The organism is Pseudomonas sp. 382 (assembly GCF_002759075.1).
Lineage (GTDB): Bacteria > Pseudomonadota > Gammaproteobacteria > Pseudomonadales > Pseudomonadaceae > Aquipseudomonas > Aquipseudomonas vlassakiae.
This window is the reverse complement of record NZ_PEMX01000002.1, coordinates 279,279-335,374: the sequence shown is the minus strand read 5'-3', so window position 1 is coordinate 335,374 and position 56,096 is coordinate 279,279. Positions and strand designations below refer to the sequence as shown.

Annotated in this window: 52 protein-coding genes and 1 tRNA gene (2 of these 53 cut by a window edge); 28 read left to right on the top strand and 25 right to left on the bottom strand. The window is 61.9% G+C overall.

What is annotated here, in order from left to right; genetic code table 11:
* Window positions 1-819 carry the 5' portion of an argininosuccinate lyase gene (argH, locus tag CQW31_RS04600; RefSeq protein ID WP_099813887.1) on the bottom strand. The gene continues 576 nt to the left of window position 1, outside the view, so only the first 819 of its 1,395 coding nucleotides appear in the window; its start codon is at window positions 817-819; its stop codon lies off the left edge, out of view.
* A 309-nt stretch (window positions 820-1,128) separates the two neighbouring features.
* Between argH and CQW31_RS04595 the strand changes: the two genes are divergently transcribed.
* The 7 genes from CQW31_RS04595 (at window position 1,129) to CQW31_RS04565 (ending at window position 7,568) form a co-directional block, all read left to right on the top strand.
* Window positions 1,129-1,878 (top strand): LytTR family DNA-binding domain-containing protein, encoded by a 750-nt coding sequence (locus tag CQW31_RS04595; protein ID WP_054886451.1) that lies wholly within the window; start codon window positions 1,129-1,131, stop codon window positions 1,876-1,878.
* Window positions 1,879-2,050: 172 nt separating this feature from the next.
* Window positions 2,051-2,992, top strand: coding sequence for a hydroxymethylbilane synthase (hemC, locus tag CQW31_RS04590; protein WP_099813886.1), 942 nt, complete (start codon window positions 2,051-2,053; stop codon window positions 2,990-2,992).
* A complete protein-coding gene (locus CQW31_RS04585) occupies window positions 2,989-3,771 on the top strand; it encodes a uroporphyrinogen-III synthase (protein WP_099813885.1) in 783 nt (260 codons plus the stop codon). The genes hemC and CQW31_RS04585 overlap by 4 nt, the downstream gene beginning before the upstream one ends.
* A gap of 31 nt (window positions 3,772-3,802) precedes the next feature.
* Window positions 3,803-4,903, top strand: coding sequence for a uroporphyrinogen-III C-methyltransferase (locus tag CQW31_RS04580; RefSeq protein WP_099813884.1), 1,101 nt, complete (start codon window positions 3,803-3,805; stop codon window positions 4,901-4,903).
* On the top strand, window positions 4,900-6,138 hold the full coding sequence (locus tag CQW31_RS04575; protein ID WP_054886447.1) for a heme biosynthesis HemY N-terminal domain-containing protein: 1,239 nt from the start codon (window positions 4,900-4,902) through the stop codon (window positions 6,136-6,138). The genes CQW31_RS04580 and CQW31_RS04575 overlap by 4 nt, the downstream gene beginning before the upstream one ends.
* 221 nt (window positions 6,139-6,359) lie before the next feature.
* Window positions 6,360-6,866, top strand: coding sequence for a disulfide bond formation protein B (locus CQW31_RS04570; RefSeq protein ID WP_099813883.1), 507 nt, complete (start codon window positions 6,360-6,362; stop codon window positions 6,864-6,866).
* Window positions 6,867-7,097: 231 nt separating this feature from the next.
* Window positions 7,098-7,568, top strand: a complete 471-nt coding sequence (locus CQW31_RS04565) for an Rsd/AlgQ family anti-sigma factor (protein ID WP_054886445.1) — start codon at window positions 7,098-7,100, stop codon at window positions 7,566-7,568.
* Between the two features lie 9 nt (window positions 7,569-7,577).
* Here CQW31_RS04565 and CQW31_RS04560 read toward each other — a convergent pair whose 3' ends face one another.
* Complete coding sequence (locus CQW31_RS04560; protein WP_099813882.1) at window positions 7,578-8,243, bottom strand: FKBP-type peptidyl-prolyl cis-trans isomerase; 666 nt, start codon at window positions 8,241-8,243, stop codon at window positions 7,578-7,580.
* A gap of 224 nt (window positions 8,244-8,467) precedes the next feature.
* Between CQW31_RS04560 and CQW31_RS04555 the strand changes: the two genes are divergently transcribed.
* Window positions 8,468-9,538, top strand: a complete 1,071-nt coding sequence (locus tag CQW31_RS04555) for an AlgP family protein (protein ID WP_099813881.1) — start codon at window positions 8,468-8,470, stop codon at window positions 9,536-9,538.
* Here the strand turns inward: CQW31_RS04555 and CQW31_RS04550 are convergent.
* Window positions 9,514-9,996 (bottom strand): TIGR02444 family protein, encoded by a 483-nt coding sequence (locus CQW31_RS04550; RefSeq protein WP_054886442.1) that lies wholly within the window; start codon window positions 9,994-9,996, stop codon window positions 9,514-9,516. The two genes, CQW31_RS04555 and CQW31_RS04550, sit on opposite strands and share 25 nt — an antisense overlap.
* Window positions 9,997-10,046: 50 nt before the next feature.
* On the opposite strand from CQW31_RS04550, the gene CQW31_RS04545 reads away from it, so the two are divergent.
* Together CQW31_RS04545 and CQW31_RS04540 are read left to right on the top strand one after the other, a co-directional pair.
* Window positions 10,047-11,957 (top strand): ATP-binding cassette domain-containing protein, encoded by a 1,911-nt coding sequence (locus CQW31_RS04545; protein ID WP_054886441.1) that lies wholly within the window; start codon window positions 10,047-10,049, stop codon window positions 11,955-11,957.
* A gap of 152 nt (window positions 11,958-12,109) precedes the next feature.
* Window positions 12,110-12,742 (top strand): LysE family transporter, encoded by a 633-nt coding sequence (locus tag CQW31_RS04540; protein WP_054886440.1) that lies wholly within the window; start codon window positions 12,110-12,112, stop codon window positions 12,740-12,742.
* 115 nt (window positions 12,743-12,857) lie between these two features.
* Here CQW31_RS04540 and CQW31_RS04535 read toward each other — a convergent pair whose 3' ends face one another.
* Together CQW31_RS04535 and CQW31_RS04530 are read right to left on the bottom strand one after the other, a co-directional pair.
* Window positions 12,858-13,610 carry a slipin family protein gene (locus tag CQW31_RS04535; RefSeq protein WP_054886439.1) on the bottom strand — a complete coding sequence of 251 codons (753 nt, stop codon included), beginning with the start codon at window positions 13,608-13,610 and terminating at the stop codon, window positions 12,858-12,860.
* A 2-nt stretch (window positions 13,611-13,612) separates the two neighbouring features.
* On the bottom strand, window positions 13,613-14,959 hold the full coding sequence (locus CQW31_RS04530) for a nodulation protein NfeD (protein WP_099813880.1): 1,347 nt from the start codon (window positions 14,957-14,959) through the stop codon (window positions 13,613-13,615).
* Between the two features lie 97 nt (window positions 14,960-15,056).
* Here CQW31_RS04530 and CQW31_RS04525 point away from each other — a divergent pair, with 97 nt between their 5' ends.
* The 3 genes from CQW31_RS04525 to CQW31_RS04515 all read left to right on the top strand — a co-directional run bounded on the left by CQW31_RS04525 (window position 15,057) and on the right by CQW31_RS04515 (window position 16,526).
* Window positions 15,057-15,515 (top strand): aminoacyl-tRNA deacylase, encoded by a 459-nt coding sequence (locus CQW31_RS04525; protein WP_027916942.1) that lies wholly within the window; start codon window positions 15,057-15,059, stop codon window positions 15,513-15,515.
* 61 nt (window positions 15,516-15,576) lie between these two features.
* On the top strand, window positions 15,577-15,819 hold the full coding sequence (locus tag CQW31_RS04520) for a DUF2789 domain-containing protein (RefSeq protein ID WP_054886437.1): 243 nt from the start codon (window positions 15,577-15,579) through the stop codon (window positions 15,817-15,819).
* A 68-nt stretch (window positions 15,820-15,887) separates the two neighbouring features.
* Entirely contained in the window at window positions 15,888-16,526 is a 639-nt protein-coding gene (locus tag CQW31_RS04515) for a hypothetical protein (protein WP_054886436.1), read from the top strand.
* Window positions 16,527-16,532: 6 nt separating this feature from the next.
* Here CQW31_RS04515 and CQW31_RS04510 read toward each other — a convergent pair whose 3' ends face one another.
* The 8 genes from CQW31_RS04510 to CQW31_RS04480 all read right to left on the bottom strand — a co-directional run bounded on the left by CQW31_RS04510 (window position 16,533) and on the right by CQW31_RS04480 (window position 23,461).
* Window positions 16,533-16,970, bottom strand: coding sequence for a CBS domain-containing protein (locus CQW31_RS04510; RefSeq protein ID WP_054886435.1), 438 nt, complete (start codon window positions 16,968-16,970; stop codon window positions 16,533-16,535).
* 231 nt (window positions 16,971-17,201) lie between these two features.
* A complete protein-coding gene (locus CQW31_RS04505) occupies window positions 17,202-18,929 on the bottom strand; it encodes a dipeptidase (protein ID WP_099813879.1) in 1,728 nt (575 codons plus the stop codon).
* Window positions 18,930-19,269: 340 nt separating this feature from the next.
* Window positions 19,270-20,286, bottom strand: coding sequence for a hypothetical protein (locus CQW31_RS04500; protein WP_070085919.1), 1,017 nt, complete (start codon window positions 20,284-20,286; stop codon window positions 19,270-19,272).
* Window positions 20,287-20,354: 68 nt separating this feature from the next.
* Window positions 20,355-20,564 (bottom strand): helix-turn-helix domain-containing protein, encoded by a 210-nt coding sequence (locus CQW31_RS04495; RefSeq protein WP_370738705.1) that lies wholly within the window; start codon window positions 20,562-20,564, stop codon window positions 20,355-20,357.
* A 138-nt stretch (window positions 20,565-20,702) separates the two neighbouring features.
* Window positions 20,703-20,876, bottom strand: coding sequence for a hypothetical protein (locus CQW31_RS31130; protein ID WP_158238175.1), 174 nt, complete (start codon window positions 20,874-20,876; stop codon window positions 20,703-20,705).
* 288 nt (window positions 20,877-21,164) lie between these two features.
* Window positions 21,165-22,094 (bottom strand): hypothetical protein, encoded by a 930-nt coding sequence (locus CQW31_RS30860; RefSeq protein ID WP_143524206.1) that lies wholly within the window; start codon window positions 22,092-22,094, stop codon window positions 21,165-21,167.
* 136 nt (window positions 22,095-22,230) lie between these two features.
* On the bottom strand, window positions 22,231-22,887 hold the full coding sequence (locus CQW31_RS04485; RefSeq protein ID WP_371858358.1) for a helix-turn-helix domain-containing protein: 657 nt from the start codon (window positions 22,885-22,887) through the stop codon (window positions 22,231-22,233).
* 4 nt (window positions 22,888-22,891) lie between these two features.
* Window positions 22,892-23,461, bottom strand: a complete 570-nt coding sequence (locus CQW31_RS04480; RefSeq protein ID WP_099813877.1) for a recombinase family protein — start codon at window positions 23,459-23,461, stop codon at window positions 22,892-22,894.
* A gap of 398 nt (window positions 23,462-23,859) precedes the next feature.
* On the opposite strand from CQW31_RS04480, the gene CQW31_RS04475 reads away from it, so the two are divergent.
* The gene (locus CQW31_RS04475; protein WP_070085838.1) at window positions 23,860-24,294 is read left to right on the top strand and encodes a trypco2 family protein; all 435 of its coding nucleotides are present in this window, start codon (window positions 23,860-23,862) and stop codon (window positions 24,292-24,294) included.
* A 244-nt stretch (window positions 24,295-24,538) separates the two neighbouring features.
* Window positions 24,539-25,447: a DUF4352 domain-containing protein gene (locus CQW31_RS04470; protein WP_070085837.1), complete on the top strand. Its 909-nt coding sequence runs from the start codon at window positions 24,539-24,541 to the stop codon at window positions 25,445-25,447.
* Between the two features lie 123 nt (window positions 25,448-25,570).
* Here CQW31_RS04470 and CQW31_RS04465 read toward each other — a convergent pair whose 3' ends face one another.
* Window positions 25,571-27,394 carry a site-specific integrase gene (locus CQW31_RS04465; RefSeq protein WP_099813876.1) on the bottom strand — a complete coding sequence of 608 codons (1,824 nt, stop codon included), beginning with the start codon at window positions 27,392-27,394 and terminating at the stop codon, window positions 25,571-25,573.
* 107 nt (window positions 27,395-27,501) lie between these two features.
* Window positions 27,502-27,578, bottom strand: a tRNA-Arg gene (locus CQW31_RS04460).
* 265 nt (window positions 27,579-27,843) lie between these two features.
* Between CQW31_RS04460 and CQW31_RS04455 the strand changes: the two genes are divergently transcribed.
* Genes CQW31_RS04455 through CQW31_RS04435 form a run of 5 tightly spaced genes read left to right on the top strand, consistent with a single transcriptional unit; the run spans window position 27,844 to window position 31,873 of the window.
* Window positions 27,844-28,593, top strand: a complete 750-nt coding sequence (locus CQW31_RS04455; RefSeq protein ID WP_054887078.1) for a GntR family transcriptional regulator — start codon at window positions 27,844-27,846, stop codon at window positions 28,591-28,593.
* Window positions 28,590-30,314: a fumarate reductase/succinate dehydrogenase flavoprotein subunit gene (locus CQW31_RS04450; protein WP_099813875.1), complete on the top strand. Its 1,725-nt coding sequence runs from the start codon at window positions 28,590-28,592 to the stop codon at window positions 30,312-30,314. Before CQW31_RS04455 ends, CQW31_RS04450 begins: the two co-directional genes overlap by 4 nt.
* Window positions 30,315-30,352: 38 nt before the next feature.
* A complete protein-coding gene (locus CQW31_RS04445; protein WP_008096634.1) occupies window positions 30,353-30,598 on the top strand; it encodes a ferredoxin family protein in 246 nt (81 codons plus the stop codon).
* 34 nt (window positions 30,599-30,632) lie between these two features.
* Window positions 30,633-31,598 (top strand): HEAT repeat domain-containing protein, encoded by a 966-nt coding sequence (locus tag CQW31_RS04440; RefSeq protein WP_099813874.1) that lies wholly within the window; start codon window positions 30,633-30,635, stop codon window positions 31,596-31,598.
* Complete coding sequence (locus CQW31_RS04435; protein ID WP_099813873.1) at window positions 31,598-31,873, top strand: gamma-butyrobetaine hydroxylase-like domain-containing protein; 276 nt, start codon at window positions 31,598-31,600, stop codon at window positions 31,871-31,873. The genes CQW31_RS04440 and CQW31_RS04435 overlap by 1 nt, the downstream gene beginning before the upstream one ends.
* Before the next feature lie 140 nt (window positions 31,874-32,013).
* Here CQW31_RS04435 and CQW31_RS04425 read toward each other — a convergent pair whose 3' ends face one another.
* Window positions 32,014-32,877, bottom strand: a complete 864-nt coding sequence (locus CQW31_RS04425; protein ID WP_099813871.1) for an ABC transporter ATP-binding protein — start codon at window positions 32,875-32,877, stop codon at window positions 32,014-32,016.
* Window positions 32,874-34,469 (bottom strand): ABC transporter permease, encoded by a 1,596-nt coding sequence (locus CQW31_RS04420; RefSeq protein WP_249342213.1) that lies wholly within the window; start codon window positions 34,467-34,469, stop codon window positions 32,874-32,876. The genes CQW31_RS04425 and CQW31_RS04420 overlap by 4 nt, the downstream gene beginning before the upstream one ends.
* Window positions 34,470-34,766: 297 nt before the next feature.
* On the opposite strand from CQW31_RS04420, the gene CQW31_RS04415 reads away from it, so the two are divergent.
* Together CQW31_RS04415 and CQW31_RS04410 are read left to right on the top strand one after the other, a co-directional pair.
* Window positions 34,767-35,804, top strand: coding sequence for an ABC transporter substrate-binding protein (locus CQW31_RS04415; RefSeq protein WP_099813870.1), 1,038 nt, complete (start codon window positions 34,767-34,769; stop codon window positions 35,802-35,804).
* Window positions 35,805-35,839: 35 nt separating this feature from the next.
* A complete protein-coding gene (locus CQW31_RS04410; protein WP_099813869.1) occupies window positions 35,840-36,745 on the top strand; it encodes a TauD/TfdA family dioxygenase in 906 nt (301 codons plus the stop codon).
* Between the two features lie 123 nt (window positions 36,746-36,868).
* Here the strand turns inward: CQW31_RS04410 and CQW31_RS04400 are convergent, their stop codons facing one another.
* A complete protein-coding gene (locus CQW31_RS04400) occupies window positions 36,869-37,783 on the bottom strand; it encodes a LysR family transcriptional regulator (protein ID WP_099813867.1) in 915 nt (304 codons plus the stop codon).
* A 193-nt stretch (window positions 37,784-37,976) separates the two neighbouring features.
* Between CQW31_RS04400 and CQW31_RS04395 the strand changes: the two genes are divergently transcribed.
* The 5 genes from CQW31_RS04395 (at window position 37,977) to CQW31_RS04365 (ending at window position 46,847) form a co-directional block, all read left to right on the top strand.
* The gene (locus CQW31_RS04395) at window positions 37,977-40,313 is read left to right on the top strand and encodes a TonB-dependent receptor (RefSeq protein WP_099813866.1); all 2,337 of its coding nucleotides are present in this window, start codon (window positions 37,977-37,979) and stop codon (window positions 40,311-40,313) included.
* Window positions 40,314-40,331: 18 nt separating this feature from the next.
* The gene (locus CQW31_RS04390; protein WP_099813865.1) at window positions 40,332-42,008 is read left to right on the top strand and encodes an aryl-sulfate sulfotransferase; all 1,677 of its coding nucleotides are present in this window, start codon (window positions 40,332-40,334) and stop codon (window positions 42,006-42,008) included.
* A 520-nt stretch (window positions 42,009-42,528) separates the two neighbouring features.
* Entirely contained in the window at window positions 42,529-43,971 is a 1,443-nt protein-coding gene (gabD, locus tag CQW31_RS04375) for an NADP-dependent succinate-semialdehyde dehydrogenase (RefSeq protein ID WP_054887247.1), read from the top strand.
* A 180-nt stretch (window positions 43,972-44,151) separates the two neighbouring features.
* Entirely contained in the window at window positions 44,152-45,429 is a 1,278-nt protein-coding gene (gene gabT, locus CQW31_RS04370; protein WP_054887246.1) for a 4-aminobutyrate--2-oxoglutarate transaminase, read from the top strand.
* Between the two features lie 137 nt (window positions 45,430-45,566).
* Window positions 45,567-46,847, top strand: coding sequence for a response regulator (locus tag CQW31_RS04365; protein ID WP_054887245.1), 1,281 nt, complete (start codon window positions 45,567-45,569; stop codon window positions 46,845-46,847).
* 27 nt (window positions 46,848-46,874) lie between these two features.
* Here CQW31_RS04365 and CQW31_RS04360 read toward each other — a convergent pair whose 3' ends face one another.
* Window positions 46,875-47,861 (bottom strand): sensor domain-containing diguanylate cyclase, encoded by a 987-nt coding sequence (locus tag CQW31_RS04360; RefSeq protein ID WP_054885941.1) that lies wholly within the window; start codon window positions 47,859-47,861, stop codon window positions 46,875-46,877.
* A 141-nt stretch (window positions 47,862-48,002) separates the two neighbouring features.
* Window positions 48,003-49,187, bottom strand: a complete 1,185-nt coding sequence (desA, locus tag CQW31_RS04355; protein ID WP_099813864.1) for a delta-9 fatty acid desaturase DesA — start codon at window positions 49,185-49,187, stop codon at window positions 48,003-48,005.
* 147 nt (window positions 49,188-49,334) lie between these two features.
* Here desA and dibA point away from each other — a divergent pair, with 147 nt between their 5' ends.
* On the top strand, window positions 49,335-51,230 hold the full coding sequence (gene dibA / locus CQW31_RS04350) for a phosphodiesterase DibA (protein ID WP_099813917.1): 1,896 nt from the start codon (window positions 49,335-49,337) through the stop codon (window positions 51,228-51,230).
* Window positions 51,231-51,323: 93 nt separating this feature from the next.
* On the opposite strand, the gene CQW31_RS04345 is transcribed toward dibA, so the two are convergent.
* The 5 genes in view from CQW31_RS04345 to CQW31_RS04325 are tightly spaced (at most 1 nt apart) and all read right to left on the bottom strand, a layout consistent with a single transcriptional unit that may run on beyond the window.
* Entirely contained in the window at window positions 51,324-51,968 is a 645-nt protein-coding gene (locus CQW31_RS04345) for a methionine ABC transporter permease (RefSeq protein WP_099813863.1), read from the bottom strand.
* Window positions 51,958-53,067, bottom strand: a complete 1,110-nt coding sequence (locus tag CQW31_RS04340) for a methionine ABC transporter ATP-binding protein (RefSeq protein WP_099813862.1) — start codon at window positions 53,065-53,067, stop codon at window positions 51,958-51,960. The genes CQW31_RS04345 and CQW31_RS04340 overlap by 11 nt, the downstream gene beginning before the upstream one ends.
* Window position 53,068: 1 nt before the next feature.
* Window positions 53,069-53,869, bottom strand: a complete 801-nt coding sequence (locus CQW31_RS04335) for a MetQ/NlpA family ABC transporter substrate-binding protein (protein ID WP_099813861.1) — start codon at window positions 53,867-53,869, stop codon at window positions 53,069-53,071.
* Window positions 53,862-55,253: an LLM class flavin-dependent oxidoreductase gene (locus CQW31_RS04330; RefSeq protein ID WP_099813860.1), complete on the bottom strand. Its 1,392-nt coding sequence runs from the start codon at window positions 55,251-55,253 to the stop codon at window positions 53,862-53,864. The genes CQW31_RS04335 and CQW31_RS04330 overlap by 8 nt, the downstream gene beginning before the upstream one ends.
* Window positions 55,253-56,096 carry the 3' portion of an SfnB family sulfur acquisition oxidoreductase gene (locus tag CQW31_RS04325; protein ID WP_099813859.1) on the bottom strand. 338 nt of this gene lie beyond the right edge of the window, so the window shows 844 of its 1,182 coding nt (coding positions 339-1,182); its start codon lies beyond the right edge, outside the window — the gene reads right to left on this strand; it ends in the stop codon at window positions 55,253-55,255. The genes CQW31_RS04330 and CQW31_RS04325 overlap by 1 nt, the downstream gene beginning before the upstream one ends.

Below are 56,096 nucleotides of genomic sequence, written 5' to 3'. Positions count from 1 at the left end.
GTCGATGAACTGGAACTGGGCGCTGGTCCACAGCACCAGTTCTTCGGAGAAGCGCGACAGGTGCATCATCGCCACGCTGGCGGCCGCGCAGAATTCGATGGCGAAGTCACGGTCCGAGACGCCGTCCAGCGAGTTGCCGGCCACAGCTTCGAAGCCCAGCAGCTTGCAAGTCAGCTCACGGTCGATAGGGTAGGTGGTGCCGGCCAGCGCGGCACTGCCCAACGGCATGCGATTGGTGCGCTTGCGGCAGTCGACCAGGCGCTCGTAGTCGCGGCTGAGCATTTCGAACCAGGCCAGCAGGTGGTGGCCGAAGGTGACCGGCTGGGCAGTCTGCAGGTGGGTGAAGCCAGGCATGATGGTTTCGGCTTCACGTTCGGCCTGCTCCAGCAGACCCTGCTGCAGACGGGTGATCTCGGCCAGGATCAGGTCGATCTCGTCACGCAGCCACAGACGGATGTCGGTGGCCACCTGGTCGTTGCGGCTACGGCCGGTGTGCAGCTTCTTGCCAGTGATGCCGATACGGTCGGTCAGGCGTGCTTCGATGTTCATGTGCACGTCTTCGAGGTCGACACGCCAGTCGAAGCTGCCAGCCTCGATTTCGCCCTGGATGGTTTTCAGGCCATCGATGATGGTGTCGCGCTCGGCATCGCTGAGGACGCCGACCTGCGCCAGCATGGTGGCGTGGGCGATCGAACCCATGATGTCGTGGCGGTACAGGCGCTTGTCGAAGTCGACCGAGGCGGTGAAACGGGCGACGAAGGCGTCGACGGGCTCACTGAAGCGGCCGCCCCAGGACTGATTGGTCTTGTCGGTGCTCATGGATTCACTCTATGCAGGCGTGAACGAAAAAGTGGCGCCGATAATAGCAGGGTTGGGCCTGACACCGCAGGACATCGGTCGACAGAAACCGGTGGCAAACATCGGTAAAGGTGGGCGAAGACGATAATCACCGATTGAACGGCAGTGTTCCACGGACCGTCTACAGTTGGACAGAGGACTGGCAGCTATTCTGCTGGCTCAGTGAATCTTTGGCCTTCGTATCGGTCTAGAGCGTGACCGCAGCGTCGCTCGACCTGCTCTTGTCTACGCTATACCTGTGCGAGACTCACTCAGGAATCCAGAGCAATTATGAATGTCCTGATCGTTGATGACGAACCCCAAGCCCGTGAACGCCTCACACGGCTATTCGCTGAACTGGAGGGTTACACCGTGCTGGAGCCCAGCGCCACCAACGGCGAGGAGGCTCTGACACTGATCGAAAGCCTCAAGCCGGATGTGGTTCTGCTGGACATCGGCATGCCAGGCCTGGATGGCTTGCAGGTCGCTGCTCGCCTGTGCGAACGCGAGGCGCCACCGTCCGTGGTGTTCTGTACCGGCGACGACGAATACGGTGCCGAGGCGTTCAAGGACAGCACCCTCAGCCACGTGACCAAGCCAATCCAGCCTCAGGCCCTGCGCGATGCCTTGCGCAAGGCCGATAAGCCCAACCGTGCCCAGCTGGCGGCGTTGACGCGGCCTGGCAGCGAAGGCGGTGGGCCGCGCAGCCATATCAGTGCGCGTACGCGCAAGGGTATCGAGCTGATTCCATTGCCCCAGGTGATCTATTTCATTGCCGACCACAAGTACGTGACCTTGCGCCACGAAGCGGGCGAAGTGCTGCTCGACGAGCCGCTCAAGGCGTTGGAGGACGAATTCGGCGAGCGATTCGTGCGTATCCACCGCAATGCGCTGGTCGCGCGCGAACGCATCGAACGCCTGCAGCGCACGCCATTGGGGCATTTCCAGCTATTCCTCAAGGGCCTCGATGGCGACGCCCTGACTGTCAGCCGCCGGCATGTGGCGGGCGTGCGCAAGATGATGCAAACACTCCAAGGCTGAGCCTGCATGGCAACGGCTGCGCCCTTGTGCGCGGCTGAAGCCGCTCCCACAGGTACGGCGCCGCCTGTAGGGGCGGCTTTAGCCGCGAAGGGCCGTTACGCTGATCCACATCTGCTGGCGATGCCGGTGATGCTGTTATCATCAGCGGCATTTCTCTGGATCGGGGCGTTTCATGTCCACTCGCGAAATCCGCATTGCCACCCGTAAAAGTGCCTTGGCCTTGTGGCAGGCCGAATATGTCAAAGCCCGCCTCGAGCAGGCGCACCCCGGTCTGCGGGTGACCCTGGTACCCATGGTCAGTCGCGGCGACAAGTTGCTCGACGCACCGCTGGCGAAAATCGGCGGCAAGGGGCTGTTCGTCAAAGAGCTGGAAACAGCGCTGCTGGACAACGAGGCCGACATCGCCGTGCATTCGATGAAGGATGTGCCCATGGACTTCCCCGATGGCCTGGGCCTGTTCTGCATCTGCGAGCGTGAAGACCCGCGTGATGCATTCGTCTCCAACACCTTCGCCAGCCTCGACGCCCTGCCAGCCGGCAGCATCGTCGGCACCTCCAGCCTGCGCCGCCAGGCCCAGTTGCTGGCGCGTCGGCCGGACCTCAAAATCCACTTCCTGCGCGGCAACGTCAACACCCGCCTGGCCAAGCTCGATGCCGGCGAGTACGACGCCATCATCCTCGCCGCCGCGGGCTTGATCCGCCTGGGCTTCGAGGACCGCATCAGCGATACCATCAGCGTCGACCACAGCCTGCCAGCCGGTGGCCAGGGCGCGGTGGGTATCGAGTGCCGCAGCGCCGACACTGAAATCCATGCCCTGCTGGCGCCGCTGCACCATGCCGATACCGCCGACCGTGTAGTCGCCGAACGTGCCATGAACAGGCGCCTCAACGGCGGCTGCCAGGTGCCGATCGCCTGCTATGCGGTGCTCGAAGGCGATCAGCTGTGGTTGCGCGGCCTGGTTGGCCAGCCAAGTGGCGGGACCTTGCTGGTGGCGGATGCCCGTGCGCCGCGTGCGGCTGCCGAGACCTTGGGCGTGCAGGTCGCCGAAGCCCTGCTGGGCCAGGGTGCCGAAGCCATACTCAACGAAGTCTACGGCGAGGCCGGGCATCCGTGAGCCCCTGGCGCCTGCTGCTGACCCGGCCTGAAGATGACTGCGCGGCACTGGCGCAGAGCCTGGCCGTTGCCGGTGTGGCCAGCAGTTGCCTGCCGTTGCTGGCCATCGAGCCCGTCGCGCTGGCTGACGGGCAGCGTCGGCAGCTGGCCGCGCTGGCGCAGTACCAGGCGATCATCGTGGTCAGCAAGCCGGCGGCCCGGCTGCTGCTTGGGCAGCTGCAGGGCGCTGGCTTGCAAGCGCCCCCCGCAGGCTGGTTTACCGTGGGTGAGGCGACGGCAGCAGTGCTGCAGTGCGCAGGTCTTCAGGTGACATTCCCCATGCAAGGCGATGACAGCGAGGCCTTGCTCGCACTCCCGGGCCTGCGCAAGGCTACTGCGGCGCCTGAGGCGCGCGTGCTGATCGTTCGTGGTGTCGGAGGTCGCGAACTGCTGGCCGAGCGTCTTGCAGAGCAAGGTGCTAGTGTCGAATATCTGGAACTGTATCGTCGCTGCCTGCCGGCGTACCCGGCGGGCACGCTGATGCGCCGCATAGAAGCGGAACGCCTCAATGGCCTGGTGGTCAGCAGTGGGCAGGGTCTTGAACATTTGCAGCAAATGGCTGGCGCCGACTGGCCGCAGATAGCCAGGCTGGCGTTGTTCGTGCCCAGCCCGCGGGTCGCCGAACAGGCCCGGGCCGCCGGGGCCCAACAGGTTGTGGATTGCCGTGGCGCGAGTGCCACGGCCTTGCTGGCAGCCGTGCAGCGCAGCGCTGTACCTGCCTCTCAAGGCGCTTCGCACTAGCGCGAGGCGCCCCCATGCAAAGGATGGATACGTGAGCGAAACTGTCTTGCCCAACAATGATCAGCCGTCGGCGCAGCAGCCGGCGCAACCCGTCACCGACAAGCCTGTAAAGCGCTCTGGCAGTGGTCTGGCCGTGCTGGCGCTGTTGCTGGGTGCGGCCGGGGTCGCAGTAGGGGGTTGGGGTGTCTGGCAGGTGCGGCAGCTGCAAGGCAGCGAGGTGAACCAGGGTCAGCACCTTGAAGCCCTCAGCCAGCGCGCCGCGGCGCTGCAGCAGCGTGAGCAGCAGATCAGTGCCCAACTGGCCAGCCTGCCGGCCGCCAGTGAGCTGGAAGACCGTCGCCGCCTGGTGGCGCAATTGCAAGGCGACCAGCAGCGTCTGAGCCAGCGTCTGGAAACCGCACTCGGCGAAAGCCGCAAGGAGTGGCGCCTGGCCGAGGCCGAGCACCTGCTGCGCCTGGCTACCCTGCGCTTGTCGGCGCTGCAGGACATCACCAGCGCCAAGGCCCTGGTTGAAGGGGCCGACGAAATCCTCCGTGAACAGAGCGACCCTGGCGCCTTTGCCGCCCGCGAGCAACTGGCGCGCAGCCTGGCCACGCTCAACAGTACCCAGCAGCCGGACCGCACCGGTCTGTTCCTCAAACTCGCCGCCCAGCGTGAACTGGTGCAACAGCTCAGCGCCCAGTCTCCCGAATTCGCCAGCAACGCCGATGCGCTTGGTGCGCTGACAGCCGATGGTGATGGGGCCAGTCGCCTGTCGCAGTGGTGGGCAGAAATCTCCAAGTACTTCCAGATCGACTTCAACGCCGATGACAATGTGCGGCCATTGCTGGCTGGCCAGCAACTGAACCAGTTGCGCCTGGCCCTGAGCCTGACCATCGAGCAGGCGCAGTGGGCTGCGCTCAATGGCGAGGCCAAGGTGTACAACCAGGCCCTGGATGATGCCCGCAGCGTGCTGCTGGCCAACTTCAATGCCGACAACCCGCAAAGCAAGGCGATGCTCGACAGCCTCAACGCGTTGGCCGAGCAGCCCGTCTCGGTAGTGACCCCGGACCTGAGCGAAAGCCTGGCGGCGGTGCAGGCGTACATTCAACGCCGCCATCTGCCAGCCGAGGCTGAAGGGGGCAAGCCATGAAGCGTGTCTACCTGCTGGCCGTACTGGCGATCGTGGTTGCCGCAGCGCTGGGCATCGCGGTGGCCAAGCACAGTGGTTATGTGCTGATCGCCTACGGTGGTTTCCGTTACCAGTCCGGATTGTGGGCGGCGCTCGCGGCGCTGGCGGCGGTGGTCGTCTTGCTGTTGTTGCTGCGTTATCTGGTCAGCTTGGTCCTGACCTCCAGTGGCGTGGTCAATCCGTGGTCGCGGCGTAACCGCAGCCGGCGCGTGCGGATCGCCATCGAACAGGGCCAGCTGGACCTGGCCGAGGGCCGCTGGGCCAGTGCCCAGCGCCACCTGCATCGTGCTGCCGAGGCCGAGCGCCAGCCGTTGCTGTATTACCTTGGCGCCGCCCGTGCCGCCAACGAACTGGGGCGCAAGGAGGACAGCGACAACCTGCTGGAGCGTGCGCTGGAGCGCCAGCCCCAGGCTGAACTGGCCATTGCCTTGACCCATGCGCAACTGCAGATGGACCGTGGCGAGCGGGATGCTGCGTTGGAGACCTTGCTCGCCATGCAGGAGCGCCATCCGCACAACACCCAGGTCCTGCGCCTGTTGCAACGCCTGCATCTGGAGCGTGGCGATTGGTCGGCGCTGATCCGCCTGCTGCCCGACCTGCGCAAGAACAAGGTGTTGCCGGCCGATGAGCTGGCCGCGCTGGAGAAACGCGCCTGGGGCCAGAACCTTGGCCTGGCGAGCACCCGTGGTGAGGATCCGCAAAGCGCCCGTCAGGCCCTCGAGCGTGCCTGGCAGCAGCTGACCGCTGCCCAGCGCCAAGAGCCGCAACTGGTCCTGGCCTATGCCGAACAGCTACGTCAGGTGGGTGCCCAGGGCGAAGCCGAGCAGGTGCTGCGCACCGCACTCAAGCGTGAGTACGAAAGCCATCTGGCGCGCCTGTATGGCCTGGTACGGGGTGATGATCCGGCGCGTCAGCTACAGGCTGCCGAAGGCTGGCTGAAGGCCCACCCGGACGATCCGAGCCTGCTGCTGACCCTCGGCCGCCTGAGCCTGCAGAATCGCCTGTGGGGCAAGGCGCGCGACTATCTCGAAAGCAGCCTGCGAATGGAGCGTAATCCGGAAGCCTGTGCCGAGCTTGCGCGCCTGCTCGCCAGCCTGGGCGAGACCGAACGCAGCAATCAGTTGTTCGAGGAGGGCCTTGGGCTGCTCGATGAGCGTCTTCTGGCCCTGCCGTTGCCAGAAGCTGTACGCGCCTGAGCCCTGCATGAGCCCGCGCAACGGCGCGGGCTCATGGGTCGGGTAACGTGTTCTGCGTTATAAGTTGGATTTGCAGTCTCTTCTTGGGAAGTTTCCTACAGCGTCTATGGACACTTCCCTTCCAATACAGCGACTTGTCACTCCAGTAGTGCCTTGAAACAAGCCCGCCCTTTCCTCTACCGTTCCAAGCCACTTCAACTTTTCCGGGACCTTTCTTCCCCATGCCGATGGCCAGTCTGCGCACGCTTTTCATTCCGGCATGCCTTGCTTCGCTGGCAGTGTTGGGCGCTTCCTTTTATCTCGAAAGTGTCCTTGAGCTGGTGCCTTGCCCGCTGTGTTTCAGCCAGCGGCTATTGTTGGGGATCTATGCGCTGGTCTGTCTGAGCGCGGCGCTGCATGCACCCGGTATAGCCGGGGTTCGGCTTTATGCGCGAGCGGCAATGCTCAGCGCGGCCAGCGGCGCCTTGCTGGCGGCGCGGCATGTGTGGTTGCAGGGTGCAGGTGATGCGAGCCACCTGTGCCCTTTGCCGATCGGGCGCATGTTCGAGCTGTCCTGGCGTGAAGCTGTGCGACAACTGCTGCTCGGTGGTCCTGATTGCCGCTCGCTGTCCTGGAGCTTCCTCGACCTGACCCTGCCGGAATGGAGCCTGGTGGCGTTTCTGCTACTGGCGGCGCTGCCCTTGAGTTGCCTGCTGGCGTATCGTTTCCGCTCACTTGGCAATCCTTGACCTGGCGCATGCCGGTGGCCAATAGCGGACCAATGGTGGTGTCTCACGGTATTAAACGCTTGTATGAACTTTGTCCGCTGCGTACCTTGATGCTAAGCACGCGCGGGAATAATCTCCCAGCACGCATACTGAAAACACAACTGCTCGATGCCGTCCTGCTGATGTCACCTTTGTGCTGCACGGTCTTGGTGCGAGGTGCAGCGGCATCTACCCAGAAGGGAAGAGATCGCCATGCTCGATAGTTGTCAGAACGCCCAGGAACGCTGGGGCGGGGTTCACAAGCTGATCGACCGCTGGCTCGAGGAGCGAGAGGAGCTTGTCCAGGCTTTCCGTACCTTGCGCGTCGCCAAGCCGGCCTTTGCCGACAAGGAAAAGAACCGCGACTTCTGTGCGGTGCTGGTCGACTACGTGTCAGCCTGGCATTTCGAAGTGAGTGAGCAGCTGGTCACCGAAGCCAAGGCATTCGGGGATGAGAAGGCGTTGAAACTGGCTGAAGAGATCAACCCGCGGATCAACGACATTACCCAGATCGCACTGGCCTTCAACGATCATTGCGAGAAGGGCGAGTGCAAGGACACCGAGCGCTTCGCCGAGAAGCTCGGCAAGCTGGGCAGCCTGTTGCACGAACGCTTCGAGCTGGAAGACTGCCTGATCGAAGTGCTGCATAACGCGCACAAGGAAGAGGGTGCGGTCGAAGCCTGAAGGTCGGCGTCAGTTGCCGACCGCCAGTAACTCGATTTCGAATACCAGTGGCGTGTAGGGCGCGATCAGATCACCTGCGCCCTCGGCACCATAGGCCCGTGCCGATGGGATCACCAGGCGCCAGGTCGAACCGGCTTTCATGTGCGGCAGGGCCACCTGCCAGCCGTCGATCACCGAGTCCAGGCTGAACCACTGCGGCTGCTGATTCTGGTCGAACACGGAACCATCCGGCAGCCTGCCGACATAGCGCACCTGCACTTTGCCGCCGGCTGTGGGTTGCGCACCATTCCCCGCTTTCAGTTCGCTGTACAGCACGCCTTCGGGCAGTTCGTGCACACCGGCACGCGCCCGTTCGTTGGCCATGAAGCGTGTTTCCATGGCCTGGAGTTTGGTCACCTCGGCTTGTTCGGCGGCGGCACCGGCCTGTTCCTCATGCTGCTGGAGGATGGTCTCCATCCGTGCCTTGTCGAGTTTCAAAGGCTGGCCCTGATAGGACTGGCGCAGGCCTTCTACCAGCGCATCCAGTTGCAGGCCGGGCACCTCCTGACGCAGGCGCTCCCCCAGGCTGGCGCCGAGGCTGTAGGCCAGATCATGATCGTTGGCAGGGGCGGTATCGTTGGCGGCGAGGGCGAATGGCGCCATCAGGTACAGGCCAAAAGCAAGATAACGCGGCATGGGTAACTCCAGCTCGATGAGCAAGGAAGTATGCCAGCGTTGTTGCCTCGACATGTGTAAATATCAGCAACGTTTTGTTAAGCAACTACACTTGCACGGAGCTGCAAGATAACAACTTTGCCCAGGCATGCAACGCGGCACCCTCAATACTGTCAACATGCCCTAGCGGCGGTAGCAGCAGAAGCATAGTATGAGCCGCAATCTCGTCAGCCAGGAGGTAAACCATGTCGGCTAAAAAGAAGCCAGTAAGTACGCCGTTACACCTGCTCCAGCAACTTTCGGGCAGCCTGCTCGAACACTTGGAAGAGGCCTGCTCACAAGCGCTGGCTGATGCGGAGAAATTGCTGGCCAAGTTGGAAAAGCAGCGCGGCAAAGCCCAGGAAAAACTGCATAACGGCCGCCTGAAGTTGCAGGATGCGGCGAAGGCAGGCAAAGCCAAGGCGCAGAACAAGGCGCAAAAGGTGATCGGTGAACTTGAAGAACTGCTCGATTCGCTCAAGGAACGCCAGACCCAGACCCGTACTTACATTCAACAACTCAAGCGTGATGCCCAGGAAAGTTTGAAACTGGCTCAAGGAGTGGGCAAGGTGCGCGAGGCTGCAGGCAAGGCACTCGACCAGCGTGCCGTGGCGGCCAGGACTGCCAAACCCGCTGCTGCCAAAGCACCGGCCCGCAGCACCGCCAAGCCAGCGGTCGCCAAGGCCCCGACCAAACCAGCCGCTGCCAAGGCTCCAGCCCGCGCTGCTGCCAAGCCAGTCGCCGCCAAGGCACCTGCTCGCGCTGCCAATGCCAAGCCGGTTGCCAGCAAGGCCCCAGCTAAAACCGCTGCCGCCAAACCTGCTGCCAAACCTGCTGCTGCCAAAACCCCAGCCAAGTCAGCGGCCGCCAAGCCTGCGCCAGCCAAAGCGCCGGCCAGAACCGCCTCGGCGAAGCCGGCCGCCAAACCTGTCGCTGCAAAATCCACTGCTGCCAAGCCAGCCGCCAAAGCTGCTGCTGCCAAGGCTCCAGCCAAGCCTGCGGCAGCCAAACCGGTAGCAGCCAAAGCGGCCGCCAAGCCGGCAGCCAAACCAGCAACAGCCAAGCCTGCGGCGGCCAAGCCAGCGGCAGCCAAAGCGCCGGCCAAGCCCGCTGCAAAACCTGCAGCGAAGGCCCCTGCAAAACCCGTTGCCGCCAAACCTGCAGAAGCCAAACCGGCTGCACCTGCTGCCAGTGCGCCAGCGACCAACTCGGCCGCTCCCGCTACTGCCTCGGTATCCACCAGCACTCCAGCTCAGACGCCGTCTTCGGCTTCCTGAAGCGCTGCCGCCGCGACGCGCAAGTCAACCAGCGCGTCGTGGCCGCGTGCCTGGGCCGGTGCCAGCCGGTCAAGCCAATCGTCCGTAGGCTCTAGCGAGCCTACGGGCCATTGTTGCGCACAGGTTTGCAGCCGCTGCAGCAATTGCTTCTCCGCTTCCAACTCCAGCCTCTTCAACTGCTCACGCAACGCCGCCAGGTGCGTATCGTGTTGTGCAGGCGAACGCCATTGCTTGCGCAGACTACGTAAAGGGGCCACCACATCGTGTTGCCATGGTCCGGCAATCGCACGCAGGGCCTGAGCGCGTTCTTCGCTGAAGGGCACTGCACGCGCCTGCAACCAGGTTGCACACAGCAGCAGGCAGACGTCGCCCCCCATCGCCTGAACATTCAGACAAGCCGCCTCCACTCCCGGGCGGGCATACAGCGCCAAGGCGTGATTCCACAGGTCGGTGTACATGATTCCACTCACGCTGCGGGCCGAGGAAGCTGGTAGACTCCGCGACCACTATGATCAGACTATCCAACCTCACTTTACAGCGTGGTCCGCAGCGCTTGCTAGAAGGCGCCGAGATGACCCTGCACGCCGGTCACAAGGCCGGCCTGATCGGCGCCAACGGCGCCGGAAAATCCAGCCTGTTCGCCCTGCTGCGCGGCGAGCTGTCGCCTGATGCCGGCGATTGCCAGCTGCCCGGCGACTGGCGCATTGCCCACATGCGCCAGGAGGTCGATACGCTCGACCGCCTGGCGGTGGACTATGTGCTCGACGGTGACGCCCGCCTGCGCAAGGTCCAGGCCGAGCTGGCCGTTGCCGAGCAGGCCCATGACGGCACTGCGCTGGCGCGCCTGCACAGTGAGCTGGAAGTTGCCGACGGTTACACCGCTGATGCCCGCGCTCGTAAATTGCTGGCGGGCCTGGGCTTCACCAACGAGCAGATGGACCGCCGGGTCGGTGACTTCTCCGGTGGCTGGCGGATGCGCCTGAACCTGGCCCAGGCGCTGATGTGCCCGTCTGACCTGCTGCTGCTCGACGAACCTACCAACCACCTCGATCTCGACGCGATCCTGTGGCTGGAAGACTGGCTCAAGGGTTACCCGGGCACGCTGTTGCTGATTTCCCACGACCGCGATTTTCTCGATGCCGTGGTCGACCATGTGCTGCACGTCGAGCAGCGCAAGCTCAACCTGTACAAAGGTGGTTACACCGCCTTCGAGCGCACCCGTGCCGAGCGCCTGGCGCAGCAGCAGCAGGCCTACGAGAAGCAGCAAGCGCAGCGCGCGCACATGGAGAAATACATCGCCCGCTTCAAGGCCCAGGCCACCAAGGCCCGCCAGGCACAGAGCCGGATCAAGGCCCTGGAGCGCATGGAAGAGCTGTCGGCGGCGCATGTCGATTCGCCGTTCGACTTCGTCTTCCGCGAATCGCAGAAAATCTCCAGCCCGCTGCTGAGCCTGTCCGAAGGTCGCCTGGGTTATGGCGACAAGGCGATCCTCGACAAGGTCAAGCTGCAGCTGGTCCCGGGAGCACGCATCGGTCTGCTCGGGCCCAACGGCGCCGGCAAGTCGACCCTGATCAAGAACCTCGCGGGTGAACTCGAGCCGCTGTCGGGCCGCCTGGTACGTGGCGAGAACCTTGCCGTCGGCTACTTCGCCCAGCACCAGCTCGACTCGCTGGACGACAAGGCCAGCCCGCTTCTGCATCTGCAGCGCATCGCACCCACCGAGCGCGAGCAGACCCTGCGCGATTTCCTGGGTGGCTTTGACTTCCACGGCGATCGCGTCGACGAGCCGGTGGTGAATTTCTCCGGTGGTGAGAAGGCCCGCCTGGCCCTGGCGCTGATAGCCTGGGAGCGGCCGAACCTGCTGCTGCTCGACGAACCGACCAACCACCTCGACCTGGAAATGCGCCTGGCGCTGACCATGGCCCTGCAGGAGTTTGCCGGTGCCGTGGTGGTGGTTTCCCACGACCGTCACCTGCTCAAGAGCACCACCGACGACTTCCTGCTGGTGGCCGATGGCAAGGTCGAGACCTTCGATGGCGACCTCGACGACTACAGCCGCTGGCTGGTCGAGTACCGCCAGCGTAGTGCGCCGGCCAGCAACGCCCCGGTCAACCCGGACAAGACCGACAAGAAGGCCCAGCGCCAGGCTGCGGCAGCCTTGCGCCAGCAGTTGGCACCGCACAAGAAGGCGGCCGACAAGCTGGAGACGGAGCTCAACCAGGTGCATGCGCAACTGGCCGAGATCGAGACTGCGTTGAGTGACGGTGGTGTGTACGAGGCGGCGCGCAAGGATGAATTGCGTGATCTGCTGGCGCGGCAGACCAAGTTGAAGCAGCGCGAGGGTGAGTTGGAAGAGGCCTGGATGGAGGCCTTGGAAACCCTTGAAAGCATGCAGGCTGAACTGGAAGCACTGTCCTGACAGGCAACTATCGTCTGCACTGGCCTCTTCGCGGCTAAAGCCGCTCCCACAGAGGCCAGTGCAGGCGATGGAATCCCGCAAAATTTACTGGTTATTTTTTCGCCAACGCCTTAGCTTAACGTTTTGCAACAATCGTTGAGGCGAGGTGTGTGATGTCGATGGAAGTGTGGTTGGGCTTCTTTGCTGCGTGCTGGGTGATCAGCCTGTCGCCAGGTGCCGGGGCAATTGCCTCGATGTCCAGCGGGCTACAGTACGGCTTCTGGCGTGGCTACTGGAATGCCCTGGGCCTGCAACTGGGCCTGATCGTGCAGATCGCCATCATTGCCGCCGGCGTCGGCGCCATCCTCGCCGCTTCCGCCACCGCCTTCCAGGTCATCAAATGGTTCGGCGTGGGCTATCTGGTCTACCTGGCCTACAAGCAATGGCGTGCCCTGCCCATGGACATGACCGATGAATCGGGCGTGCGCCCGATCGGCAAGCCGCTGAGCCTGGTGTTCCGTGGCTTTCTGGTCAACGTCAGCAACCCCAAGGCGCTGGTGTTCATGCTGGCGGTGCTGCCGCAGTTCATCAACCCGCACGCGCCACTGCTGCCACAGTACATCGCGATCACCGTGACCATGGTCAGCGTCGACATGCTGGTGATGGCGGGTTACACCGGGCTGGCTTCGCGGGTGTTGCGCCTGCTGCGCACGCCCAAGCAGCAGAAGCGCCTGAACCGTACCTTTGCCGGATTGTTCATCGGCGCGGCGACCTTCCTCGCCACGCTGCGCCGGGCGCCAATCTGACAAATCCGTGGGGCTGCTTTGCAGCCCTTTCGCGACACAAGGCCGCTCCTACAAGGGAACGCTATCTCCTGTAGGAGCGGCCTTGTGTCGCGAAAGGGGCGCAAAGCGCCCCCAGCTATTTCTGCCTGTCGACCAACCCCTTGAGCAAGTCGACCGGCAACGGAAAGACAATGGTCGAGCTCTTGTCCCCGGCAATCGTCCCCAGCGTCTGCATGTAACGCAACTGCATCGCCCCAGGCTCCTTGCTGAGCATCTGCGCGGCCTGCATCAACTTCTCCGACGCCTGCAGCTCGCCCTCGGCATGGATCACCTTGGCCCGCCGTTCCCGTTCGGCCTCCGCCTGACGGGCGATGGCGCGGACCATCGACTCGTTGAGGTCGACGTGCTTGATCTCGACGTTGGCCACCTTGATGCCCCAGGCGTCGGTTTGTGCGTCCAGTACCTGGCGGATGTCCAGGTTCAGCTGCTCGCGCTCGGCCAGCAATTCGTCCAGCTCGTGCTTGCCCAGTACCGCACGTAATGTAGTCTGGGCCAGTTGGCTGGTGGCGACGAGGAAGTCCTCGACCTGGATGATCGCCTTCTGCGGGTCGAGCACGCGGAAATACACCACCGCATTGACCTTTACCGACACGTTGTCGCGGGTGATCACATCCTGTGGCGGCACATCCAGCACCACGGTACGCAGGTCGACCCGGACCATCTGCTGGATGACCGGGATCAGCAGGATCAGCCCCGGCCCCTTGACCTGCCAGAAGCGCCCCAACTGGAACACCACGCCCCGCTCGTACTCGCGCAGGATGCGGAATGTCGACAGCAACAGCATCGCCAGCACGATCAGCACGGCACCGAAACCCACTTGCATGAACATCGTCAGTCTCCTTGCGCCGCGGGCGCGGCGGCACTCACTTCCAGCGTCACGCCATGGCGTGCTGTAACCCGGACGTTCTGCCCGGCCTGCAGCGGCGTGGTGCACTGGACTTGCCATTGTTCGCCCTGGGCATGGACCGAGCCGCAGAACGGGTTGTCCGCCATCACCTGGGTCACCGTCACCAGGCTGCCGACCAGGCCGGCGTCACCGCTGACCAGCGCCCGTCGGCGCGCCTTGATGGCCATGCCTGCTACGCCGCCGATCAGCAGGGCCGAAAGGACGGCGAGGGTGCCTATCAGCACCAAGGGGATGCCGAAACCCGGGGCGTCGGTGTCGATCAGGGTCACGGCGCCAGCGATGAAGGCCACGATGCCGCCGAAGCCGACCACGCCGAAACTGGGCAGCAACGCCTCGGCGACCATGAAGGCGATGCCGAGCAGGATCAGTGCCACGCCGGCGAAGCTCACCGGCAACAGCTGCAAGGCATACAGCGCCAATAGCAGGCAGATGCCGCCGACCACTCCGCCCAGTGCGGAACCTGGGTTCATGAACTCGAACAACAGGCCGTATACCCCGATCATGATCAGGATCAGCGCCACACCGGGATTGGTGATCACGGCCAGCAGGCGCGTGCGCCAGTCCGGCAGGTGTTCGATCACGACAGCATCCCGGGTCTGAAGCCGCTGTGGTTGGCCGGCGGCGACCAAGGTCTTGCCGTCGATCTGGTGCAGCAGGGCAGGCAGGTCGTTGGCTACCTGGTCGATCACGTTCAGGCGCAGTGCTTCAGTGGCCGGCAAGCTGACCGCCTCACGCACCGCTTGCTCCGCCCAGTCGGCATTGCGCCCGCGTAGCTGGGCCAGGCCACGGATATAAGCGCTGGCGTCGTTGACCTGTTTGCGGGCCAGGGTCTGTTCATCGTCGCTCGGCTTGGCCTTGTCGTCCTTCGGCGCACCGGGCAGACCACCGATCTGCACGGGTGTGGCGGCGCCGAGGTTGGTCCCGGGGGCCATGGCGGCGACGTGGCTGGCATAGAGGATGTAGGTGCCAGCGCTGGCGGCACGGGCGCCGCTGGGGGCAACGTAACTGACGACCGGCACGGGGCTTGCCAGAATAGCCTTGATCATCAGGCGCATGGCGCTGTCCAGCCCGCCGGGGGTATCCAGGCGCAGCACCACCAACTGGGCACCTTGGGCCTTGGCCTGTTCAAGGTTGCGAATCAGGTAGTCAGCGCTGGCCGGGCCGATGGCGTCATCAATGCCCAATACCCAGACGCTACCGGGCGCTGCCAGGCCCGCCGGGGCAAGGCCGAGCATCAACAGCAGCAGCCAGCGGCAACATCGAGTGATCACCTGTCGTCACCTCGTTGACCTCTCTGCTTTAAGTTTAGCCATGCCTGCCGGCACGGCCTAAAATTGAAGGTTGGGGGAGCGAAACCGGAGGTGCATCATGCGTATGGCCAAGACCCTGCAGCAGCGCCTGGACCAGGCCAACTGCGACTACGACATCATTCCCCACCCACACTCGGCCACCAGCCTGGAGTCAGCGCGCACGGCGGGCGTACCTGCCGAGCGGGTGGCCAAGTCGGTCATGCTGGACGACCGTCATGGCAACTACATCATGGCCGTGCTGCCGGCCAATCGGCACATGGACATGAGCAAGGTGCGCATGTCTGGCGCCTGGCAACTGACCCGCGAAAGCGCCTTGCCGATGCTGTTCGGCGATTGCGAAAGGGGCGCCATCCCGGCTATGGGTGACGCCTATCAGATAAAGATGCTGCTCGATTCGAGTCTTACCCGCCAAGGCGATGTCTACCTGGAGGCAGGTGACCACGATCACCTGATCCACATGAGCATGGAGCAGTACCTGAAACTGGTACCGCAAGCCGAAGTACGAGAACTGTGCTGATGACAACCAACCCATGCCGGGCCGGGCGCATTGCTGGCCGGCCCGGTGCTAAGGAGGCAACATGGAAAAACCGAACCACCACTTCTCGGAAATCTTCAAGCAACTGGGCCTGCCTGACGACCCAGTCGAAATCGAGCGCTTCATCACCACGCACTCGCCGCTGGATGACGGTGTGAAGCTGGTGGATGCGCCTTTCTGGACGGAAGGACAGCGGGCGTTTCTCAAGGAAAGCTATACCGCCGATGCTGACTGGATACCTATGATCGACCAATTGAACGAGGCACTTCATCCCAAGAAAAAATAAGTGCCGAGCGGCACCTGACGAGTGATCGGCCGTTGCTATGCTCAGGAAAAACAACAGGGGATAGCGTGATGAAAGATCCCTACGCACCAGGTTTCTGGTGCTCCGTGACGATCCTGGGCACCCTGACGGCCGGCTACTTCTACGGCATACGCCACACCCAGCAGATGAACCAGGCCATCCAGTTTCTCTACGCCGCCGCCGCCGTCACTGGCGCGGTTGCGTTGCTGGCCCTGACCTGGATTGCCTGGCAGCAGTTACGCTTGAACAAGCGTGAAGTGATTCAGGGGCGAACGTTGCTCACCATCTGGGACACCAAGGTTGCACTGCGCCGCGTCGAGACGGTGTTCGACCGCTATTTCTGGGGCAGCTACTGGCATTCCGGGCGCACCTTCGAGGAAGTGATGGGCGAGCTCAAGGGTACACCGCTGGAGCAGAGCCTGGATGCCTTGAAGCGGCAATGCCGGGCGCTCGACCGGGAAATCCACGACCATCATCACCACTGGCTGGCCAATGCCCGCGACCTGTCCAGCGTGGCCACGGCCATGGCCCGCGAGCGGTATCAGCTGGATCTGTGCGAGCCGTCGAGCAACGGCCATGGCAATACCGCCGTGCTCAACCGGGATCTGGAAGTGTTGGTGTATACCTGGTCGGCGCGCCTGCGCAGCTTCGACCATCAGTTGGACGAACTGGAGCGCGCCTACCACTGAGGCCGGCTATTCGCCGCGAATGTAGCCTTCCAGCTGCTTGATCAGGCCGGCCTGCTCGGCGATGGTTTCCTTCACCAGGTCACCGATCGATAGCAGCCCGAGCAACTTGCCGTCCTCGACGACTGGCAGGTGGCGCAGATGGCGGTCGGTCATCTGTTGCATGCAGTAGTCCAGACTCTTTTTCGGCTCCACCGTGATCACTGGCGCGCTCATGATTTCGCGCACCGGCGTGGCGGCTGAGGAGCGGCCCTTGAGCACCAGCTTGCGTGCATAGTCCCGCTCACTGACGATACCCACTACCTGGTCGTTTTGGACGACCGGCAAGGCACCGACGTTTTTCTCCGCCAGCAGTTTCAGGGCGTCGAGCACCGAGTCATCCGGGCCGATGGTGTACACGGTCTGGTGCTGGGACTTGGTCTTGAGGATTTGTTCGACGGTCTTCATACGGGCCTCTGCGGGTGGAAAAGACGAGCGCTTTGAGTAAATAAAGCATCCGGCACGCCAGCCTGCACGGCAATGCAGGAAACGGCATGGAGTCGATTGAAAAACGTCATGGTCGTTTCCTGTACCGGCCTCTTCGCGGCTAAAGCCGCTCCCACAGGTGCTGCGTTGGCTTCGAGTTGCCCCCATACCTGTGGGAGCGGCTTTAGCCGCGAAGAGGCCGGTACCGCTGACTCAGAGTTTCGGCATCTGCCCGATCCGCGCCACCATCTCGCTCACCACTTGCAGGTCGAGCATGAACTGTTCCACGGTCTTGAACTCGTTGTCGTTGTGCCCGGTGTACTTCACATCCGGCATTGCCAGGCCGAACTGCACGCCGTTGGGCAGGTCGTGCACCGAGGTAGCGCCGGCCGAGGTACCGAATTCATGCTTCATACCCAGGTTTTCGCTGGCCACATCGAGCAGCGCCTTGACCCATTCGCCTTCGGGGTTGCGGAACATCGGCTCGTCAAGGCTGTAGTCGAAGGCCACCGAGGTGTGGCTCTGGCGGGTCCATTTGCCCAGTTTGTCGGCCAGCTGGTCCTTGATCACGGCCAGTGGCTTGCCTTTGGGGATGCGCAGGTTCACGGCCAGCTTGAGACCCTTGTCGTCCACGCCGACGAAGGTCAGCGAGGTGGTCAGCGGGCCCATGAACGCGTCCTCGAAGCCGATGCCGAGCTTCTTGCCCAGGTAGTCCAGGCCCCAGTTGTCGGCGGCGTAGCGGGCGGCATCGGTGAAGTGGTTGTGCTTGAGCGGCACTTGTTGGCCCAGGCCATTGAGGAAGTCGAGCATGCGCGCCACCGGGTTGACGCCGGACTCTGGCTCCGAGGAGTGGGCAGAAACGCCGGTCACGGTAAGCAGCACGTTCTTGCCGTCGACCTTGGCATCGAGGCTGAAGTCATTGCCATTACGCTTCACGTATTCAGCGCCGGCCTTCTCCAGGTGCTTGGCCAGTTCCGCCGGGTTATCCGCCACCAGGGTCGCCACCGACGTGGTCGGAATCTGGTTGGTCGCCAGGCCGCCGGTCAGGTTGACGATTTCCGCACCTTTGCCCGTGGCCGGGCGTTTGCTGAAGCTGGCCATGACCGTGCCGTAGCCTTTTTCGGCAATCACCACCGGGTAGCCGCCATCGAGTGCCAGGTTGTAGTCGGGGGTCGGGTTGCGCTCGAAGTAATAGGGGATGGCGTCGCCGCTGGTTTCTTCGGTGGTGTCGATCAGCAGCTTGAACTGCCGGGCCAGGGGCAGGTTTTCGTCCTTGGCGACTTTCAGCGCATACAGCGCAACGATGATGCCGTTCTTGTCATCCTCTGTGCCACGGCCGTACATGCGGTCGCCGACCAAGGTGACCTTGAACGGGTCGAGGCGGGTGCCGTCGGCCAGCTTCCAGTTGTCCGGGTTGACCGGCACCACGTCAGCGTGGGCGTGGATGCCGACCACTTCCTTGCCTTCACCCAGCGAGATCTCGTAGACGCGGTTGTCGACATTGCGGAAGGCCAGGCCGAAGCTCTCGGCCAGCGTCTTGATCTTGTCGGCGATCTTCAGGAATTCGGGGTTTTCGTGCTGCGGCACGCCGTCGACGCTGAAGGTGGGGATGGCGACCAGCTCGCGCAGGTTTTCTGTGGCGGCCTTGGCGTACTTGATACGGGTGTACAGGCCGAGCAGGCGGTTGATTTCATTTTGTTGCTCGGCTGCGAGCGGCTTGCCGGCCAGGTAGGCGTCGAGCGTAGCTGCGAGGTTGTCGGCCTTGGCCAGGTCGCTGCCTTGGAGTTTACCGAGGAATTGCTTGAAGTCGGCCGGGTTGCTGCCGTCGAAAGCTTTGACGATGGCGGCAGACTGTTGCTGGGACAGGTTGGCCTGGGCCGGTTGGGTGAACAGGCCAATGCTGGCAAGCATCAGGGCGGTGGAGAGTTTTTTCAGGTGCATGAGCACGCATTCCTTCGCGAATCATTGTTATGGGATACCCGTCGGGACGGGAGGGGACCCACGCTAACATCAATGACCCATGGCACGGGAGTGCCAGAAACGCGACATGTCGCACAAATGAAAAAGCCCCGGGCATGCTCCCAGGGCTTTTCTGATATGGCGCACTCGGCGGGATTCGACCTCGCCTCACTGCTTACCTTGATTCAAAGGCCGAAAAACCTTGGGTGGTCGCGCCTAGGAGGGGCTGGTTAATGTCGCATTCAAATTTACAGCTTCGAACCCATAAGCTGCAACAAGCCTAAGCACACGTCTGAGCAATTCCACTCACCGGTAGGTGGCATCACGACGTTTGGAAGTCTCTCGCCAACATCGTTGACGCTAAGGACGGCTCAATAGCCTGATCGCCCGCAAACTGACGAGCAGCTTCATAACCTTGTCGACGAAACCGCGCCAGCATCTCGTCATGATTTGTGAGTGATTGCGTGTTGAAGCGCAAACGCAGGGCTGTCCCTTGGTAGGAGGTCAGACGATCTTGTTTGCCTGCCGAATCGAGGATAATGCCAGCTCCATTGCTAGCAATGAAAAAGCTCCCGCCAGCTCTGCAAATTCTACTGGTCATGTACAAACCAAAGCCGGAGTTCTGCCAAGCGTCGTTAGGACGCCTTCTCACACCTCGATACATTTTGCCAGACACCCCAGGTAGAAGGGCCAAATGCAACGCATCGCGATCACATGTAATGTTGAGGTAAGGGTTCTCTCTCAAGCCGTATCGGACACCATTCCCTACGTCGAGGATCGCGACCTCAACCATATTTCGACTGGGCCAGTATTGGCCGCAATACTCGATGAATTCTGATCCGGAGTGCTCAACGACGTTGCGCATGATCTCGCGAATAGAGAATGTCAGTGTGTCAACGAGACTGCCTTGGGCCTGCCTAACGAGCAACTGAGCTATCTGTGCGGCTTTTTCCTCAATCACGTCTCCAGGGTTCACTGCTCTCTCAGCAGCCTCACTTTCGATGCCTGCGACATTTAGAAGCGTAAGGGGAATGTAGGTCGAACTGCCGCTTGCCTGACCCGGAGCATTGCCGTGCTTCAACCCAAATGCTTGGAAAAACCCCATGTGTGCAGGGTACGTATGGTTATGAAAGTTTAGGGCTGTGAAATGAGCTTCTTCTCTGCTTCTGCGGAATCGTTTTAGCTCGTTTGCAACATAGGCCATAGTGAATGGTTCCACCATACCCATCCGATGGAAGTCGAATTCGTATCTCGTATCAGATGGGGTTTCCCATAATCTGTTACAGAAATTGATCGCCTCAGTGAGTGATAGGTTTTGAGGCAGGGCAATTCGGGCCATTGATTTCTCCTAGATGCTTCCTGAGGCGAGTATCCGTGCTCGCTGCGGCTACCTCAGGAAGCGCTTCCTTACTCGGCCGGGCGGATTAACAGAATCTCGGGAGATACATCCAACCCTCGTGCAATACGCTCGATATTGAGGATGGTGACGTTTTTCTCGGACCTTTCGAGCATCCCTACGTATGTCCGATGGACACCGGCGCGTTCGGCCAACTCTTCTTGGGACAGCTTTCGCTCTAAGCGAAGGCGCCGCAGGTTGGTGGCAAAGGTATCGATCAAGGGGGGAGGGCTTTTCTCATTGCTCATGCACCCAATGTGGCGCGATGCATACTACGATTCGACATACTATAGTTAGCATGACGTTGACCGATGAAGGTCGTGTGCACCGTATTCAGCAGTATCCGTGATCCTTTTAACTCACGAAACAGGGTGATCCATGATGGAAAAAACGATGATCGCTGCGTTTTGCTTGGTGGCCTCTGCTGGCGCTTTTGCGGAAATGAAGGCGACTTGCAGCACGAAAATGAGCGGGGAGGCCAAATGTGAGTTCATGAACACGGGGCCGAAGAAAGACAGCACCTGTGTAGTCATTGAGATGGTCCGGGCCTATAGCGCTGACACGTATAGCCGGCCTGCATTTGGTGGGGAAGGGGCGGCTCTAGTTTCGGACAAGATATGCTCGGGACTGGTGGAGCCTCAGGACATTCGTGAGAGAAGTCCTTCAGGGGGATGGTCGATCAACGGCACTCCAATGACGCCATTGGCGTTTTGTGATTCCGACAACCCGTGGTTCAAAGCCTCCACCAACTGCACAATGACCACTAAAGCTGTTAAAAACTGATTTCCGGGCATCCGTATAGGTAGCCGTACTCCCTCTGCCTATGCGATGCCGTTCGGCTCATAGAGCCCAGCAGGAGCTGTTGCAAGTAGCTCTGAGACCTTCAACCCACTCAGTTTTCCCTCGTGCCAGCGTTTGGCTTCCCTCTTCAGTCGAGCAGAGATGAAAGTCTGTTTTCCCTTGGGTAAGTCATATTCCTCAGCTAGCGATGGATCGTAGTGAACAGACAAGCCGTTCTTAGAAGCGTAGAAGCACCACCTCGCCGCTGACTGCCTGATGTCTGAGTCAGAATCTCTGCCCGGAGATTTGAACATGAGGTCTGCATCTGCCTCGCCTTTTAGAGATCGCAGATTTTTTCTTAGCGAGGTTGTTCCTTGTGCAGAAAATCCGGGAGGTCCAATCATCAACCCATGCAGATGCCAGCGTCTCCGGCTTGATGGATCGGAAAGCACGGCTGGCGCTTTCTCCACCCCATACAGAAACTCCGCCCCTGGACCGATTGCATTGGAGACGAGCCGGGTCATTTGATCCCGTATGTACTCCAGGGCTGACTCATCACCTCCATCAATTCGGTCGCTTAATGCTTCAGTGAGAATCAGAGTGAAGGTCCGCAGATCCCAACCCCTTGCGGTAGCAATACGCTCAAGCGGCTCTGCTGCTGCGGCCAATTTGTCAAACTCATGCAATGCCCTCCAATGTCCCAACTCCTCATACAAGGGAGGAGGTCGGACTAGGAGAGTGTTCGCTTTCAGTTTTTTCTCAGGCTGATGAGGAGTATCTGTCCTTAATATACTTCTCTTATTTTTCGAAAAATCCTTTGCACGCACCATAGCTATTAGGCTTGCGGGATTTTTGCGAGTACGCTTTTTTACGGGTTTTTGCAGAACCGCAGCCTCACCGCCACTCCCTACCGGGTCAGGGGTACTCGTGGTGGGGGATGTTGATTCGGTGATCTGTTCTTCTTCACCCACCAGAAGTCCCTCTCATTGATCGCCCAGATTTTCAAAATCCTCTTGTACTGGCTGTCACCAGGGGCTTGGCTTGCCTTACACAGTTCTAAGGCTTTGACAAAAGGACAGGTCAGGATCCATTCAAGCATAGGTCAGGCTAACGGAGGACACCTTCTTCTGGGGGCCTGAGCTGATCCTGTTCCTGAAGCCACGCAATGGTGCCCAACTCATCAGCAATTGCCTCGTCATCGCCCGCTAACTCTGCCTCATCCAATCGCTGCTGGGCTCGCATGATGGCGACATCGTTTTCTGTCATGAATCTGATTTGTAGCTCGGGTAATTCTTCAATCTCTAGCGACTCCGCCAGCTTCTCAAGAGGTAGGGCTCGGCGGCCAACGTCTTGCGTTAGCTTCAACGCTGTCGCGCTTGCTGCTAGCGACCTAAATGCGGTTGGTGCTGCTGGATCAAGCGCATCCAAAGATTCAGCCAGCTTCGTCCGGATTCTCTGGATCAAAGCAAGATCGTCTAGGGCGTTAGAAGCGGCTAGTTGCCGCACGGTATCCAGAGAAAATGCGGTATTCAGCATCTCCTCTCGTGCTTTTTGAATCAGAGCGTTGGCTGAGGCACCTGGGACCACCTTGTGCCGTTTGAGCAGACGCTGAACAGTGCTGATACTCAGTTCAAGTCGTTCGGCAATTGCGCAGATTGTCCATCCCGCTTCTCGCAAAATTGCTGCTTGGGCGCCTTGATCTGGGGTGACTTTCTTTCCGGGCATTTTGTAAGCCTCATCTGACTGAAGAACATGCAAGGCCAATGGGTTAGACCTTGTTCCAGTGACGCTTTACCGTGGCGATCCCTAATCCAGTCCTGGCAGCTACCTCCGCTTGACTCATGGCTTGCGCTTTGCATCGCTGCACTTCCGCAGTGGTATTGGTTGCCTGAGGGCGTCCAAGACGCTTTCCTTCCGCTTTGGCGCGTTTGAGGCCTGCTTGAGTTCGTTCGACAAGTAGGTCTCGTTCAAACTCAGCAACCGCCCCTAAGACTTGCATCGTCATCTTGCCGGCTGCTGAGGTTAGGTTTACCCCCCCCAGAGCCAGGCAGTGCACCTTGATTCCATTTGAGGCGAGCTGTTCAACCGTCATTCGGACGTCCATGGCATTGCGGCCTAGTCGGTCAAGCTTGGTCACTATCAACACGTCTGACGATTCCATGCGGTCAAGCAGCTTTTGGAAACCTGGGCGCTCTTTCGCCGAGACGCTGCCCGAAACGGTCTCCTCAACGACTCTGCTTGCCTGCACGTCGAACCCGGCGGCTTTGACTTCTTGCAACTGGTTCTCTGTGAACTGATTGGCTGTAGAGACCCTGGCGTAAAGGAAGGTGCGGGACATTAGGCATTTCCTCGTTGGAATCAACAAACCTAGCATCACAATAGCAAGGGATCATAAACTGTGAAACGATATTTAGATGATACCTTTAGGTAGGGCGACGAGCGGTATCGTTTAACGGTCGTTTTATGATGCGAGGCGGAATGGTGATGACCGTGTTCGACCCATAGCGGCCCTCCGCCACAGGCAGATTACGGCCATAAGCAGTCATCGGGCGTAGCGTTCGCGCTGCTGCTTATGCGAGCCGTTTAGACTGTGGAGCTAATTCGTGATAGGAATTGAATCCCGGTTCGAGGCTAGCCACCTAGCGCAGGCGCAGAGTAATTGATGAGCTCTCGGATCGCGGTAATGCCCCCCAATGGGTGTGGCGTCTTAAACAATTTCGCGGATGGAGTTAAGCAATGAAAGGGATGATCAGCCTTGTGGACTTCATCAAGGAGGTTAAACAGGAACTCCGTGCCGCTGTGGATAAAGAAGATCCATTTTTTGAAATGGGAGATGTGGAGCTGGAGGTCACCTTCGCCTTAGACGCAACAGCTAAGGCAGGTGCAAAGTTGTTTGTCGTTGACATCGGCGGAGAGACCAAAGCCACCCAAACGCATAAGGTTAAGGTCATGCTTCATCCCTTTGTAGAGGATGATGTCGCCCAACAGATTCCGGCGCACCACGCCAAAAAACGATCAGAATTGGTAACTTTATCTAATAGTTCAAAGCAGAGAAAGGGGAAAACGACTGAACCACACTCGACCAGAGCACGTGTAGCACCTACAGCGCACAAGCCAAGCGTCCCCGCGACTACCACCCCCGTTGTTCGACGCAGGCCCCCTGCTGGCTAATTTTTTGACCATCAACTCGAATCCATTGTTGTACTGCAAAATATTCGACTAATAGAGCGGGTTCACCTGCCTGGTGGGCTAGCGACTCCACCAGCTCTGGATCGATTACGGTTAGATGTGACAGGCAGAATAGGCCAAAAGTAGCCATTCGAGCGCGTCTATAAAATGCGGGGCGACACAGTTGATAGCCACATGCCATACGAATAGGCTTCGCCCATCACACCACTTGCACAAAGGATTGGAAATGCGCCGCTGCCGCCTTGCCTTGGCTCTGATGATCAGTCTCGCGATACCCGGCTTCGCCTCTGCCGCCACTGCCAAGAAGGACACAACGAAGGCTGAATTGCCTAATTGTTCAGCCGTAACGTTCGATGGATCCAATCTCACAGAAGAAGAGAACGACTACTTTTTTTCTAACCAGAAGGACATTTCGACAGCACAAATTCTGCGCTTCGCACTTGGTAGAGATGCGATTTTGGCCGACTTCTACGCACGGCGGAAAGGCGCAGACTTCAATGCCGATGTTCTGAAAATCAAGGATCTAGCTAAGCTGAAAGGGCTTGCATTGCAGATGGCCCATGACCTTGCCGTAGCTGAAAATGCGCGCATTGAGCAGAATAAGAACCATAAGTGGACCAAGGACACCACCGATACTCTCTTCTGCCGTATAGACGCCATCGGCGACACCGCGACGAACAGCTACAACATCTATGCCACAAGCTACCTCAAAGGGCTTAAAGCGAAGCAGGAGGCCATGCATGGTCAAGTAGGCTACTTCGATGTGACGGTTAATGACTGCACCATCAGCAAGTCCATAGACACCGGCAACCGCTACTCCGCCGTGAAGCCAGATCCTGATGCGCGATTCCTCACCGTGAACGCGACCTTCAAGAACACTGATAGCGAAGGTCGGCTACCATTCGAAGGCAGCTTGTTCATCAGAAAGGATGACAAAGATTTCAAATTCGACACGACTGAAACCGTCATGAGCGATGGCTACGGAATCCGTTTGCGGTCCCTGAACCCTCTCATCAAGCTCAACACGAAGCTCGTCTATAAGGTGCCTAACGAGTTGTCTGGCGAGGTTTATTGGACGCCCGGTAGGAATGCCGAGGATAAGAAGCTCTGGTGTACCTACCTCCCGTCAACCTGATTAGTGCCATAGCCAGCTATCTGTTGGTTACGGATTTATGTTTAGAGTTTGGCAGACTGCCGCTGGGCGTGAGGGGCTACTACGGGTCGAAAGGGGACCACGACGAGTGCCGACATCTATTTACTAGGAGCACTCGTCTTGGTTCAGGCCGAACTGAACCCTGTGCGCTTCAATGCTTCTCGATAACTGGGCACCGAGCCGTCGCTCAAAATCTCCATAAGTGATGTGCGACAGATCGGTTGGAAAATGCACGGTATGCAGGATTTCGTGTTTTCGAGCTAAATAGAACCCGACGCCATAGCTGTCAGCCTCAGTCTTGCCCGGTTTGGCGTGTCCCGTGAAGGCCTCAAGCAGAGCAGCCGCGTCGCCACCAGTGTTTTTCACTAAATCTGTAAACGTATGGCGAAAGCTGTGGAAGTTTTTGCCATCGGTATCGCCATTTTCATCACGCTTTCTGATCCCGACCTGATGAAAGTAACCGGCATAGCTGGTGCTGTCGCTAGGCATACGCGTAAAAAAGGTTGTTGCTCTAGAGCCCCAACCTTTCTTGGGGTTGTGCTTCAGCCCATCAGAGAACAGCTTTTCGCGGCCCTCCTTGCGCGCTAACTCAACAAAATCGATGAAGCCAATCCGTACCAGCTCATCGTGGACCGGGAGTTTGCGACGGCTTGCTTTGTTCTTCAGAGCCTTGGGTAAGGGCTTGTCCTTCGGGTCGTCCATTATGACTATCGAGTGAAGTCCGGTCTCTTCGTCGGTCTGAACGTCGTATGTGTCGAGTTGGCACAACTCGTTTAGACGACCACCAGTGAAGAGACCGAGCAGTGGTAGCCAAAATTGATAGGGGTAGACAAGGTTCGCTGTCCCAAGGTCGCTGCCAGCGTAGATATAGCCCGAGAATATTGCATTAAGGTCACCCTTTGAGAATGACCTCACCTTCGACTCGACACCCGCAGGGGTTAGGTCAAACCGTGGCTTCTCTGTAAAGGATGGATCGACAGTACTTAAATTTTTACGGTAGGCGTATAGATGGAGCGATCCGAGGCAAATTGAAATTTTCTCCGCTGAGGCTGGACTCAGCGCGCGCTCACCATGCTTTGCCAGGATTGAATCGAGCTCGGCGTTCGCAGAAAGCTGTTTGCCACGTGATTGCTTGATTTTAGGTATGAGTCTGTAGATTCGGTTGAAATCTTCAGCAGTGAGGTCGGCGATGGGCTTTCGCTCACTCAGTATCGTGAGCCTTGTTGCATGTCCTTTCTCAGCAACCTCAGTGTTTGCTGCTTTTCCTGCATTAAGCGTTTCGTCGTTTTCCCACTTCTCTCTCCACACGTCAAACAAGTTCATGGTCATCGCTTGGGATTTGAGAACGGTCGAGAGCGTCTGGCTCGGTTGCGGAGGTGTGATCTGAGACCTCACCAGTTCCGTCAAAATATCAGGGAGTACTTTGCGAAGCTGTGTCGCTGGATAGGGACTGCTCAAGTCAAGTAAACGGTTGGCGATGGTTTGCAAATGATCTGGGATAGGCCGCTTGTAGGCGCCCGTGAGCAGTCGCCCCACTTCACGTTGGCGCTGGCGAGCTTCGAGCTGCTCGTTTGTCATATGGGGCTCAGAGGGCTCAGTGGAGGACTTGTGATCTGACCATTGGCCCCATTCAGATGAAAACGCTGCGTCCGTGGCCTCATCTGCAAGCTCCAACGCCCGCTCAATCTCTTCTTGGCTCAATTCGTTTTCACGCTGGTTCATGGCGTCTAACGCTCTGTCGAAAACGGTTTCATATCTAGCAGAGTATTGCCTCGCTTTTCTAAGCGCCAGCCGCAGGCTGTCAGTTTGGAGTGATCGGCGAATCTCTTTTTGAATGCCAAAGGCAGAGCGCAGGGGCTTCGGAACCACAACGCGAAAGTAGTATGTGCCGTGGCGATTGGGGGAGATGTGAGCGGGAAACTTGGGCATGGGAGCACCATTGCGATGCCCCACTTAAATGCAACGCCGGATGTCTCTACGGCCTGCTTTGCCCTGTGCTTGTCATATTGTCTCTCAAGACAAGCACTTAGGAATATTGGCGCACTCGGCGGGATTCGAACCCACGACCCCTGCCTTCGGAGGGCAGTACTCTATCCAGCTGAGCTACGAGTGCAACGCGCACGCATGATACCCATCTGATTCGGCGGCGTCCATCGCCTTGATCTATCGCTGTTTTCTCGCCTGGCCCTTGGCGGCTAAAGCCGCACCCACAGGTACTGCGCTGTCTGTAGTAGCGGCTTTAGCCGCGAGAGAGCCGGTACAGGCCGCGACAAATCCATCTATCCATATGCAATTTCAGTATTTCCTTAGCGGTTCTTATGTCCTCTATCCTCTGGTCACAACTTGTTATAACAAGTACTCGATCAGCGAAGAGAATCATGGCCGAACTGCTCCCCCTGTCCCCGGTACCGCTCTACACCCAGCTCAAGGAACTGCTGCGCGAGCGCATCCTCGACGGTACTTATCCACCGCATAGTCGCATGCCCTCGGAAAGCGAGCTGGGCAAGGCATTCGAGGTCAGCCGTATCACCGTGCGCCAGGCGTTGGGTGACCTGCAGAAAGAAGGGCTGATCTTCAAGATCCACGGCAAAGGCACCTTCGTCGCCAAACCCAAGGCGTTCCAGAACGTCAGCACCCTGCAGGGCCTGGGCGAGTCGATGACGCAGATGGGCTACGAGGTGCTCAACCGCCTGCGCAGCTTCCGTCATGTGCCGGCCAATGCCCTGGTCGCCGCGCGGCTGCAGGTCGAGGAGGGCAGCCTGGTTACCGAGATCCGCCGGGTGCGCTTGATCAACCGCGAGCCGGTGTCGCTGGAGCTGACCTGGCTGCCCAAGGCGGTCGGCGAAAAGCTGGAAAAGGCCGACCTGGTCACCCGCGACATCTTCCTGCTGCTGGAAAACGACTGCGGCATTGCGCTGGGCCACGCCGACCTGGCCATTGACGCGGTGTTGGCAGACAGCGACCTGACCCAGGCGCTGGAGGTGGAAGAAGGCGCGCCGATCATGCGTATCGAACGCCTCACCCACGCCGCCGACGGCACGCCGCTGGACTTCGAACACCTGTATTACCGCGGCGATGCCTTCCAGTACCGCCTGCGCATCGACCGTCAGAAGGGGAGCAAGGCATGAGCATCGAGACCCAGGACTACGACATCATCGTCATCGGTGGCGGCACTGCCGGGCCGATGGCGGCGATCAAGGCCAAGGAGCACGACAAGCGCCTGCGCGTACTGCTGCTGGACAAGGCCAACGTCAAGCGCAGCGGCGCCATCAGCATGGGCATGGACGGCCTGAACAACGCCATCATTCCCGGCCATGCCACGCCCGAGCAGTACACCAAGGAAATCACCGTGGCCAACGACGGCATCGTCAACCAGGCCGCCGTGCATGCCTATGCCACCCACAGTTTCGAAACCATCGAGCAACTCGACCGCTGGGGCGTCAAGTTCGAGAAGGACGAGACTGGCGATTACGCGGTGAAGAAGGTCCACCACATGGGCGCCTATGTGCTGCCCATGCCTGAAGGTTACGACATCAAGAAAGTGCTCTATCGCCAGCTCAAGCGCGCCCGGGTCGAGATCAGTAACCGCATGGTATGCACCCGCGTGCTGCTCGACGCCGAAGGCGCGGCTGCCGGTGTCATGGGTTTTGATTGCCGCACTGGCGAGTTTCGCGTGGTACGGGCCAAGGCGGTGATCCTTGCCTGTGGCGCTGCCGGGCGCCTGGGCCTGCCATCCTCGGGGTACCTGATGGGCACCTACGAGAACCCGACCAATGCCGGCGACGGCTATGCCATGGCCTACCACGCTGGCGCCGAACTGGCCAACCTCGAGTGTTTCCAGATCAACCCGCTGATCAAGGACTACAACGGCCCGGCCTGCGCCTACGTCACCGGCCCCCTTGGTGGCTACACCGCCAACAGCAAGGGCGAACGCTTCATCGAGTGCGATTACTGGAGCGGGCAGATGATGTGGGAGTTCCACCAGGAGCTCGAAGGCGGCAACGGCCCGGTGTTCCTCAAGCTCGACCACCTGGCCGAAGAAACCATCCAGAACATCGAAGAGATCCTGCACAGCAATGAGCGCCCCAGCCGCGGCCAGTTCCATGCCGGGCGTGGCACCGACTACCGCCAGCACATGGTCGAGATGCATATCTCCGAGATCGGCTTCTGCTCGGGGCATTCGGCGTCGGGGGTGTGGGTCAACGAGAAGGCCGAGACCAGCGTCAAGGGCCTGTATGCCGCCGGTGACATGGCAGCAGTGCCGCACAACTACATGCTCGGTGCGTTTACCTACGGCTGGTTTGCCGGTGTGAACGCCGCAAAGTACGTGGCCGAGCGGGAATTGGCCGAGGTCGATGCCGGGCAGGTCGAACGCGAACGCACGCGGGTGTTCGCCCCGCTGCACCGTGAGCATGGCCTGCCGCCGGCGCAGGTCGAGTACAAGCTTCGGCGCATGGTGAACGATTACCTGCAGCCGCCAAAGGTGACCAAGAAAATGGAAATCGGCCTGGCGCGCTTTGCCGAAATCGAACGTGATCTCGAACAGATGAAAGCCAGCAACCCGCATGAGCTGATGCGGGCGATGGAGGTCTCGGTGATCCGCGACTGTGCCGAGATGGCGGCGCGGGCCTCGCTGTTCCGTGAGGAGAGCCGCTGGGGCCTTTACCACCACCGCGTGGACTTCCCCGAGCGCAACGATGGCGAATGGTTCTGCCATTGCCATCTTAAAAAGGGCGAAGACGGCGAGATGACCAGCTTCAAGAAGGCTGTCGAGCCCTACCTGATCGCCTTGGATGCCCAGGAACAGACCGCCTATGACCGGCTGCGGGTGAAAGCCGACGCTGCCTGAATGAAACAGAGGGCCGAAGGCCCCAAGGACCCCGTGAAATGGCCTACCAGCCCCAGGAAATATTCTTTCGCAGCAGCGCCCCGGTGACCATCGACGAAGACAAGTGCATCGCCGAAAAAGGCTGCACCGTCTGTGTCGAGGTCTGCCCCATGGACCTGCTGGCGATCAACCCGGCCACGCAAAAGGCTTACATGGCATTCGACGAGTGCTGGTACTGCATGCCTTGCGAGAAAGACTGCCCCACCGGTGCGGTCAAGGTCGACATCCCGTACCTACTGCGCTGATTCATCCCTGTCATCCGCCGCCAAGGATCGCGCCATGAGCGAACGAAGCACCGACAACCACGAGATTCTCGAACTGCTGCCACGCCTCGAAGCCGACGATGCGGGCGTGCGGCGCATTGCCCTGATCGAACTGGCAGACCTGGAAGACCCCGACGCCTTGCCGTGGCTGACCGACGCCCTGTTGGTCGATGGCGCCGACGAAGTGCGCGCCGAGGCCGCGCGCCTGCTGGAAGCCTGGGAGGAACCGGAAGTGGTACAGGCCTTGTGCGCCGCACTGGCGGATGGTGCAGAAGCAGTTCGCCTGGCTGCCGCGCAGAGCCTCAGCGAGTTGAAGACCCCGGAAGCCGGGCAACTGATTTTGCCGTGGACGACTCATGCCGATGCCTTTGTCCGCGCCAGTACCTTGCGCGCCCTGCGGGAGCTGCGTCTGGAGGACGCCGCCGTCCCTGCGCTGCGGGCGCTGGAAGACCAGGACGCGGCAGTGCGGCGCGAAGCCGTGGGTATTCTGGGTTGGCTCAAACACCAGCCGGCACTGCCGGCTTTGGCGCAACTGGCTGAGCATGAGCCTGACACCGAGGTACGGCGCGCCGCGATTGGCGCTTTGGGCCTTGCTCGAGACCTCGGGGTACTGCCGGCGCTGGTTGGCGCCTTGCGCGACCCCGCCTGGCAGGTACGCGAAGAAGCCGCGACGACGTTGGGCAAGGTTGGCCACGCCCAGGCGGGGCCGGCACTGGTGGCGGCGCTGGGCGATGGCTTCTGGCAAGTGCGTTTGCGCGCCGCCCGTTCATTGGGCCGCCTCCGTCATGGCGAAGCGCTGGATGCTTTGGCGGGCTTGCTGGGCCATGGCATTGCCAACCTGCGCAAGGAAGCTGCACTGGCGTTGGGTGAACTGGGCCTGGCCCGCGCCTTGCCAGCGCTGCAAGCGGCCGAGGGTGACAGTGATCCTGAAGTGCGCAAGGCGGTGCGCATTGCCCTGGCGCAATTGCGTGGGGCGGTCTGATGAACGTCCCAGTCGCGATTCGCAACCAGCGTGGGCCGGGGCTGCTGGCGCTGCAATGGGTCGATGCCGAAGCGCTCATCAGCCATGCCCGCCTGCGCGGCGCCTGCCCCTGCTCGCAATGCCGTGCGGCGAGGTTGCAGGGGCGGGTGTCATTGGTGAGTGAGGATGTGCGCGTCGAGCAGGTGGTGGCGCAGGGGTATGGCGTGCAGCTGGTGTTCAGCGATGGGCATGAGCGGGGTATCTATCCCTGGACCTACCTGCGCGATCTCGGCTGACTTGCATCCTCAGTCTCTGAAAATTGTCGCGATCCCTGTGGGAGCGGGCTCGCCCGCGAACACGGGCGAAGCCCGTGCCATCCACCGTGTCGCCTGATTCGCGGGCTTGCCCGCTCCCACAGGTGCGATGCAAGTCAGTATCACAACGCGATCAGCTCGGGCCGCAGGCCTTCCACCCGGCGCGCCGCTGGCGGCAGGTAACCGCCATCGCCAGTGATCTGATGCAGCACCTGCTCGCGCAGCCCATGCAAGGCCACGCCAGTGCGCAGGCGCGGGTGCGGCAAGTCGATTTCCACCACTGACTTGATCCGCCCAGGGCGCGGCTCCAGCACCACCACCCGGTCGGCGAGGTAGGTGGCTTCCTCGGCATCGTGGGTCACCAGCAAGGTGGTGATGCCGGCGCGCTCGCGGATGGCCAGCAGTTCGTCCTGCAGCTGCTGGCGGGTCAGTGCGTCAAGCGCGCCGAATGGCTCGTCGAGCAACAGGATGCGCGGGCTGGCCACCAGGCCGCGGGCAATCGCTACACGCTGGGCCATACCGCCGGACAGCTGGTGCGGGTAGGCCGACTCGAAACCGACCAGGCCTACCAGTTGCACGAACTCGTGCACACGCCGGGCGCGCTCGCCCTGGGTCAGGTGTTCGTTGACCAGACCCAGGGCGATGTTCTGTTCAACCGTCAACCAGGGGAACAGCCGATGCTCCTGGAACACGATGCCGCGCTCGCCGCCGATGCCGCTGACCGCCTGGCCATCGATGCGGATGCTGCCGCTATGGTCTGTGTCCAGCCCGACCAGCAGGCGCAGCAGGGTCGACTTGCCGCAGCCCGAGGCGCCGACGATGGCGATGAACTCGCCTTCGTTGATGGCCAGGTTGAAGTTGCGGATGGCCTCGAACGGCTGGCCATCGACGCTGAAGACCTTGCCGACGCCTTCGAAGCTGACCAGCGGCGGCGTGGTGTCGGCCTGATTGGCCGCGTGCAGGTGTGAAGCATTGAAGGCATTCATGCGGTTCTCCAGCGCGTGGCGCGCGATTCGAGGCGTTGGCCGAGGGTGCCGAGCAGGGCGCCGACCAGGCCGATCAGGACCATTGCGGCCATCACCTGGTCCATGCGGAACAATTGCTGCGCGCCGATCATCAGGCTGGCGATGCCACCGTCCGAGGGCATGAAGTACTCAGCACCGATGGTGCCCAGCCAGGCGTAGATCAAGGACAGGCGCAAGCCGGCGAATATCGCCGGTGCGGCGCCGGGCAGCACCAGCAGGCGCAGGCGTTGCCACAGGTTCAGGCGTAGTGTGCGGGCCGCTTCGCCCAGTTGTGGCGAGAGGCTGGCGATGCCGCGCTGGGTGGCGATCAGCAGCGGGAAGAATGCCGCCAGGCCGACGAACACGTGCTTGGCCCCTTCGCCGAGGCCGAACCAGGCCGTGAGCAAGGGTACCCAGGCAAACAGCGCCACTTGCCGCAGGGCCGACAGGCTTGGCCCGAACAGGCGTTCGGCCTTTGGCGACAGCCCCAGCAGCAACCCGCTCAGCAAGCCTGCGCCACCACCCAGGACCAGGCCGGTCAGGGTGCGCTGCAGGCTCAGCAGCATGGCTTCTGGCAGCGAGCCGTCGGCCAGCCCGCTGAACAGCGCGCGCAGCACATCCAGCGGCGAAGCGAGGATGTTCGGGTCGATCCAGCCCAAGCTATTGCTCGCCTGCCACAGCGCCAGCAAAGCCGCTGGCAGTAGCAGGCTTTGCCAGCCCCGTGGAATGGGCCCGCGCTGTTGTTCGCCGGTGGCCGGTTGAGGCCAGAACAGCAGGCGCTTTTCCAGGGTCGAGAAGCCGCGCTCCAGCAGTGCACCGACCAGACCGATCACCAGGATGCACAACAGCACCAGATCGAGCATGAACAGCTGCCTGCCCCAGACCATCAGGTAGCCGATGCCTTCGCTGGAGGCCAGCAATTCCACGGCGAGCAACGACGTCCAGCCGGTCGCCAGGGCCAGGCGCACCCCGGTGAGGAAGGCTGGCAGGGCCGCTGGCAGCAGCAGGCGCAGGAACAACAGGTGACGTGGCAGGCGCAGCACGGCGGCGGCTTCGCGCAGCTTCGGCTGCGCGTCGCGCACGCCGACCAGCGTATGCAGGGTGACCGGCACCACGACGGCTTTCACCAACACCACCAGCTTGAGCAGTTCGCCGATACCGAAGAACAGCATGAACAGCGGAATCCAGGCCAGGGTAGGGATTTGCGCCAAAGCCACGAAGGTTGGCAGTACCCAGGTCTGCGCGTGGCGTGAGGTACCCAGCCATGTGCCGAGCAGCAAGCCACAGCCGACGCCAGCCAACAGCCCCCAGAACAGCCGCTGCAGACTAATCCACAAGTGCCCCCAAAGCTCACCGGAGCCAAACTCCAGCGCGCTTTGCCACACCAGTGAGGGCGCCGGCAGGATCTGCTCGCTCATCCAGTGCTGCTGGCTCGCCACGCACCACAGCAGGGCAATGCAGACCGGCACTGCCCATGGCAACACGCGGCCCACGCGGGAGCCGCCATGCGGCGCGATAGCGGCGCGCAGTGGCCAGCGAAGCCAACCCCGCCCTTTGCTCAGAACTCCATTCATCGGCCATCTCTCGAAGCGTTCCAATGTTATTCACTTATGGAATTAAAAAATTTCACAAGCGATATTCAAGAGATAAGAGCATGCAAGCCATGCATGCGGAACCCCCTCGCCGTTGCGTTTTCCTCATATTTTCCATGCGTTTCCCGCAAGCCACCCCGCGCCCCGCATGAATCCTCGTTTATGTCTTTCCGTTACTGAAAAATGAAGTTTTGATCTTTGTAGGTTCTAACCAGACCTGCCTAGCTTCTGGCCAACGCGCCGGCCATCGCCGGTGGCAGCCTGCCAAGGAGCCTTGCCATGAAAACCCCGCTTCGCCACCTGATCACCGCACTCGGTCTGGCCTTTACCCTGGGCGCCCACGCAGCCGAGCCGGCCAGGCCGGAAAGCATCCGCATCGCGGTGCCCGACCTCAGCGCCGGCAGCAAGCACAGTGCGGGCGGTGTGGTCGACGTACTGCGCGACCAGCAACTGCTGGAAAAGGAATTTGCCAAAGACGGCATCCGTATCGACTGGCACTTCTTCAAGGGCGCAGGCCCCGTGGTCAACGAAGCCTTGGCCAATGGCCAGGCCGACTTCGCCTACCTGGGCGACCTGGCGGCGATCGTCGGCAAGGCCAACGGCCTCGATACCCGTGTGCTGTCGGCCGGGGTGCGTGGGGTGAAGAGCTATCTGGGCGTAGTGCCGGGGTCCGGCATCAAGTCCCTGCACGACCTCAAGGGCAAGCGCGTGGCGGTGTTCCGCGGCACCGCCAACCAGTTGTCGTTCGCCAGCGCGCTGGCCAGCCAGGGGTTGTCCGAGCGCGACCTGAAAGTGATCAACCTCGACTTCAACGCCGCCAACGCTGCGCTGGCTGCAAAACAGATCGATGCCACCTGGGGGCTTTCCAACCTGTTGTCGCTGCGTGAGCGCGGGCTGGTCGAGCTGCCTGTCAACTCCCGCGACCTGGCAGGCGCCGGCAGCACCCAGGCGGTGTTGCTCGGCACGGGCGATTTCATTCGCAAATACCCCGAGCTGGTGCAGCGCCTGGTCAATGCCCAGGAGCAGGCCGCCAGCTGGCTGCGCGACGAGCATAACCGCGAGGCCTATGTCGACCTGGTGGCGAGCAACGCCAACTGGCCTCGCAGCATCCTCAGCGATGACCTGGCCAAGGAAGACCTTGCCCATTACTTCGACCCACGGCTGGACGCCGACTTCGTTGCCCAGCTGCAGCAGGGCGTCGACCTGGCCGCCCGCGAGCGCCTGATCCGCCGTGGCTTCCAGGTTTCCGAGTGGATCGAACCGCGTTTCCTCGATGCCGCACTGCAACACCAACAGGCCGTGCAGGCCGCCCGCTGAACCCAAACCCGACCATGACCGCAAGGACCACGACCATGAGCAATGCCGCACTGGCCTCCGTGCCACACAACCTCGAACTCGACATTCACCCGGTTGCCGGCCGCATCGGCGCCGAAATCCGTGGGTTGAAGTTGTCCGCCGACCTTGATGCCGCCACTATCGATGCCATCCAGGCTGCCCTGGTGAAGCACAAGGTGATCTTCTTCCGTGGCCAGACCCACCTCGACGACCTTAGCCAGGAAGGCTTTGCCAAGCTGCTCGGCGAGCCGGTCGCCCACCCCACCGTGCCAGTGGTGGACGGCACCAGCTACCTGCTGCAACTGGACGGTGCCGAAGGCCAGCGGGCCAACTCCTGGCACACCGACGTAACCTTCGTCGATGCCTACCCCAAGGCCTCGATCCTGCGCAGCGTGGTGGCGCCGGCTTCCGGAGGCGATACCGTCTGGGCCAACACGGCGGCGGCCTACCAGGAACTGCCCGAGCCGCTGCGCGAGCTGGCCGACAAGCTGTGGGCGGTGCACAGCAACGAATATGACTACGCGAGCATCAAGCCCGATGTCGACCCGGCCAAGCTTGAACGTTATCGCAAGGTGTTCACCTCGACCGTCTACGAGACCGAGCACCCGGTGGTGCGGGTACACCCGATCAGTGGTGAACGTGCATTGCAGCTGGGGCACTTCGTCAAGCGCATCAAAGGCTATTCGCTGGCGGACTCGCAGCACCTGTTCGCGGTGCTGCAGGGGCATGTGACGCGGTTGGAGAACACCGTGCGCTGGCGCTGGGAGGCGGGGGATGTGGCGATCTGGGATAACCGCGCCACGCAGCATTATGCGGTGGATGACTACGGCACCCAGCCGCGGGTGGTGCGGCGGGTGACCTTGGCCGGTGAAGTGCCGGTGGGGGTTGATGGCCAGTTGAGCCGGACCACGCGTAAAGGCTGATATCGCCGGGGCCGCTTTGCGGCCCTTTCGCGACACAAGGCCGCTCCCACAAAAAGCACGGCGTACGCCAATCAAATGTGGGAGCGGCCTCGTGTCGCGAAACGGGGGCGAAGCCCCCGCCAGCTACACCTCGGTATCACAGGCAATCAACTGCCTGACCAACCCCTGCGCCAACGGCGACAAGCCATACCCCACCCGGCTCACCACCCCATAGCGGGTATAGAACGCCTCTTCCTGCTCCGCTGCCAGGTCCACCAGTTTCAACGCCACCAGCCCCCGCTCCATCTGGTAAGGCCGCAAGTTGGCATTGCAGGCGATGCCAATGGTGTCCGAATGCATCACCACGTTCAGCAATGCATACCCATGCTCGCACTCCACCGTCGGCAGAAAGTCCTGGCGGCCGCTGAGATCGCTGAGGATCTTGCGGATGTTCGGTGGGCGGAAAGTAGTTGCCAACGGGTAGTCGAACACGTCCCGTGCGCGTACCTCGGCCTGCTCGGTCAGCGGGTGCCCGGCCCGGCAACAGAAGTGCCAGCGTTGCGGTGCCAGCTTGTGCACGCGGTAATCCGGGTCAGACTCGAACTGCCGTGTGTCGGCCACGAAGAACTCGATCTCTTCGGCGATCAGCTTGCGGTTCAGCACCTGCCAGTTATCCACCTGGAAGCAGGTGCGCGCCGCCGGGTACTCGGCCACGAAGCGCGCCACCGCCCGTGGCACCAGGCCGCCAGCCGGTGCCGGGCCGGAGCCGAAGCGCACCACGCCGGTGGTGGCGCCATTGAACTGGTGAATCTCGTTGACCAGATTATGCGCGCCATGCACCAGGCGCCGCGAATGCTCGAGCACCAGCAAGCCCTGTCGAGTGGGTGAAAGCTCTTTGCTGGCACGGTCGACCAGACGACAGCCGATGTTGTGCTCCAGGGTCTGGATGCTGCGGCTGAAGGCCGATTGCGACAGATTCACCGCAGCCGCCGCAGCGACGAAACTGCGGTGCTCGACAAGGGCGATGAAGTGGCGGAGCTGGCGTAGGTCGATATGCATTTTCTACATGAAAACTTTCGGTCGAATGCAATTGATGAAGAGGGTCAGCCCCCTTATAAAGTGAGTCACTTATTCCACAAAATATGATTTAAAAATATTTATATCTCTTAAAAGAATATAAGCCCAACTGACCGCGATTCGGTTCCGCCAACGGAAATGCTCGCCCAGGGCCGCAGCCTCAAGGAGCATTTGCATGTCTGGACTTTCCCGTTGGCCTGCGCGCGCGTCGCGCTTTACCTTGCAACCCTTGGCCGCCGGCGTGTTGCTGGCAGCATCCAACGGCAGCTTTGCCGAAGAACCCGTCAGCACCACGCCGGCCGTGGAGCAGGAAGCCAAGCTCGGCACGGTCACGGTCAATGCCCGCCGCCGCGAGGAAACCGCGCAGAGCGTGCCCACGCCCATCAGTGTGCTCAGCAGCGAAACCCTGGAAACCCAGCGCATCTACCGTGTGCAGGATCTGCAACAGCTGGTGCCCAGCACCAATGTCGCCTATGTGCATGCGCGGCAGTCGAGCATCTCGATTCGTGGCCTGGGCAACAACCCGGCCAGCGATGGCCTGGAAGGCAGCGTCGGCATCTATCTGGACAACGTCTACCTCGGGCGGCCGGGCATGGCGGTGTTCGACCTGCTCGATGTCGACCAGCTGGAAGTGCTGCGCGGCCCGCAGGGTACGCTGTTTGGCAAGAACACCACGGCGGGGGTGCTGAACATCACCACGCGCAAACCGACCTTCCACCCCGAGGGCAGCATTCAGCAATCGATTGGCGAGGACGGTTACCTGCAGACCCAGGGCAGTTACTCCGGGCCGATCACCGAGACGCTGGCCGGGCGCATCAGTGCCTACCACACCGAAGACGATGGTTATGTAAAGAACATCCACAACGGCGACGAGCTCAACGGTGGCAAACGCCAGGGCTTTCGTACCCAGCTGCTGTTCAAGCCGAGCGAAAGCTTCAACCTGCGCTGGATCGGTGAGTACAACGAAGAGGATTCCAACAACGGCATCCTCAGCCTCTACAGCACCGGGCCGACCATCAATGGCGTCAACCGCTACGAAAGCCTGGCCGCCCAGGCTGGGGCGACACTGGTATCGGGCAAGGACCGCAAGGTCAACTTCGATGCCGACCAACAGGTGACGGTGTTCCAGGGCGGTACCTCGGTCGAGGCCAACTGGACCCTGCCCAACGACTTCACCCTGACTTCGATCAGCGCCTACCGCTGGTGGGACTTCACCCCGCGTAATGACGACGGCCTCAATGTGCCGGTGTTCTACAGCGCTGGGGTGTCGGTACGGGACAAGCAGTACTCCCAGGAAATCCGCCTGGCGTCGCCCACCGGTGGCGTCTTCGACTATGTGCTCGGCGCGTACTACTTCAAGCAGGACCTGGACAACAAGTCCTTCACCTATTACGGCCCCCAGGCGGACATCTGGAACATCACCCCGGCCGGCGCCCTGGCCAACGTCAATACCATCGGCAATGGCCATATCGATACCGACAGCTACGCGCTGTTCGCCCAGGGCACCTGGCACCTTACCGATCGCCTGGACTTCACCGCCGGTATCCGCGGCACCTACGAGGAAAAGAGCGCCTGGGTGACCCGCGACGCGCCAACCGGTGGTGCTGCCGTAACCGGTGCGGCCGCCGCTGCGCGCCAGGGCAGGGTGGGGGCGTACGATTCGGGCGACCTAAACCAGTACAGCTTCAGCCCTTCCGGGCTGCTGGGGCTGAGCTATCGCTTCAACGAGCAATTGCTCGGCTACGCCACCCTGACCCACGGCGAGAAGTCTGGTGGCGTCAACCTCACCGTCGGCGCCGCGCCGCGCCTGGGCACCGACTCGTTGCTGGTCGGCACCGAGCGGGCCAACAACGCCGAGTTGGGCCTCAAGAGCACGCTGTTCGATAACCGCCTGCAGCTCAACACCAACCTGTTCTGGACCGAGGTGCATGGCTACCAGGCCAACGTCTACGACCAGATCAACCGCGTGCAGTACCTGGCCAACGCAGGCAGCGTGCGCTCGCGCGGCCTGGAGTTCGAAGCCACGGCGCTGCCGATCAAAGGCCTGACGGTGAACTTCAACGGCTCGTGGAACGACGTCCGCTACCTGAAGTACGACGACGCACCGTGCCCGCCGGAGGTGAGCCTGGCCAATGCCACGGCCACCTGCGACCTGTCCGGCCACCAGGTGGTCGGCGCCTCCAAGTACATCGCCAACCTCAACGGCGAATACAAGTGGCAGGCCAGCCAGCACGTCGAACCCTACGTCACCGCCAGCTACGCATTCCGCTCGCGGGCGGTGGGCACCATCGACGATTCCGACTTCGGCCAGATCCCCAGCTACGCGCTGGTCAACCTCTCCGCCGGTGTGCGCCTGGACCAGGGCGACGGCGTGGTCGACCTGTCGCTGTGGGTGAAGAACGCCGGCGACAAGACCTATTTCACCAGCCTGTGGAACTCCGCCAACGGTGGGTACGCCGGCGTGCTCGGTACCCCGCGCACCTTCGGCGCCACCGCCCGTTACGACTTTTGAGTAAAAAGGAGCTTTGCCATGAACGCCAAGACTGAAACCCCAGTACTGCCCGAAGGCGCCTGCCTTACTGCCAAGGTCCCCGAGCGCACCGAGGCGCTGCTCGGCGATGTGGTGGTCAACCCGTACCGCCTGGCGCCGCTGACCGCGATCATCCGCGACGGTGGGCGCAGCCTGAGCGCCGCCCATGTGCGGGTGCGCGGCAAGGGCGAGCGCGGTGTGGACATTGCCTACGAGGTGTCCGAGCGCTCGCTGTGGACCTATGGCGGTATCCCGGTATTCGGCCTGTACCCGGACTACGTCAACCAGGTGGAAGTGACCTACAAGCTCGACGGCGAGCGCATCCGCGAGCAGTACCAGATCTATGCTCCGGCCGTGCGCCTGCCAGTGGTGGCGAAGCAGACCGCCGCGCTGCCGGAGGTCGAACCGGTCAAGGTGGCGCCAGGCTTCGAGCAGCGCCTGTACCTGTTCAACCACCTGCAAGGTGACATTCCCGGTGGCCGTGCCTTCAAGTGGAACGGCCTGGGCGGCGCCGCGGAATGGGACCAGGTCGGCAACAACTGGATCTCCGACAGCAACGGTGACGTGCGTTGGTACCTGGACATCGAGCAGATCCACGACTCCAACCGCCGCGACGGCCTGGGCGGGACCATGGGCTTCCAGCAGACCCGCGACGGCAAGCTGATCTGGGGGCAGGGCCAGACCTATTCCAAGTTCGACCTGCTGGGCCGGCGTATCTGGCAGCGCAACCTGCCGGACAAGTTCGCCGACTTCTCCCACGAGATCCGCGAAACCGCCAACGGCACCTACCTGCTGCGCGTCGGCACCAGTGATTATCGGCGCCCGGACGGCAAGCGGGTGCGTTCGATACGAGACCACATCATCGAGGTCAACGAAGCCGGCGACGTGCAGGACTTCTGGGACCTGAACCAGATTCTCGACCCCTACCGCGGCGACTTGCTGGAAACCTTGGGCAAGGCGGCGATCCAGCTGCCAGAAGGTGTACAGAAGCAGGACGACCGCCTGGCCAACGAACTGGCCGAAGGCGACTTGCCGTTCGGTGATACCCCAGGCGTGGGCACCGGGCGCAACTGGGCCCATGTCAATGCCATCGACTACGACGCCGATGACGACAGCATTATCGTTTCAGCTCGCCATCAAGGGGTGGTGAAGATCGGTCGGGGCAAGCAGGTGAAGTGGATTCTCGCTTCACCGCAAGGCTGGCCGCAGCATTTGCGTGAGAAAGTGCTGACACCGGTCGCAAGCGAAGGCTTCGACTGGTCCTGGACCCAGCACACTGCCTGGCTGACCGGCAAAGGCACGCTGACCGTGTTCGACAACGGCTGGGGGCGCGACTTTGCACCGACCAGGCTCAGCGGCAACTACAGCCGGGCGGTGGAATACAAGATCGACGAAGCCAAGGGCACCGTCGAGCAAGTCTGGGAGTACGGCAAGGAACGTGGCGACGAATGGTACAGCCCGGTGACCTCGGTGGTGGCCTACCGGCCAGAGACCGATACCCAGTTCATCTATTCGGCTTCGGTCAACTTCCTCACGCCCGAGAAGCTGACCACCACGGTGCTCAATGAAGTGCGTCGAGGGACCCAGGAGGTATTGGTGGAACTCAAGGTGCACAGCCGCCAGCCGGGTTCCGTTGGCTACCGGGCCCTGGTGATCGACCTGGCCAAGGCGTTCTGACTTTGGTTGGCCTGACGTAGATTTTGTATGGGTGCATAGATCGAGCGCCGCCCGCGCGGCGCATCGCGGGCAAGCCCGCTCCCACATCTGTTTCGGGCCAGTCTCTCCTGTGCCGCCAACAGGATCCGCCTTGGTGCATGACTGGAGACAGGTGGGGCGGCATCAGCGCCCACCGAGATGCATTGCCATGCCAACAAGGCGGTCCCTGTTGGCTTCACAGGAGAGACTGGCCCGAAACAGATGTGGGAGCGGGCTTGCCCGCGATGCGCCGCGCGGGCGGCGCTCGATCTCCCAGGCGCCAAAGATGTCACGGCGAACCCTCCACCTTTCACATTTCCCTCCGCTCGATCGTCTACCCTGTAGCGACCATTTCCGGATAGGGTGTTCAACCATTCGTTCTTTTTTTCGAACAGCCTATTGTCCAACACCCCAGCAGCCGCTTAGCATTCGTTTGAGATTTCAAACGCTCGATGCCCTGCCTTGGGCGCTTTTCAAACAATCAACAATTCGGGAAGCCGACATGCAGCTCAAAGACGCTCAGTTGTTCCGCCAGCAAGCCTTCATCAACGGTGAGTGGCTGGATGCGGACAGCGGCCAGACCATCAATGTGACCAACCCGGCCACTGGTGAAGTCATCGGTACCGTGCCGAAGATGGGCACCGCGGAAACCCGCCGCGCCATCGAAGCCGCCGACAAGGCCCTGCCGGCCTGGCGTGCACTGACCGCCAAGGAGCGTTCGGCCAAGCTGCGTCGCTGGTTCGAACTGATGATCGAGAACCAGGACGACCTGGCTCGCCTGATGACCACCGAGCAAGGCAAGCCACTGGCCGAAGCCAAGGGCGAAATCGCCTACGCTGCCTCGTTCATCGAGTGGTTCGCCGAAGAAGCCAAGCGTGTCTACGGCGACACCATCCCGGGCCACCAGCCAGACAAGCGCCTGATCGTCATCAAGCAGCCGATCGGCGTTACCGCGGCCATCACCCCGTGGAACTTCCCGGCCGCCATGATCACCCGTAAAGCCGGCCCGGCCCTGGCCGCTGGCTGCACCATGGTGCTCAAGCCTGCTTCGCAGACCCCTTACTCCGCCCTGGCCCTGGTCGAGCTGGCCAACCGTGCCGGCATCCCGGCTGGCGTGCTGAGCGTCGTTACCGGCAGCGCTGGCGAAGTCGGCGGCGAGCTGACCGGCAACTCCCTGGTACGCAAGCTGTCCTTCACCGGCTCGACCGAAATCGGCCGCCAGCTGATGGAAGAGTGCGCCAAGGACATCAAGAAGGTTTCCCTGGAGCTGGGCGGCAACGCTCCGTTCATCGTGTTCGATGACGCCGACCTGGACAAGGCGGTCGAGGGCGCGATCATCTCCAAGTACCGCAACAACGGCCAGACCTGCGTCTGCGCCAACCGTATCTACGTGCAGGATGGCGTCTACGACGCGTTCGCCCAGAAGCTGGCCGCTGCTGTCGCCAAGCTGAAGATCGGTAACGGCCTGGAAGAAGGCACCACCACTGGCCCGCTGATCGACGGCAAGGCTGTCGCCAAGGTCCAGGAACACATCGAAGACGCCGTAGGCAAAGGCGCCAAGGTGCTGTCCGGTGGCAAGCTGATCGAAGGCAACTTCTTCGAGCCGACCATCCTGGTCGACGTGCCGAACACCGCTGCTGTCGCCAAGGAAGAGACCTTCGGCCCACTGGCGCCGCTGTTCCGCTTCAAAGACGAAGCCGAAGTGATCGCCATGTCCAACGACACCGAGTTCGGCCTGGCCTCGTACTTCTACGCCCGTGACATGAGCCGTGTGTTCCGTGTCGCCGAGGCCCTGGAATACGGCATGGTCGGCATCAACACCGGCCTGATCTCCAACGAAGTGGCGCCATTCGGCGGCATCAAGGCTTCGGGCCTGGGCCGCGAAGGTTCCAAATACGGTATCGAGGACTACCTCGAAATCAAATACCTGTGCATCAGCGTCTGATCGCCAGGTAAAAGGTTTTACCTCTGCCAGCGGGGCGCGAGAGCGACGTCTCGCTGGCCTTTTTGACATCGCAGTACCTGGTGGACAGGGCGTTTACGGCAGTCGATCAACGAATACTGTTCGCGAACACACCCGGCCACCCCCGAATAAAAGCGCCGCTGTCGGCGCAATGAGGGCTTTATGAGCAAGACCAACGAATCCTTGATGCAACGTCGTGTAGCCGCCGTCCCACGTGGCGTCGGCCAGATCCACCCGATCTTCGTGGAATCCGCGAAGAACTCGACGGTGATCGACGTTGAAGGCCGCGAACTGATCGACTTCGCCGGCGGCATCGCAGTACTCAACACCGGCCACCTGCACCCGAAAGTGGTTGCAGCTGTGCAAGAGCAGCTGACCAAGGTCAGCCACACCTGCTTCCAGGTGCTGGCCTACGAGCCTTACGTCGAGCTGTGCGAAAAGATCAACAAGCTGGTGCCAGGCGACTTCGACAAGAAGACCCTGCTGGTTTCCACTGGCTCCGAAGCCGTTGAAAACGCCGTCAAGATCGCCCGTGCAGCCACTGGCCGCGCTGGCGTGATCGCCTTCACCGGCGGCTACCACGGCCGTACCATGATGACCCTGGGCCTGACCGGCAAGGTCGTGCCGTACTCCGCTGGCATGGGCCTGATGCCAGGCGGCATCTTCCGCGCCCTGTTCCCGAGCGAACTGCACGGTGTCAGCGTTGACGACGCCATCGCTTCGGTCGAGCGCATCTTCAAGAACGATGCCGAGCCACGCGACATCGCCGCGATCATCCTCGAGCCAGTCCAGGGCGAAGGCGGCTTCCTGCCAGCGCCGAAAGAGCTGATGAAGCGCCTGCGCGAGCTGTGCGACAAGCACGGCATCCTGCTGATCGCCGACGAAGTGCAGACCGGCGCTGGTCGTACCGGCACCTTCTTCGCCATGGAGCAGATGGGCGTTGCGCCTGACCTGACCACCTTCGCCAAGTCCATCGCTGGCGGCTTCCCGCTGGCCGGTGTGTGCGGCAAGGCCGAAATCATGGACGCCATCGCTCCGGGCGGCCTGGGCGGCACCTACGCCGGTTCGCCGATCGCCTGCGCCGCGGCCCTGGCCGTTATCCAGGTGTTCGAGGAAGAGAAGCTGCTGGACCGTAGCAAGGCTGTTGGTGAGCACCTGACCACTGGCCTGCGCAAGATCCAGGAAAAGCATCCGATCATCGGCGACGTCCGTGGTCTGGGCTCGATGATCGCTGTGGAAGTCTTCGAAAAAGGCACCCACACCCCGAACGCTGCTGCCGTTGCCCAGGTTGTGGCCAAGGCACGCGACAAGGGTCTGATCCTGCTGTCTTGCGGCACCTACGGCAACGTCCTGCGTATCCTGGTTCCGCTGACCGCCGAAGACGCACTGCTGGACAAAGGCCTGGCCATCATCGAAGAGTGCTTCGCTGAACTCGCCTGATGTGACGCGCTTCATGAAAAAACCCGCCTAGGCGGGTTTTTTTTGTGCCCAGAAAAGCCGGGTGAGGCTATGGTGGTGAAAGGATTTGCCTTGGAAGCTGCGAAGGACTGTGTGTCAGGGATAACCAGGAGTTGGCCATGAGTGCTGCAGACCCCACCCCACCTTGCGTATTGATCGCCGAAGGCGACCCTTGGGTACGCGAAATGCTGAGCGAAATGCTGCTCAGCGTGCGTTGCGACGCCCGCTTGCAAGTCTGCGCCGACGGTTCGCAAGCGCTGACTGCGCTGGCCAGCAAACCTGACCTGATCATCGCAGCCCGTGAGCTGGCAGGCTGCGATGGCCTCGACCTGCTGCGCAACGTGCGCGCCAAAGGCCCCGAGCTGCCTTTCATTCTCATGAGCAACCGCAGCGATAGCGCCAGTGTGCGCGAAGCGCTACCGCTGCACCCCACGGCGTACCTGAGCAAACCGCTGAACCTGGACAAGCTGCGCAAAAGCCTGGAAGAGTTGCTGCTGGCCGTGGGCGAGCGGATCACCTGCCCGGTGCCGCCGTTGCAGCCTGGCGCCAACCTGCCGGCTTACCTCGAACAACGCCGCGCCACTGCCGATGGCGGGCCGTTGTTCGCCGATGTGCAGGTGGCGATCAAGCGCGCACTCAACCCGCAGGGCCTGAACCTCAAGGTGCTCGAAGAGGAAGTGCGCGACGACCCGCAGATCACGGCGGTGCTCATCGCCGCCGCCAACAGTGCCAGCCTGCACCGTGACGCACCGGTGCAGACGCTGATGCAGGCGCTGAACAAGCTCGGCAGCACCCAGAGCATGAACCTCATTCTCGGCCTTGCCCTCAAGCGCAGTGCGCGGCTGAGCGACCCGCTGCTGACGCAACATGCCACGCATTACTGGAACCTGTCGCTGCACACGGCCGAATACGCCCGCACGCTGGCGCGCATGCTCGAACTGGATCAGGAGCGCTGCTACTGTGCCGGCCTGTTGCATTGCCTGGGCGACCTGGCGGTGCTTCGTTGCCTGCAGGAGTGGCGCCTGGCCGGGGGCGAGCTGGACGAAGACCGGGTGCAGCTGTCGCTCAATGAGTTCGGCGCAGCGTTCGGCTCGGCGCTGCGTACCCGCTGGCGCTTGCCGCTGAGCCTGCGTGAGCTGATCGCGGCAATCTATCAGCTGGGTGGCGGGGTGTATTCGCGGGAGATCCTCGCCTTGAACCTGGCCGGGCAACTGGCGCGCCTGCCGGCGGATCAGGGGCTGGAGAAGATCGCCAGCAGCAAGACGGCGCGTTTGCTGAAGATTGGGCTGCCGGAGCTGAGCCGGTTGCGCAAGGTGGAGAATCCTGAGGTAAAGCCGCAGGAGGAGATTAAGGTGAGTGTTGAGGAATCACCTGCTCCTGAAGAACAATCGCCTACTTGAGAAATCGGGGCCGCTTCGCAGCCCCAGTCAGCCGCGAACTATCTGATTCTTACCCTGCCGCTTGGCCCGGTACATCGCCGCGTCGGCGCGGGCGAACAAGCTGTCCAGCGACTCGTCTTCATCCGTCAGCCCGGTCAGCCCCTGGCTCACCGTAACGTTGTACACCTCATCGCCATGGCTGAAGCCCTGGCGCTGAATTTCCCGCTGCAACCGCTCGGCAATCTGCTCGGCGACTTGGGCATTGCAGCCCGGGAACACCGCCGCGAACTCCTCACCGCCGATGCGCCCGAACAGGTCACCGCGACGTAGCACGGCCTTGCCGCTGTCGGCGATGCGCTGCAGCACCTGGTCACCTTCCTGGTGCCCGTAGCTGTCGTTGATACGCTTGAAGTCGTCGATGTCCAGCAGCAGGAAGGCCAGAGGCGTGCCGTCCTCTCGGGCACTGTCGAAGGCCTGCCGGGCACACTCGAAGAAGTGCCGGCGGTTGCTGCTCTGGGTCAGGACGTCGGTGGTGGCCAGGCGCTGCAGTTCGCCTTCGAGCTGCTTCTTTTCGGTGATGTCTTCGGCGATGCCGACGATGATCACCCGCTCGCCTTCGCTCTGCTGATTGATGTAGCACTTGTCGCTGAGCCAGCGCACCTGGCCGCTGGCGTTGAGGATGCGGTACTCGCGGTCCTCCACGGCTCCTTTGAGCAGCACCTGGGCCAGGCTGCGTTCGGCGAACTCCAGGTCGTCGGGGTAGATGCTGTCGCGCCATTCGTTGTAGTCGGCCAGCACCAGGCTGGCCGGGCGCCCGAAGATGCGCTCGTAGGCCGGGCTGACGTAGAGCACCTGGCGGGTTTCCCAGTCGAAGGCCCAGAGTACGGCGTTGACGCTGTCGAGCAGCGAGCTGTAGAGCTGTTCGCGCTCACTCAGGCGGGCGACTTCGCCCTGGGCATGGAACAGGGCCAGCAAGGTTTGTGCAGCTTCGGGAGGCGGTGTACCTGAAAATGACGAAGGAGGGTTCTTGGCCATGAGCACGGAGCAGTTCTCATTGATGAGGCGTGCGGCCACTAACCGGCCCGCCACGCGGGCGATGTGCCGGGTTTGAGTGGATTTTCAGCGGGGAAGTTCCAGCAGGCACGCCCCGTTGCAGGGCGTGCCGATCAGCGGCTATCAGGCGCCGGTGGGCCGCAGGGAATAGGTTTTCAGCTGCGCCGCGAAGTCGTGCAGGGCATGGATGCCGCTGGCCTCGGCCTCGTGTACCCAGTCCTTCATGGCCGCGAGCATATCGTGGCCGTTGGCACTGGTGCGGGCCCAGATCTGTTGCAGGGCCAGACGTTTCTCGTAGATGGTTTTCAATGCCTGGCTGTGGGCAAGCATGCGCTCGATGCGCACCTGGTGGCGGTCTTCCAGCAGGCTGGTTTCACGCGAGAGCAGGCGCTTGGCACGGCGGAAGCGGTGGCGCACCGAGGCATCGACCTTGGCCAGCTCCTGCTTGACCAGCGGGCCGATCACCACTTTGCGGTACTGGGCCATGATCTGGAAACGGTTGTTGAGGATGGCCATGGCTGTGTCCATGTCCAGGCTGGCCTTGCCCTCGACGCGGTGGGCGATGGGTGCGACACGCTGCACCTTGGCCAGGCGCAGCAGGCAGAACAGGCGGATCCACGCCCAGCCCATGTCGAACTCCCAGCGCTTGACCGAGAGCTTGGCCGAGTTGGGGTAGGTGTGGTGGTTGTTGTGCAGCTCTTCGCCACCGATGACGATGCCCCACGGCACCAGGTTGGTGGCGGCGTCGCGGCATTCGAAATTGCGGTAGCCGACCGCGTGGCCCAGGCCGTTGACCACGCCGGCGGCCCAGAACGGAATCCACATCATCTGTACTGCCCAGATGGTGATGCCGATGGTGCCGAACAACAGCAGGTCGATGGCCGCCATCAGCACGATGCCGCCGAGCTTGTAGCGAGAGTAGAGGTTACGCTCGATCCAGTCTTCCGGGCAGTTCTTGCCATAGATGCGCAGGGTTTCGGGGTTGCGTGCCTCTTCGCGGTACAGTTCGGCGCCTTTGCGCAAAACTGTGCCCAGGCCCTTGTACACCGGGCTGTGCGGGTCGTCCGGGGTTTCGCACTTGGCGTGGTGCTTGCGGTGCACGGCCGTCCATTCGCGGGTGTTCTGCGCCGTGCTCAGCCACAGCCAGAAACGGAAGAAGTGCTTGAGCGCGCCATTGAGCTCCAGGGCACGGTGGGCGGAATAGCGGTGCAGGTAGATGGTGACGCTGACGATGGTCACATGGGTCATCAGCAAGGTGACGCCAACCAGTTGCCAGGCCGACAAGTCGAGCAGACCGTTGTACCACATAGGTGTAGAAGCTCTCGGGAATGCAGGGAGAAGGGGGTGATTATCCCTTGGCAGGGAAATAAAACCAGTCACCCTTTCAGATAGGAAGTCACGGCATGTTTCAGCCTTTATAATGCCCCATCATTTTTCATGGGCTTTCCCCCCGACATGTCTGTTTCCGTTCGCGACGCCTTGCGCATGGCCGCGCTGTATGTGGTGCTCTCGTTCCTCTGGCTGGTGCTGGCCGAGGTGGTCCTGCGCAGTATGTCTGACGACCCGTTGGCGTTGACCGTGGGCCGACAGATCAACGTAGTGGTGTGGGTGCTGGTCAGTGCCTTGCTGATCTTCGTGTCCCGCGCCCGTCTGCTCAATTTCATCGGTATCGGCGCGCGCCTGCGCAGCGAGGACCGCGAGCGCCTGCGCATGGCTGCGGCGGTGTTCGACAGCACCTTGGAGGGCGTGCTGGTCACTGACCGCCAAGGCCTGATCGTGCATGTCAACCGCGCCTTCATGCGCATCACCGGCTACCAACAGGAAGAAGTGCTGGGCCATCGCCCCAGCAAGTTCAAGTCGGGCCGCCACGGCGTGCCGTTCTATCAGCAGATCTATGCCGCCCTGGCCGAAAAGGGTGAGTGGAGTGGCGAGATCTGGAACCGTCGTAAAAGCGGTGAGATCTATCCGCAGTGGCAGACGATTTGCGCCATCCGTGACGACAGTGGCGAGCTGAGCCATTACGTGGCGGTGTTCAGCGACATCAGCGCGATCAAGCATTCCGAACAGGAACTGGCCTACCTGGCCCACCATGACCCGCTCACCGGGTTGCCCAACCGCCTGCTGTTCAACGACCGCGCCGAGCAGGCGCTGGCTTCGGCGCAGGCCAACAAGCGCGGCTGTGCCTTGCTGCTGCTCGACCTGGATCACTTTCAGAGCATCAACGACGGCCTTGGCCATACCATTGGCGACCAGTTGTTGAAGCTGGTAGGCGAGCGTCTGCGTGAGGCCGTTGGCAGCAACGTGACCCTGGCGCGCCTGGGCGGTGACGAGTTCGCTGTGCTGGCCGAGAACTGCCAGCAGGTTGGCCAGGCTGGCAAGCTGGCACAGGGCATCATCGAACGCATGCGTGAGCCCTTCGAATTCGATGATCACCGGCTGTTCATCAGTGCCAGCGTGGGCATCAGCCTGTTCCCCACCGACGCCCTGAACGCCGCGCAATTGTTGCGCAATGCCGATTCGGCGCTGTTCAAGGCCAAGGGTAATGGCCGCGCATGCTATGCGCTGTACACCGAAGAACTGACCGCTCACGCCCAGCACCGGGTGGAAACCGCGAGCGAGTTGCGCCGGGCGCTGGCCAATGATGAGCTGCGGGTGTTCTACCAACCGGTGCATGACCTGTTTACGGCGCAGATGGTCGGTGTCGAGGCATTGGTCCGTTGGCGGCACCCGCAGCGTGGGTTGGTTCCGCCGAGCGATTTCATCCCCATTGCCGAACGCACCGGCCTGATTGCCGAGATCGATGCCTGGGTATTGCGCGAGGCCTGCCGGCAGATGGTGCGGTGGCAGGAGGATGGGCGGACGTTGGCGTTCGTTGCCGTCAATATCTCCAGCCGCTTGTTCGGCCAGCGTGAGTTGTACCGGCAGGTGGCCGATGTACTGCATGAAACTGGGCTGGACCCGGCGCTGCTGGAGCTGGAAGTGACCGAGAGTGCGGTCATGGAAGACCCGGAAGTGGCGCTGGAGCAGTTGCACCGCCTGCGTGAGCTGGGGTTGAACCTGGCCATCGATGACTTCGGCACGGGGTATTCATCGCTGCTGCGGCTCAAGCGCCTGCCGGTGCAGAAGCTGAAGATCGACCAAGGCTTCGTGGCCGGCTTGCCACTGGATGACGACGACATCGCCATCGTCCGGGTGATTGTCGCACTGGCGCGGAGCATGGGCATGCAGGTGCATGCCGAGGGGATCGAGCAGGCGGAGCAGGCGCGGTTCCTGCTGGAGCAGCAGTGCCAGCTGGGGCAGGGGTACTGGTTCGGGCGGCCGGTGCCGGCTGCGGATCTGCGCTGGGGCTGATGGCCTCTTCGCGGGCTCGCCCGCTCCCACAGGTATCGCACCGCTCCTCAGAGCAGTGATAATCCTGTGGGAGCGGGCGTGCCCGCGAAGAATTCAACGCTTGTTCAAGCCTTTGGCCAACCGGTCCCCACCCAGCTGGATCAGCGCCACCAAGGCCACCAGCATGGCAATCACGGTCAGCATGATCTGGCTGTCGAAGCGCTGATAGCCATACCGATAGGCAATATCCCCCAGCCCACCCGCACCAATCGCCCCGGCCATGGCTGACGAGTTGATCAGCGTCACCAGGGTAATGGTGAACCCACCGACGATCCCCGGCAGCGCCTCGGGCAGCAGTACGTGCCAGACGATGTGCCAACGCCGGCAGCCCATGGCCTGCGCTGCCTCCACCAGGCCATGGTCGACTTCGCGCAGGCTGACCTCGGCAATCCGTGCGAAGAACGGCGTCGCGGCAATGGTCAGTGGCACCACGGCAGCCCACACGCCATAGGTAGTACCTACCACCAGCCGGGTGAAGGGAATCAGCGCGACCATCAGGATCAGGAACGGGATCGAGCGGAACAGATTGACGAAGGCGCCCAGCACTCGATTGAGCAGCGGTGCCTCGAAGATACCGCCCTTGTCGCTGGTGACCAGCAGCACCGCCATCGGCACCCCCACCAGCAGTGCGACCAGCGAGGACACGCCGACCATCAGCAACGTGTCGAGCAAGCCTTCAAGCAAGCGATCAAGCCACATGGCCCAGTACCTCCACGTCTTCGGCCCAGCGGCGGGCGCGTGCGAGCAATTGATGGGTGTCATGCGGCGAGCCCTGAATCGACAGGATCAGCTGCCCGAGCGCATGCTCGCCGATGGTCTGCACACCGCCCTGGAGCAGGCGCACGCGTCCGCCCAGTTCGCTGAACAGGTCGGACAATGCCGGCTCGCCCAGCAGAGTGAGCTTGAGCACCACCGCGCTGTCATGGCCCGCAGGGCTGGCGCGCAGCTTTGCCTGCAAAGCCACCGGCAGCTTTGTCTGCAACGGGGCGAGCAGGGTCCGGGTGACTTCATGGTGGGGGTTGCCGAACACGCGCCAGACTTCGCCCTGTTCGACCATAGCGCCACGTTCCAGCACCACCACGCGGTGGCAGATGTCGCGGATCACTGCCATTTCGTGGGTGATCAGCACCACGGTCAGGCCCAGGCGCTGGTTGATGTCGCGCAGCAGTTCGAGGATCGACGCCGTGGTCTCCGGGTCCAGCGCCGAGGTGGCTTCGTCGCACAACAGGATCTCGGGGTCATGCACCAGCGCCCGGGCGATGCCGACGCGCTGCTTCTGCCCGCCAGAGAGCTGCGCCGGATAGACGTGATGCTTGTCCTGCAAGCCAACCATCTCCAGCAGTTCGCGGACCTTGTGCTGGCGCTCGGCCTTGGCCACGCCCGCCACCTTCAGTGGCAGCTCGACGTTCTGCCACACGGTCTTGGCCGACATCAGGTTGAAGTGCTGGAAGATCATGCCGATGCGCCGGCGCAGCGCCACCAGGCGCTCTTCGTCGAACAGCGCAATGTCTACCTGATCGATCAGGACGCGGCCCTGGCTCGGCTGTTCGAGGCGGTTGATGGTGCGCAGCAGCGATGACTTGCCCGCGCCACTGCGGCCGATGATGCCGAAGATCTCACCACGGCGGATGTTCAGGTCGATCCCCTGCAGTGCCGGTTGTTGCTGGCCAGGGTAGGTCTTGCCAAGGCCGACGAAGCGGACGTGGGCTTCGTTGACCTCCGGGCGCAGGGCCTGCTCCCTGGCCGTTGGCGGCGATGGTTGTGCGGTGGGCGCCCTGAGCGCGTTGGCCTGGCTCATGTCAGCCTTCCCAACCGGCCTGGTACAGGTTGCCATGGGCCTTGTTCAACGCTGCACGCACGGCAGGCGAGTGTTGGTAGATGTCGACGAACCTTGCCAGGCGCGGGTCGTCCTTGCTTTGCGGGCGGATGACGAACTGGATCACGTATTCCTTGTTTTCCAGGCCATCGAACAGCAGCGCCGAGGTGGCATCGAAGCTGTTGGCCAGGCGGATGTAGGCCGGGTAGCCCTGCACAAGGTCGGCGTCGTCATAGGCGCGCACCAGTTGCACGGCTTCGACCTGCAGGATCTTGAGCTTCTTCGGGTTGGCGACGATGTCGTCTTCGGTGGCTTTGTAGCCGACACCCGGCTTGAGGGTGATCAAGCCGGCCTTGGCCAGCAGCTGCAGGCCACGGCCGCTGTTGATCGGGTCATTGGCGATGGCCACGCTGGCGCCTTCGGGCAGTTCGGCGAAGCTCTTGTACTTCTTCGAGTACAGGCCGACGTTGTTGATGATCCCCGGAGCGTAGGGCACCAGGTTGAAACCGGCTGCAGCCTTGGCGTTCTCGAGGAAGGGGATGTGCTGGAAGTAGTTCACGTCGATGTCGCCGCTGTTGAGGCTGACATTCGGTGCGATCCAGTCGCTGAACTCGATCAGCTTCACTTCCAGGCCTTGCTTGTGGGCTTCTTCCACCGCCGCTTCCAAGGGGATGGCAAAGGCCGCAGTGGTGCCGATCTTCAGGGGCTCGGCGGCGAACGCGCTGGTGAGCAGGCCGAGGGTGATGGCGATGGCCGCGACGGGCCGGAACAGTTTCTCAAGCATGGTGCAGGGCTCCAGTCGGGGCAGGGGTTGGGCTGTTGCGGTAAGTGGAACCAGGGTGGTCGGCGGGCAGGTGCGGGTGGTCGCTGGCGAACAGCTTCTGGCGCAGGGTGCCGTCGGCGTAGGCGGTCTTGTAGCGGCCACGTTGCTGCAGTTGCGGGACTACCAGGTCGATGAAGTCCTCATAGCTTTCCGGGGTGACGGTACGGGTCAGGTTGAAGCCGTCCAGGCCGGTTTCGTCGATCCAGGCGATCAGCTGTTCGGCTACCTGATCGGGCGCGCCGACCAGGGTGACATAGCGCCCGCCGAGGGCGTGCTGCTCCAGCAGGCGGCGGCGGGTCCAGGCGTTTTCCTGCAATTGGCGGGTGGCCGACTGGATGGCGTTGCCCTTGCTGGCGCCGATCGGCTCGTCCAGCCCGTAGGCGGCAAAGTCGATGCCGGTCGAGGCGGCGAAGTGCGCCACGCCGGCTTCGGCGCTGGCATGCTGCAGGTACTCGGCATATTTGGCCTGGGCCTGCTGCTCGGTGGGCGCGACGATCACCGTGATGCCCATGAACACCTTCACCGCCTGTGGATCGCGGCCGGCCGCCTGGGCGGCCGCGCGTACCTTGTCGACCTGGGCGCGGGTAGCGGCCTTGTCCTGGCCGCTGATGAACACGCATTCGGCATGGTTGCCGGCAAAGGCCAGGCCGCGCGGCGAGCTGCCCGCCTGGAACAGTACCGGCGTGCGCTGTGGCGAGGGTTCGCACAGGTGGTAGCCCTCGACCTTGTAGAACTCGCCCCGGTGGTGCACCTTGCGCACCTTGCCCGGCTCGGCGTACACCCGGCGCTCACGGTCGTTGACCACGGCGTCATCGGCCCAGCTGCCTTCCAGCAGCTTGTACAGCACCTGCAGGTATTCATCGGCCTGGTCGTAACGCCGGTCATGCTCGGGCTGTTGCTCCAGGCCCATGGCGCGGGCGGCGCTGTCGAGGTAACCGGTGACAATGTTCCAGCCGACCCGGCCATTGCTCAGGTGGTCGAGGGTGGAGAGACGTCGGGCGAACAGGTACGGGGCCTCGTAGGTAAGGTTGGCAGTGAGGCCGAACCCGAGGTGGCGCGTGACGGCAGCCATCGCCGACACCAGCAGCAGCGGGTCGTTGACCGGCAGTTGGATCGACTCTTTCAGGGTCACGTCCACGGATTTGCCGTAGATGTCGTAGGTGCCGACGATGTCGGCGATGAACAGCCCGTCGAACAGCCCACGCTCCAGCAGGCGCGCCAGGTTGGTCCAGTATTCCAGGGTCTTGTACTGGGTCGAGGTGTCCCTTGGGTGGGTCCACAGGCCGTGGTTGATGTGCCCGATGCAGTTCATATTGAAGGCATTGAGCAGGATCTGCTTGGGCATCAGATAGTCCCCCGGCGTGGAGGGTTTGCGTTGTTCAGGTAGTAGTTGCCGATGGCGTGGTACTTCCAGCGCACCGGGTCGTGCAGGGTGTGCACGCGGGCGTTGCGCCAGTGGCGGTCGAGGTTGTGTTCGGCCAGGGTGGCCTGGCTGCCGGCCAGTTCGAACAGCGTAGTGCCGGCGGCAAGGGACACTTCCGTACTGATGGCCCGTGCTTCGGCAACGGCGATGGAGGCAGCGGCTACGGTGTCGGCATTGCTGTCGGCCTGGGCGCGGTCGAGGATCTCGCCGGCGCGTTCGAGCAAGGCTTCAGCGGCATGCAGGCGGATCACCAGCTGGCCGAAGCTTTTCAGCGTCAGTGGGTCGTCGCTGGCCTTGTCCAGACCGGAGTCGACCCATGGCCGGCTGCGCGTGCGCACGAAGTGCAGGGCATCATCCAGGGCGGCGCGGGCGATACCGGTGTCGATGGCCGCGTGGAGAATCTGTGCCAGAGGGCCAACCGGCGTCGGGCGTTCGAAGGCACTCTGGAACGGCACCACGTCGTTGGCATCGACCCAGACGTTGTCGAAGGTCACCGAGCCGCTGCCGGTAGTGCGCTGGCCGAAGCCGCTCCAGTCGTCGATCACTTGCAGGCCCTGACTGTCGGCGGGGACGAAGGCCAGTTGCTGGCGGCCTTGGTCGTCGATCACCGAGGTCGGGATCCGTTGAGCATAGAGCGCCCCGGTGGCGTAGAACTTGCGGCCGTTTATGCGGTAACCGGCGCCGTCGTGGGTCAGGCGAGTGGTGCGGTCATGGGCGGTTTTCGTACCCAGTTCGGCCAGGGCATTACCGAAACGGCGGCCGGTC

Bases quoted from the DNA above. Each gene is read 5' to 3' on its own strand.
- CQW31_RS04535 (WP_054886439.1), bottom strand. From the start codon at position 13,610: ATGTTCATGCAAGTGGGTTTCGGTGCCGTGCTGATCGTGCTGGCGATG.
- CQW31_RS04445 (WP_008096634.1), top strand. From the start codon at position 30,353: ATGGCCTACCAGCCCCAGGAAATATTCTTTCGCAGCAGCGCCCCGGTG.
- CQW31_RS04420 (WP_249342213.1), bottom strand. From the start codon at position 34,469: ATGAATGGAGTTCTGAGCAAAGGGCGGGGTTGGCTTCGCTGGCCACTG.
- CQW31_RS04480 (WP_099813877.1), bottom strand. From the start codon at position 23,461: ATGTCCCGCACCTTCCTTTACGCCAGGGTCTCTACAGCCAATCAGTTC.
- gabD (WP_054887247.1), top strand. From the start codon at position 42,529: ATGCAGCTCAAAGACGCTCAGTTGTTCCGCCAGCAAGCCTTCATCAAC.
- hemC (WP_099813886.1), top strand. From the start codon at position 2,051: ATGTCCACTCGCGAAATCCGCATTGCCACCCGTAAAAGTGCCTTGGCC.
- CQW31_RS04335 (WP_099813861.1), bottom strand. From the start codon at position 53,869: ATGCTTGAGAAACTGTTCCGGCCCGTCGCGGCCATCGCCATCACCCTC.
- CQW31_RS04550 (WP_054886442.1), bottom strand. From the start codon at position 9,996: ATGTACACCGACCTGTGGAATCACGCCTTGGCGCTGTATGCCCGCCCG.
- CQW31_RS04525 (WP_027916942.1), top strand. From the start codon at position 15,057: ATGCGTATGGCCAAGACCCTGCAGCAGCGCCTGGACCAGGCCAACTGC.
- CQW31_RS04455 (WP_054887078.1), top strand. From the start codon at position 27,844: ATGGCCGAACTGCTCCCCCTGTCCCCGGTACCGCTCTACACCCAGCTC.
- CQW31_RS04555 (WP_099813881.1), top strand. From the start codon at position 8,468: ATGTCGGCTAAAAAGAAGCCAGTAAGTACGCCGTTACACCTGCTCCAG.
- CQW31_RS04570 (WP_099813883.1), top strand. From the start codon at position 6,360: ATGCCGATGGCCAGTCTGCGCACGCTTTTCATTCCGGCATGCCTTGCT.
- CQW31_RS04345 (WP_099813863.1), bottom strand. From the start codon at position 51,968: ATGTGGCTTGATCGCTTGCTTGAAGGCTTGCTCGACACGTTGCTGATG.
- gabT (WP_054887246.1), top strand. From the start codon at position 44,152: ATGAGCAAGACCAACGAATCCTTGATGCAACGTCGTGTAGCCGCCGTC.
- CQW31_RS04545 (WP_054886441.1), top strand. From the start codon at position 10,047: ATGATCAGACTATCCAACCTCACTTTACAGCGTGGTCCGCAGCGCTTG.
- CQW31_RS04540 (WP_054886440.1), top strand. From the start codon at position 12,110: ATGTCGATGGAAGTGTGGTTGGGCTTCTTTGCTGCGTGCTGGGTGATC.
- CQW31_RS04515 (WP_054886436.1), top strand. From the start codon at position 15,888: ATGAAAGATCCCTACGCACCAGGTTTCTGGTGCTCCGTGACGATCCTG.
- CQW31_RS04410 (WP_099813869.1), top strand. From the start codon at position 35,840: ATGAGCAATGCCGCACTGGCCTCCGTGCCACACAACCTCGAACTCGAC.
- CQW31_RS04470 (WP_070085837.1), top strand. From the start codon at position 24,539: ATGCGCCGCTGCCGCCTTGCCTTGGCTCTGATGATCAGTCTCGCGATA.
- CQW31_RS04560 (WP_099813882.1), bottom strand. From the start codon at position 8,243: ATGCCGCGTTATCTTGCTTTTGGCCTGTACCTGATGGCGCCATTCGCC.
- CQW31_RS04475 (WP_070085838.1), top strand. From the start codon at position 23,860: ATGAAAGGGATGATCAGCCTTGTGGACTTCATCAAGGAGGTTAAACAG.
- CQW31_RS04450 (WP_099813875.1), top strand. From the start codon at position 28,590: ATGAGCATCGAGACCCAGGACTACGACATCATCGTCATCGGTGGCGGC.
- CQW31_RS04500 (WP_070085919.1), bottom strand. From the start codon at position 20,286: ATGGCCCGAATTGCCCTGCCTCAAAACCTATCACTCACTGAGGCGATC.
- CQW31_RS04595 (WP_054886451.1), top strand. From the start codon at position 1,129: ATGAATGTCCTGATCGTTGATGACGAACCCCAAGCCCGTGAACGCCTC.
- CQW31_RS04360 (WP_054885941.1), bottom strand. From the start codon at position 47,861: ATGGCCAAGAACCCTCCTTCGTCATTTTCAGGTACACCGCCTCCCGAA.
- CQW31_RS04510 (WP_054886435.1), bottom strand. From the start codon at position 16,970: ATGAAGACCGTCGAACAAATCCTCAAGACCAAGTCCCAGCACCAGACC.
- CQW31_RS04390 (WP_099813865.1), top strand. From the start codon at position 40,332: ATGAACGCCAAGACTGAAACCCCAGTACTGCCCGAAGGCGCCTGCCTT.
- CQW31_RS04425 (WP_099813871.1), bottom strand. From the start codon at position 32,877: ATGAATGCCTTCAATGCTTCACACCTGCACGCGGCCAATCAGGCCGAC.
- CQW31_RS04440 (WP_099813874.1), top strand. From the start codon at position 30,633: ATGAGCGAACGAAGCACCGACAACCACGAGATTCTCGAACTGCTGCCA.
- CQW31_RS31130 (WP_158238175.1), bottom strand. From the start codon at position 20,876: ATGACTACACAGGTGCTGTCTTTCTTCGGCCCCGTGTTCATGAACTCA.
- CQW31_RS04400 (WP_099813867.1), bottom strand. From the start codon at position 37,783: ATGCATATCGACCTACGCCAGCTCCGCCACTTCATCGCCCTTGTCGAG.
- CQW31_RS04435 (WP_099813873.1), top strand. From the start codon at position 31,598: ATGAACGTCCCAGTCGCGATTCGCAACCAGCGTGGGCCGGGGCTGCTG.
- CQW31_RS04415 (WP_099813870.1), top strand. From the start codon at position 34,767: ATGAAAACCCCGCTTCGCCACCTGATCACCGCACTCGGTCTGGCCTTT.
- dibA (WP_099813917.1), top strand. From the start codon at position 49,335: ATGTCTGTTTCCGTTCGCGACGCCTTGCGCATGGCCGCGCTGTATGTG.
- CQW31_RS04340 (WP_099813862.1), bottom strand. From the start codon at position 53,067: ATGAGCCAGGCCAACGCGCTCAGGGCGCCCACCGCACAACCATCGCCG.
- CQW31_RS04575 (WP_054886447.1), top strand. From the start codon at position 4,900: ATGAAGCGTGTCTACCTGCTGGCCGTACTGGCGATCGTGGTTGCCGCA.
- CQW31_RS04395 (WP_099813866.1), top strand. From the start codon at position 37,977: ATGTCTGGACTTTCCCGTTGGCCTGCGCGCGCGTCGCGCTTTACCTTG.
- CQW31_RS04565 (WP_054886445.1), top strand. From the start codon at position 7,098: ATGCTCGATAGTTGTCAGAACGCCCAGGAACGCTGGGGCGGGGTTCAC.
- desA (WP_099813864.1), bottom strand. From the start codon at position 49,187: ATGTGGTACAACGGTCTGCTCGACTTGTCGGCCTGGCAACTGGTTGGC.
- CQW31_RS04330 (WP_099813860.1), bottom strand. From the start codon at position 55,253: ATGCCCAAGCAGATCCTGCTCAATGCCTTCAATATGAACTGCATCGGG.
- CQW31_RS04505 (WP_099813879.1), bottom strand. From the start codon at position 18,929: ATGCACCTGAAAAAACTCTCCACCGCCCTGATGCTTGCCAGCATTGGC.
- CQW31_RS04365 (WP_054887245.1), top strand. From the start codon at position 45,567: ATGAGTGCTGCAGACCCCACCCCACCTTGCGTATTGATCGCCGAAGGC.
- CQW31_RS04465 (WP_099813876.1), bottom strand. From the start codon at position 27,394: ATGCCCAAGTTTCCCGCTCACATCTCCCCCAATCGCCACGGCACATAC.
- CQW31_RS04520 (WP_054886437.1), top strand. From the start codon at position 15,577: ATGGAAAAACCGAACCACCACTTCTCGGAAATCTTCAAGCAACTGGGC.